65 protein-coding genes (1 of these 65 only partly in view) are annotated in these 57,234 nt (G+C 40.9%); 56 read left to right on the top strand and 9 right to left on the bottom strand.

Translation table 11 applies throughout. The features are described from left to right. The 3 genes in view from I2E21_RS09950 to I2E21_RS09940 are tightly spaced (at most 41 nt apart) and all read left to right on the top strand, a layout consistent with a single transcriptional unit that may run on beyond the window. Nucleotides 1-765 carry the 3' portion of a DMT family transporter gene (locus I2E21_RS09950; protein WP_022234085.1) on the top strand. The gene continues 153 nt to the left of window position 1, outside the view, so 765 of the gene's 918 nt are visible here — the last part of the coding sequence; the start codon falls outside the window, past its left edge; it ends in the stop codon at nt 763-765. Further along, nucleotides 762-1,433, top strand: a complete 672-nt coding sequence (locus I2E21_RS09945) for an HAD family phosphatase (protein ID WP_249376982.1) — start codon at nt 762-764, stop codon at nt 1,431-1,433. The genes I2E21_RS09950 and I2E21_RS09945 overlap by 4 nt, the downstream gene beginning before the upstream one ends. A 41-nt stretch (nt 1,434-1,474) precedes the next feature. Continuing rightward, nucleotides 1,475-2,935, top strand: a complete 1,461-nt coding sequence (locus tag I2E21_RS09940; RefSeq protein ID WP_243240622.1) for an alanine/glycine:cation symporter family protein — start codon at nt 1,475-1,477, stop codon at nt 2,933-2,935. Nucleotides 2,936-3,314: 379 nt separating this feature from the next. On the opposite strand, the gene I2E21_RS09935 is transcribed toward I2E21_RS09940, so the two are convergent. The 4 genes from I2E21_RS09935 to hflX all read right to left on the bottom strand — a co-directional run bounded on the left by I2E21_RS09935 (nt 3,315) and on the right by hflX (nt 6,145). Further along, complete coding sequence (locus I2E21_RS09935; protein ID WP_022234088.1) at nt 3,315-3,983, bottom strand: hypothetical protein; 669 nt, start codon at nt 3,981-3,983, stop codon at nt 3,315-3,317. A gap of 32 nt (nt 3,984-4,015) precedes the next feature. Continuing rightward, nucleotides 4,016-4,234, bottom strand: a complete 219-nt coding sequence (locus tag I2E21_RS09930; RefSeq protein ID WP_195411218.1) for a hypothetical protein — start codon at nt 4,232-4,234, stop codon at nt 4,016-4,018. After that, nucleotides 4,231-4,809, bottom strand: coding sequence for a phosphatase PAP2 family protein (locus tag I2E21_RS09925; protein WP_195411217.1), 579 nt, complete (start codon nt 4,807-4,809; stop codon nt 4,231-4,233). Before I2E21_RS09925 ends, I2E21_RS09930 begins: the two co-directional genes overlap by 4 nt. Before the next feature lie 85 nt (nt 4,810-4,894). Then, entirely contained in the window at nt 4,895-6,145 is a 1,251-nt protein-coding gene (hflX, locus tag I2E21_RS09920; RefSeq protein WP_195411216.1) for a GTPase HflX, read from the bottom strand. Between the two features lie 164 nt (nt 6,146-6,309). Here hflX and I2E21_RS09915 point away from each other — a divergent pair, with 164 nt between their 5' ends. The 4 genes from I2E21_RS09915 to I2E21_RS09900 all read left to right on the top strand — a co-directional run bounded on the left by I2E21_RS09915 (nt 6,310) and on the right by I2E21_RS09900 (nt 10,466). Then, nucleotides 6,310-7,773, top strand: a complete 1,464-nt coding sequence (locus tag I2E21_RS09915) for an FAD-binding protein (RefSeq protein WP_195411215.1) — start codon at nt 6,310-6,312, stop codon at nt 7,771-7,773. Beyond that, nucleotides 7,773-8,615 carry a carboxylating nicotinate-nucleotide diphosphorylase gene (gene nadC, locus I2E21_RS09910; protein ID WP_195411214.1) on the top strand — a complete coding sequence of 281 codons (843 nt, stop codon included), beginning with the start codon at nt 7,773-7,775 and terminating at the stop codon, nt 8,613-8,615. Before I2E21_RS09915 ends, nadC begins: the two co-directional genes overlap by 1 nt. Before the next feature lie 36 nt (nt 8,616-8,651). Further along, a complete protein-coding gene (gene thiT / locus I2E21_RS09905) occupies nt 8,652-9,239 on the top strand; it encodes an energy-coupled thiamine transporter ThiT (RefSeq protein ID WP_195411213.1) in 588 nt (195 codons plus the stop codon). A gap of 210 nt (nt 9,240-9,449) precedes the next feature. Continuing rightward, nucleotides 9,450-10,466, top strand: coding sequence for a type II CAAX endopeptidase family protein (locus tag I2E21_RS09900; protein WP_195411212.1), 1,017 nt, complete (start codon nt 9,450-9,452; stop codon nt 10,464-10,466). Between the two features lie 117 nt (nt 10,467-10,583). Here I2E21_RS09900 and I2E21_RS09895 read toward each other — a convergent pair whose 3' ends face one another. Together I2E21_RS09895 and I2E21_RS09890 are read right to left on the bottom strand one after the other, a co-directional pair. Continuing rightward, entirely contained in the window at nt 10,584-11,402 is an 819-nt protein-coding gene (locus I2E21_RS09895) for a DUF11 domain-containing protein (protein ID WP_195411211.1), read from the bottom strand. 181 nt (nt 11,403-11,583) lie between these two features. Beyond that, entirely contained in the window at nt 11,584-12,099 is a 516-nt protein-coding gene (locus tag I2E21_RS09890) for a cob(I)yrinic acid a,c-diamide adenosyltransferase (protein WP_178586379.1), read from the bottom strand. 488 nt (nt 12,100-12,587) lie between these two features. Here I2E21_RS09890 and rpsJ point away from each other — a divergent pair, with 488 nt between their 5' ends. From rpsJ to rplQ, 32 genes are all read left to right on the top strand, one after another. Next, nucleotides 12,588-12,899: a 30S ribosomal protein S10 gene (rpsJ, locus tag I2E21_RS09885; protein ID WP_022234099.1), complete on the top strand. Its 312-nt coding sequence runs from the start codon at nt 12,588-12,590 to the stop codon at nt 12,897-12,899. Between the two features lie 75 nt (nt 12,900-12,974). Beyond that, complete coding sequence (rplC, locus tag I2E21_RS09880) at nt 12,975-13,607, top strand: 50S ribosomal protein L3 (protein ID WP_195411210.1); 633 nt, start codon at nt 12,975-12,977, stop codon at nt 13,605-13,607. Nucleotides 13,608-13,623: 16 nt separating this feature from the next. Then, nucleotides 13,624-14,247, top strand: coding sequence for a 50S ribosomal protein L4 (gene rplD / locus I2E21_RS09875; RefSeq protein ID WP_022234101.1), 624 nt, complete (start codon nt 13,624-13,626; stop codon nt 14,245-14,247). After that, nucleotides 14,244-14,537 carry a 50S ribosomal protein L23 gene (rplW, locus tag I2E21_RS09870; RefSeq protein WP_022234102.1) on the top strand — a complete coding sequence of 98 codons (294 nt, stop codon included), beginning with the start codon at nt 14,244-14,246 and terminating at the stop codon, nt 14,535-14,537. Before rplD ends, rplW begins: the two co-directional genes overlap by 4 nt. Nucleotides 14,538-14,615: 78 nt before the next feature. Then, a complete protein-coding gene (gene rplB, locus I2E21_RS09865; protein WP_022234103.1) occupies nt 14,616-15,449 on the top strand; it encodes a 50S ribosomal protein L2 in 834 nt (277 codons plus the stop codon). Nucleotides 15,450-15,471: 22 nt separating this feature from the next. Then, the gene (gene rpsS, locus I2E21_RS09860) at nt 15,472-15,744 is read left to right on the top strand and encodes a 30S ribosomal protein S19 (RefSeq protein WP_022234104.1); all 273 of its coding nucleotides are present in this window, start codon (nt 15,472-15,474) and stop codon (nt 15,742-15,744) included. Nucleotides 15,745-15,764: 20 nt separating this feature from the next. Then, complete coding sequence (gene rplV / locus I2E21_RS09855; RefSeq protein WP_022234105.1) at nt 15,765-16,103, top strand: 50S ribosomal protein L22; 339 nt, start codon at nt 15,765-15,767, stop codon at nt 16,101-16,103. A gap of 14 nt (nt 16,104-16,117) precedes the next feature. After that, nucleotides 16,118-16,789, top strand: coding sequence for a 30S ribosomal protein S3 (rpsC, locus tag I2E21_RS09850; RefSeq protein WP_022234106.1), 672 nt, complete (start codon nt 16,118-16,120; stop codon nt 16,787-16,789). Then, complete coding sequence (gene rplP / locus I2E21_RS09845; RefSeq protein ID WP_015523195.1) at nt 16,789-17,208, top strand: 50S ribosomal protein L16; 420 nt, start codon at nt 16,789-16,791, stop codon at nt 17,206-17,208. Before rpsC ends, rplP begins: the two co-directional genes overlap by 1 nt. Further along, complete coding sequence (gene rpmC / locus I2E21_RS09840; RefSeq protein ID WP_022234107.1) at nt 17,208-17,411, top strand: 50S ribosomal protein L29; 204 nt, start codon at nt 17,208-17,210, stop codon at nt 17,409-17,411. Before rplP ends, rpmC begins: the two co-directional genes overlap by 1 nt. A gap of 17 nt (nt 17,412-17,428) precedes the next feature. Further along, nucleotides 17,429-17,686, top strand: coding sequence for a 30S ribosomal protein S17 (gene rpsQ / locus I2E21_RS09835; protein ID WP_022234108.1), 258 nt, complete (start codon nt 17,429-17,431; stop codon nt 17,684-17,686). 32 nt (nt 17,687-17,718) lie between these two features. Continuing rightward, nucleotides 17,719-18,087, top strand: a complete 369-nt coding sequence (rplN, locus tag I2E21_RS09830) for a 50S ribosomal protein L14 (RefSeq protein WP_022234109.1) — start codon at nt 17,719-17,721, stop codon at nt 18,085-18,087. Between the two features lie 16 nt (nt 18,088-18,103). Further along, nucleotides 18,104-18,421: a 50S ribosomal protein L24 gene (gene rplX, locus I2E21_RS09825; RefSeq protein WP_022234110.1), complete on the top strand. Its 318-nt coding sequence runs from the start codon at nt 18,104-18,106 to the stop codon at nt 18,419-18,421. A gap of 14 nt (nt 18,422-18,435) precedes the next feature. Further along, complete coding sequence (rplE, locus tag I2E21_RS09820) at nt 18,436-18,975, top strand: 50S ribosomal protein L5 (protein WP_022234111.1); 540 nt, start codon at nt 18,436-18,438, stop codon at nt 18,973-18,975. 12 nt (nt 18,976-18,987) lie between these two features. Further along, entirely contained in the window at nt 18,988-19,173 is a 186-nt protein-coding gene (locus I2E21_RS09815) for a type Z 30S ribosomal protein S14 (RefSeq protein ID WP_022234112.1), read from the top strand. A gap of 21 nt (nt 19,174-19,194) precedes the next feature. Then, on the top strand, nt 19,195-19,593 hold the full coding sequence (rpsH, locus tag I2E21_RS09810; protein WP_022234113.1) for a 30S ribosomal protein S8: 399 nt from the start codon (nt 19,195-19,197) through the stop codon (nt 19,591-19,593). Between the two features lie 13 nt (nt 19,594-19,606). Continuing rightward, complete coding sequence (gene rplF / locus I2E21_RS09805; protein ID WP_022234114.1) at nt 19,607-20,149, top strand: 50S ribosomal protein L6; 543 nt, start codon at nt 19,607-19,609, stop codon at nt 20,147-20,149. Between the two features lie 17 nt (nt 20,150-20,166). Then, nucleotides 20,167-20,526 (top strand): 50S ribosomal protein L18, encoded by a 360-nt coding sequence (gene rplR, locus I2E21_RS09800; protein ID WP_022234115.1) that lies wholly within the window; start codon nt 20,167-20,169, stop codon nt 20,524-20,526. 17 nt (nt 20,527-20,543) lie between these two features. Then, nucleotides 20,544-21,041 (top strand): 30S ribosomal protein S5, encoded by a 498-nt coding sequence (rpsE, locus tag I2E21_RS09795; RefSeq protein WP_022234116.1) that lies wholly within the window; start codon nt 20,544-20,546, stop codon nt 21,039-21,041. Nucleotides 21,042-21,058: 17 nt separating this feature from the next. Continuing rightward, a complete protein-coding gene (gene rpmD / locus I2E21_RS09790; RefSeq protein WP_022234117.1) occupies nt 21,059-21,229 on the top strand; it encodes a 50S ribosomal protein L30 in 171 nt (56 codons plus the stop codon). Nucleotides 21,230-21,247: 18 nt separating this feature from the next. After that, nucleotides 21,248-21,691, top strand: coding sequence for a 50S ribosomal protein L15 (rplO, locus tag I2E21_RS09785; RefSeq protein ID WP_022234118.1), 444 nt, complete (start codon nt 21,248-21,250; stop codon nt 21,689-21,691). After that, nucleotides 21,692-22,996 carry a preprotein translocase subunit SecY gene (gene secY / locus I2E21_RS09780; protein ID WP_195411209.1) on the top strand — a complete coding sequence of 435 codons (1,305 nt, stop codon included), beginning with the start codon at nt 21,692-21,694 and terminating at the stop codon, nt 22,994-22,996. A gap of 36 nt (nt 22,997-23,032) precedes the next feature. Further along, nucleotides 23,033-23,665, top strand: a complete 633-nt coding sequence (locus tag I2E21_RS09775; RefSeq protein WP_117705185.1) for an adenylate kinase — start codon at nt 23,033-23,035, stop codon at nt 23,663-23,665. Between the two features lie 2 nt (nt 23,666-23,667). Next, a complete protein-coding gene (gene map, locus I2E21_RS09770; protein ID WP_022234121.1) occupies nt 23,668-24,420 on the top strand; it encodes a type I methionyl aminopeptidase in 753 nt (250 codons plus the stop codon). Nucleotides 24,421-24,429: 9 nt separating this feature from the next. Beyond that, nucleotides 24,430-24,669 carry a KOW domain-containing RNA-binding protein gene (locus I2E21_RS09765; protein ID WP_022234122.1) on the top strand — a complete coding sequence of 80 codons (240 nt, stop codon included), beginning with the start codon at nt 24,430-24,432 and terminating at the stop codon, nt 24,667-24,669. Nucleotides 24,670-24,683: 14 nt separating this feature from the next. Beyond that, the gene (gene infA / locus I2E21_RS09760; RefSeq protein ID WP_022234123.1) at nt 24,684-24,902 is read left to right on the top strand and encodes a translation initiation factor IF-1; all 219 of its coding nucleotides are present in this window, start codon (nt 24,684-24,686) and stop codon (nt 24,900-24,902) included. A 40-nt stretch (nt 24,903-24,942) separates the two neighbouring features. Continuing rightward, entirely contained in the window at nt 24,943-25,056 is a 114-nt protein-coding gene (rpmJ, locus tag I2E21_RS09755; RefSeq protein ID WP_015523208.1) for a 50S ribosomal protein L36, read from the top strand. A gap of 68 nt (nt 25,057-25,124) precedes the next feature. Then, nucleotides 25,125-25,493, top strand: a complete 369-nt coding sequence (rpsM, locus tag I2E21_RS09750) for a 30S ribosomal protein S13 (protein WP_022234124.1) — start codon at nt 25,125-25,127, stop codon at nt 25,491-25,493. A 15-nt stretch (nt 25,494-25,508) separates the two neighbouring features. Then, nucleotides 25,509-25,910, top strand: coding sequence for a 30S ribosomal protein S11 (gene rpsK / locus I2E21_RS09745; RefSeq protein ID WP_022234125.1), 402 nt, complete (start codon nt 25,509-25,511; stop codon nt 25,908-25,910). A 32-nt stretch (nt 25,911-25,942) separates the two neighbouring features. Beyond that, nucleotides 25,943-26,539 (top strand): 30S ribosomal protein S4, encoded by a 597-nt coding sequence (gene rpsD, locus I2E21_RS09740; protein ID WP_195411208.1) that lies wholly within the window; start codon nt 25,943-25,945, stop codon nt 26,537-26,539. Between the two features lie 75 nt (nt 26,540-26,614). Then, entirely contained in the window at nt 26,615-27,568 is a 954-nt protein-coding gene (locus I2E21_RS09735) for a DNA-directed RNA polymerase subunit alpha (RefSeq protein ID WP_022234127.1), read from the top strand. Nucleotides 27,569-27,604: 36 nt separating this feature from the next. Further along, complete coding sequence (gene rplQ / locus I2E21_RS09730; protein WP_178586622.1) at nt 27,605-27,946, top strand: 50S ribosomal protein L17; 342 nt, start codon at nt 27,605-27,607, stop codon at nt 27,944-27,946. A gap of 886 nt (nt 27,947-28,832) precedes the next feature. On the opposite strand, the gene I2E21_RS09725 is transcribed toward rplQ, so the two are convergent. Next, nucleotides 28,833-30,656 (bottom strand): trypsin-like peptidase domain-containing protein, encoded by a 1,824-nt coding sequence (locus I2E21_RS09725; RefSeq protein WP_195411207.1) that lies wholly within the window; start codon nt 30,654-30,656, stop codon nt 28,833-28,835. Nucleotides 30,657-30,992: 336 nt separating this feature from the next. On the opposite strand from I2E21_RS09725, the gene fba reads away from it, so the two are divergent. The 16 genes from fba (at nt 30,993) to I2E21_RS09645 (ending at nt 51,669) form a co-directional block, all read left to right on the top strand. Continuing rightward, entirely contained in the window at nt 30,993-31,859 is an 867-nt protein-coding gene (fba, locus tag I2E21_RS09720; protein ID WP_022235575.1) for a class II fructose-1,6-bisphosphate aldolase, read from the top strand. A gap of 226 nt (nt 31,860-32,085) precedes the next feature. Continuing rightward, nucleotides 32,086-33,549 (top strand): CAP domain-containing protein, encoded by a 1,464-nt coding sequence (locus I2E21_RS12590; RefSeq protein WP_195411206.1) that lies wholly within the window; start codon nt 32,086-32,088, stop codon nt 33,547-33,549. Between the two features lie 175 nt (nt 33,550-33,724). Further along, a complete protein-coding gene (gene htpG / locus I2E21_RS09710; protein ID WP_195411205.1) occupies nt 33,725-35,608 on the top strand; it encodes a molecular chaperone HtpG in 1,884 nt (627 codons plus the stop codon). Between the two features lie 93 nt (nt 35,609-35,701). Then, the gene (locus tag I2E21_RS09705; protein ID WP_243240621.1) at nt 35,702-37,045 is read left to right on the top strand and encodes a triacylglycerol lipase; all 1,344 of its coding nucleotides are present in this window, start codon (nt 35,702-35,704) and stop codon (nt 37,043-37,045) included. Nucleotides 37,046-37,064: 19 nt separating this feature from the next. Then, complete coding sequence (locus tag I2E21_RS09700) at nt 37,065-37,544, top strand: dCMP deaminase family protein (protein ID WP_186935491.1); 480 nt, start codon at nt 37,065-37,067, stop codon at nt 37,542-37,544. 358 nt (nt 37,545-37,902) lie between these two features. Further along, nucleotides 37,903-39,459, top strand: a complete 1,557-nt coding sequence (locus I2E21_RS09695) for a leucine-rich repeat protein (RefSeq protein ID WP_195411204.1) — start codon at nt 37,903-37,905, stop codon at nt 39,457-39,459. Between the two features lie 316 nt (nt 39,460-39,775). Next, complete coding sequence (locus I2E21_RS09690; RefSeq protein WP_022235581.1) at nt 39,776-40,525, top strand: DeoR/GlpR family DNA-binding transcription regulator; 750 nt, start codon at nt 39,776-39,778, stop codon at nt 40,523-40,525. Beyond that, nucleotides 40,522-41,427 (top strand): 1-phosphofructokinase, encoded by a 906-nt coding sequence (gene pfkB / locus I2E21_RS09685; protein ID WP_195411203.1) that lies wholly within the window; start codon nt 40,522-40,524, stop codon nt 41,425-41,427. The genes I2E21_RS09690 and pfkB overlap by 4 nt, the downstream gene beginning before the upstream one ends. A 38-nt stretch (nt 41,428-41,465) precedes the next feature. After that, complete coding sequence (locus I2E21_RS09680) at nt 41,466-43,409, top strand: PTS fructose transporter subunit IIABC (protein ID WP_195411202.1); 1,944 nt, start codon at nt 41,466-41,468, stop codon at nt 43,407-43,409. 111 nt (nt 43,410-43,520) lie between these two features. Then, a complete protein-coding gene (locus tag I2E21_RS09675) occupies nt 43,521-43,784 on the top strand; it encodes an HPr family phosphocarrier protein (protein ID WP_195411201.1) in 264 nt (87 codons plus the stop codon). A gap of 58 nt (nt 43,785-43,842) precedes the next feature. Next, a complete protein-coding gene (ptsP, locus tag I2E21_RS09670; RefSeq protein WP_195411200.1) occupies nt 43,843-45,543 on the top strand; it encodes a phosphoenolpyruvate--protein phosphotransferase in 1,701 nt (566 codons plus the stop codon). 210 nt (nt 45,544-45,753) lie between these two features. Continuing rightward, complete coding sequence (locus tag I2E21_RS09665; protein WP_195411199.1) at nt 45,754-47,091, top strand: MATE family efflux transporter; 1,338 nt, start codon at nt 45,754-45,756, stop codon at nt 47,089-47,091. 193 nt (nt 47,092-47,284) lie between these two features. Then, nucleotides 47,285-49,498: a starch-binding protein gene (locus I2E21_RS09660; RefSeq protein ID WP_195411198.1), complete on the top strand. Its 2,214-nt coding sequence runs from the start codon at nt 47,285-47,287 to the stop codon at nt 49,496-49,498. Between the two features lie 124 nt (nt 49,499-49,622). Next, nucleotides 49,623-50,003, top strand: a complete 381-nt coding sequence (locus I2E21_RS09655; RefSeq protein ID WP_289780785.1) for a Bax inhibitor-1/YccA family protein — start codon at nt 49,623-49,625, stop codon at nt 50,001-50,003. Between the two features lie 15 nt (nt 50,004-50,018). Further along, nucleotides 50,019-50,912: an ATP-binding cassette domain-containing protein gene (locus I2E21_RS09650; protein ID WP_022234469.1), complete on the top strand. Its 894-nt coding sequence runs from the start codon at nt 50,019-50,021 to the stop codon at nt 50,910-50,912. 226 nt (nt 50,913-51,138) lie between these two features. Next, nucleotides 51,139-51,669 (top strand): hypothetical protein, encoded by a 531-nt coding sequence (locus I2E21_RS09645; RefSeq protein WP_186935483.1) that lies wholly within the window; start codon nt 51,139-51,141, stop codon nt 51,667-51,669. Between the two features lie 188 nt (nt 51,670-51,857). Here I2E21_RS09645 and I2E21_RS09640 read toward each other — a convergent pair whose 3' ends face one another. Further along, on the bottom strand, nt 51,858-52,943 hold the full coding sequence (locus tag I2E21_RS09640; protein ID WP_022234463.1) for an ATP-dependent 6-phosphofructokinase: 1,086 nt from the start codon (nt 52,941-52,943) through the stop codon (nt 51,858-51,860). After that, a complete protein-coding gene (locus I2E21_RS09635) occupies nt 52,940-55,099 on the bottom strand; it encodes an RNA degradosome polyphosphate kinase (protein WP_195411197.1) in 2,160 nt (719 codons plus the stop codon). Before I2E21_RS09635 ends, I2E21_RS09640 begins: the two co-directional genes overlap by 4 nt. 302 nt (nt 55,100-55,401) lie before the next feature. Between I2E21_RS09635 and I2E21_RS09630 the strand changes: the two genes are divergently transcribed. Further along, nucleotides 55,402-57,132 carry an RNA polymerase sigma factor gene (locus I2E21_RS09630; protein ID WP_195411196.1) on the top strand — a complete coding sequence of 577 codons (1,731 nt, stop codon included), beginning with the start codon at nt 55,402-55,404 and terminating at the stop codon, nt 57,130-57,132. Nucleotides 57,133-57,234 lie beyond the last annotated feature (102 nt).

The following is a 57,234-nucleotide window of genomic DNA, read 5'->3' as shown; positions in this document are numbered from 1 at the left end:
TTTACCCTTGCAGGAATAATGGTGCTTTTCATTTTTTTAGTCAAGAACAAGCACTTGCCTAAAATTGAGAAAAACGGCATTATGCCTGTTATGCTGCTCGGTTCGGTGCAGACTTTCGGGCAGTATATTTTTACATATATCGGCATAGGATTTACAAGCGGTGCCAACACCTCGGTTATAACCGCCTGTGCAACTTTTTTTACCGTGCTTTTTGCTCCGCTGTTTTTTAAGTCGGACAAACTGAACATTTGTAAAATAATCGGTTGCGTGCTCGGCTTTTGCGGAGTTTTGTGTGTAAACAGCGGCGGTGGTGTGACTGTCGACACGCTGTTCGGCGATTTTATGATATTGATGTCAACTTTGTCGGCGGCCGCGGGTAATTTTATTTCTAAGGGAATAGTCCGTGACCGAGAACCGATTTCGGTAACGGGATTTCAATTGCTGTTTGGCGGAATACTGCTTTTAATTGCGGGTTTTGTTACAGGCGGAAAACTTGATTTTTCAAGCATAAAAGGATTGCTTGTGCTTTTGTGGCTTGCTTTTGTATCTGCCGCCGCATTCGCAATCTGGACGGCTTTGCTAAAACATCACCCTGCAAGCAGAATTTGCGTTTTCAATTTGCTTGTGCCTGTGTTCGGCACTCTGCTTTCCGGCATTATGCTGGGCGAAAGTGTGTTTGGCATAGAAACAATTGTATCGGTAGTATTGATTTGCGCAGGTATATTTATATCTAATATGCAGATAAAAAAGAGGTGTGAGCGGTGAAAATTCAAGGTGTAATATCTGATATGGACGGAGTTATTCTCGACTCCGAAAAACTTTATGTTCGCTTTTGGTGCGAGGCAGGAAGATTTTACGGATTTCCTATGGAAGAAAAACACGCTTTGTCAATAAGGAGTATGGCTCGGCCGCTTGCCTCGGCTAAGCTCAAGGGAATATTCGGCGACGGTTTCGATTATGAGGCTGTGCGCTCAAAAAGAGTTGAGCTTATGGACAACTATGTTGAGAAAAACGGTATTGAAGTTAAGAGCGGCGCAAAAGAATTGCTTTCTTTTCTGAAAGAAAACGGCTATAAAGTCGCTCTTGCAACGGCAACTCCTCCGCAGAGGGCAGAGAGATACCTTAAGGCACATGATTTATATAAATATTTTGATGTTACGGTGAGTGCGTCAATGGTAAGCGTTGGCAAGCCTGCACCCGACATCTACCTCAAGGCGGCGGAAATGCTCGGCCTTTCTCCGCAAAATTGCGTTGCGCTTGAGGATTCTCCAAACGGCATTAAATCGGCAAGCTCGGCAGGCTGTGTAACAGTAATGGTGCCTGACCTTGACAAGCCGAGTAATGATATAATTCCGCTTTTGCACGGTGTTGCAGACGGACTAAGTGATGTGAAAAGGATTTTGAGGGAACTTGAGGATTGTAATATACAGTAACCTTGAGCAATTGAGCAAAAAAGAAGAAGGGATTGAACTCGATGGATTTTCTACAAATGCTGAATGACTTTTTTACAAAGTTTGACAACATTTTATGGGGCGTGCCAATGATAGTAATTTTGCTTGGCGCACACATTTATATGACCGTCAGAACAAAGTTTGTTCAGCGCAAAACATTTAAAGCGATTAAGCTTTCTGTTACAAAAGACCCTGATTCAGACGGCGACATCAGCCCGTTTCAGGCGCTTACTACAGCACTTGCCTCTACAATAGGTACAGGTAATATTATCGGCGTAGGTACGGCTATTGCGCTTGGCGGTGCAGGTGCGGTGCTGTGGTGCTGGATTTCAGGCGTGTTTGGTATTGCCACAAAGTATGCGGAGTCGCTTATTGCGGTGAAATACCGTGTAAAAACTCGAGACGGTAAAATGCGCGGCGGCGCAATGTATGCAATTGAAAACGGCGTATCAAAGAAAACAGGAATTAACTTTAAGTGGGTAGCCGTATTGTTTGCGGTGTTTGCGTTGTTTGCGTCATTCGGCGTTGGTTGCGGTGTTCAAACAAATGCGATTGCAAAGATTATGGATACAACCTTTAATCCTGACAAAACATATATGCTCCACTTCTTCGGAATGGATATTTCGACTGTTGCGCTTATTTCGGGTGTTGTAATTGCAATTTGCGTTGCTCTTGTTATTTTCGGCGGTATTAAGTCTATTTCAAGAGTATGCGAAAAACTCGTACCTCTTATGGCAATACTCTATGTTATCGGTTGTATCATTATTTTATCAATTAACTTTGATGTGCTTTGGCAGACAGTTACACTTATTTGCGAGTCGGCTTTCAGCTTTAAGGCATTAGGCGGCGGACTTGCGGGTACAGGCATTATGATTGCGGCTCGTTACGGTGTTGCAAGAGGTCTTTTCAGCAACGAATCAGGTATGGGTTCTGCTCCGATTGTTGCATCTGCAGCCCAGTCAAGAAACTCGGTTCGTCAGGCGCTTATTTCATCGACAGGTACATTTTGGGATACTGTTGTTGTATGTCTTATGACAGGTCTTGTAATTGTAAGTTCATGTATTAAGAACCCGAACATTGATACAGCTTCGGTTGAGGGCGGCGAACTTACATCTGCCGCATTTGCACAGATTCCGTACATAGGCACACCGATTCTTGTTGTCGGTATCGTATTGTTTGCATTTTCAACAATTCTTGGTTGGAGTTACTATGCCGAGAGCTGTGTTGATTATCTTTTCGGCCCAAATGGAATTATCCCTTACAAGGTGCTGTTTATAGTTATTCTTCTTATTGCTCCGATTACATCTCTTGATATTGTATGGACAATGTCGGATATTTTTAACGCTTTTATGACATTGCCGAATATATTTGCAATGGTGGTGCTCGCACCTGTTATTACAAAGGAAACAAATTATTATCTCTACGGCAACAGACTTGATGAGTACGATAAAACTCCTGTTCCGTTTGTTAAAAGAAGAAAGTAAAATTTTGCCCGACTTTAGCATAAAACTAAGGTCGGGCTTTTGCTTTGAAGATATAAAATTACATTGAGAGTTTTATAATCAAACAGCTTAAATCAATAAAAAATATATGAACCTTTAGCAAAAAAATTCGTTTCTGCAAAGGAAGTGTTTGTTTTTGCTTGTAAACCAAGTGCAGTGTTGTTATTTTCCAAAATCATAACATATGGAATTATATTATTTTTAATCATATAATGTGTTCATAATTGAACCTCCTTTATTTGATGATTTAATTATAAAGGAGATTTTCCGTAAACAGAACAACACAAACGGTAAAAAATGTCGGAATCAAAATATAAAATAAGCAGTCGGCTGTGCGACTGCTTAGATTAACAAATTATTATCAGATTTTATCTGCAATTTCACCGAGGCGCTTGTAAATGCTGTTAGCCTCTACATAACCTCTTACAAATGAAAGCGGATAGATGTTTGTGTTTCTGCCGATTACCGAACCGGGGTTGAGTACACTGTTACAGCCTACCTCAACATGATCACCGAGCATTGCACCAAATTTTTTAACGCCGGTTTCTATCTTTTCGTTATCGCAATTAACGGTAACAAGCGACTTGTCGCTCTTGAGGTTAGAGGTAATTGTACCTGCGCCTGTGTGCGACTTATAGCCCAAGATGCTGTCGCCGATGTAGTTGTAGTGCGGAACCTGAACACCGTCAAAGAGGATAGAGTTCTTAAGCTCTGTTGAGTTGCCTACAACTGCGCCTTTGCCGACGATTGCGCAGCCCCTGATGAAAGCGCAGTGTCTTACCTCTGCATCCTCACAGATGATGAGAGGGCCGCCGAGGTGAGCGGACGGATAAACAGTCGCACTTTTTGCAACCCATATATTTTCGCCACGCTGTTCGTAGATTTCGGGGTCAAGAGTTTTGCCGAGCTCGATTATAAAATCTTTGATTTTAGGAAGTGCCTCCCAAGGATAGTCGAGTTTTTCAAGAAGTGGTTTTGCAATTGTTTTGTCGAGGTCATAAAGATTTTTTATGAGCATTTTTTCATTCATTATGTATTATTTCCTTTCGGTTTAAAATCAAATTATGCTGCAAAAAACAGCCAATATCCGTGAGCGTCTTTACCTGCAATAAATTTTACACCGTCGCTTGTGTATTCCGAAAAAACATAGTTCTTTTTGTCAAGCGGAGAGGTGACGGTAACACAGCTGCCCGTGCCGCACCATCTTTCGTTAAATACATTGATGCCCTTTATTACAAAGTAGTCTTTTGAAGTTTTGCCTAAATATCTGTGTTCGGTCATTTTACATCACCTTTTTTACGAATAATCTTTTTGTTAAGACGGTTATCCCAGCCGAAATTTTTAAATATAAGACAAGTTATTATTGCAAGCGCAATACCGAGTACAGCACCGCAGATTACATCTGTAGGATAGTGTACACAGTTGTAAAGCCTTGAAAACGCAATGAGAAAAGCGAGTACAGCCGTAAAAACGGCGAACTTTTCTTTGCGTATGATAATTACCGTTGCAGCGGCAAACGACGAGGTTGTGTGTCCCGACGGAAAACTGTAGCCCGACGGAATATGCCCGTTTACGGTAAAGTTGTAGGTTACAAACGGACGGGGGCGGCAGATAATATTTTTTATGCCAAACTCACCGAGCAGCAATCCCAAAGTCATTGCGCAAAGCATTATAACTCCCGTTGCCCTTGTCTTTTTGAAAAGGCAGAGCGTAAGTCCGAGTATAATCCAGATAAGACCTTTTTCACCGAGAAAGCTCATTACAGCCATAAATGTATCAAGAAAATCACATTTTATGCCTTGTATTGACTGCAAAACCGATGCGTCCCACGGAGTGATTGTTTCAAAAAAAGACATAATTTCTCCTATTAATGTTATATGCCGCTTGCTGATATGTTTATATACATATTATAGCAAACGGCGGTTGTTTTTTCAATAAATATTAATCAACAATATATTTTTCTGCTTTAGAATACAGCTTTTCGTCAAGGATTGCCTCAACCTTAATTCCCTCTGCAACATATTCTTCGCTAATCAGGGTTGCGTTTTTACGGATTTCTGCCACAAGTCCGGCATCGGAAAAAGGAATAAGCAGAGAAACTCTCTTTACTCTTACGGGGAGGTTATCGTCAACCGCTTTTAAAAGGTCGTCAATTCCTGTGCCGTTTTTGGCGCTTATCTTGACATATGAGCCTATCTCCTGCGGAAAACTCTCTTCTTCCAAAAGGTCGCATTTGTTGAGCACGGTAATGATAGGAGTGTCGCCGCAGCCGAGTGAATTTAAAAGGTCGGTTGTAACCTGCATATGCACTCTTGCCTCATCGCTCGAGGCATCGCATACATTTAAAATAATGTCTGACAGAGCCGCTTCTTCAAGAGTTGAGCGGAAAGCCTCAACAAGGTGGTGCGGAAGTCTGCGTACAAGTCCTACCGTGTCAATCATCATAACCGTAACGCCGCTCGGCAGTTTGAGCGCCCTTGATGTTGGGTCAAGAGTTGCAAAAAGTTTGTCCTGTGCAAGCACACCCGCATCGGTAAGATAATTCATAAGGGTGGATTTTCCTGCGTTTGTGTAACCGACAATTGCACAGGTGATTACTCCGTCTTTTTCTCTGCGCTTTCTCAACATTGAGCGGTGCTGCTCCACTTCGGCAAGTTCGGATTTCAAAGTTTCCATTCTTCTGCTGATGTGTCGGCGGTCGGTTTCAAGCTTTGTTTCGCCCGGGCCTCTTGTGCCTATGCCGCCGCCAAGTCGTGACATTGCCACGCCCTTACCTGTAAGTCGGGGCATCAGGTACTTTAGCTGTGCAAGTTCTACCTGCAGTTTGCCCTCTTTTGACCTTGCACGGAGAGCAAATATATCTAGAATAAGCATTGTGCGGTCAATGGTTCGTGTGTCGGTTTCTGCCTCTATATTTCGTATTTGAGTAGGGGAAAGCTCGCAGTCAAACACGAGCAAGTCGATTTCCTGTTGTTTGCAAATATCCGCAATTTCCTGCAATTTGCCTGTGCCCACATAAGTGCCTGTTTCGGGGCGCTTTAGATTTTGCGTGACTGTAAATACAGGTTCTGCACCCGCACTTTTTACAAGCTCTTTAAGTTCGGCAAGAGATGCCTCTGCGTCATAGTCGCCTGTGTCAACGCTGACAAGTACAGCCTGTGTAATTTTTTCTTCATTACTTATCATTTCCATAATTTCTCCGTTTTTGTCAGAAAATAAAAGATTTTGTTTACATTTTATTTACTATTCCTTTAATAAGTAGTATAATATATTGGTATAAATTTGTAAACAACATTTTTACTATTAATTATTTGCAAATTAAATTTATATAATCGGATATAATCGGGGTTTTACAAATGGATAAAAAATTTGATGTAATAATTGTAGGTACAGGTGCTGCCGGACTTTATGCGGCACTCAATCTGCCGGAGGATATTAACGCTTTGCTCGTTTCAAAAAAAGAGCTTACGCTTTCCAACTCCTCTTTGGCACAGGGCGGTGTGGCAGCAGTGCTTGATACTGTTCACGACAGTTACAAGCTGCATATTACCGATACACTTATTGCAGGTAAATACAAGAATACTCTTGATGCGGTAGAAAAACTTGTTACGGAGGGTCCGTCGGATGTACTGAACATCAAGGAGCTTGGCGTTGACTTTGACCTTAACGAGGACGGCACAATGTGCAAAACTCTTGAGGCGGGTCACAGCAGACACAGAATTGTGCATCATAAGGATTCAACGGGTAAGGCGATTGTTGACGCACTTATTGAGGTAGTTAAGACACGCAAAAATATTACAATTCTCGACAACTGCCTTGTGTATGCGATTGATAAGGTGCTTAACGGCTTTTATGTAAGTGTTGTTAAGGACGGTGAAAGCAAGACCTACGGCTGTAACTTCTGCCTGCTTGCCACAGGCGGTATAGGCAGAGTTTATAAATACACCACAAACTCGGCCATTGCCACAGGTGACGGCATTGCGTTTGCATATATGATGGGTGCAAAAATCAAGCACCTTTCAAGAATTCAGTTCCACCCGACTGCTTTTGCGGCTGAAAAGGACAGAGAAAGATTTTTGATAAGTGAGGCTGTTCGTGGCGAGGGTGCTGTTCTGCTTAACTGCGAGGGCAGACGATTTGCCTCGGATTATGACAGCAGAGGCGAGCTTGCTCCGAGAGATGTTGTGTCTAATGCCGTTATCAGAGAGTCTATCAAAACACACAGCGAGAAGTTCTATCTTGACATTACACACAAGCCTGCCGAATTTGTTAAAAACAGATTCCCTATGATTTACGAGCGCTGTCTTGAAGAGGGCGTTGACATTACGGTCGACAAGATTCCCGTATTCCCATGCCAGCACTACCTTATGGGCGGTATTGATGTTGATACCAACTCGGAAACTTCTATTGAGGGCCTTTTTGCGGCCGGCGAATGTTCGCATACAGGTGTGCACGGCGCTAACCGTCTTGCAAGCAACTCATTGCTTGAGGCGCTTGTGTTCTCAAGAACTGCCGCAAATGTAATTACAGAAAGATTAAGAAAAGAGCGCAAGCCGCTCGGCAGACAGCCACTTAAAAAGTCGATTGAGGGCAAGGCGTTGCCGCACGGTTATCGTTCACAGATAAGAGAAATTTTACAGGATACATATTTTGTACTTCCAAAGCCCGAGAAAGCGGAGGAAAGCTACAACAAGGTTGAGAAAATTCTCTCTGACCTTGTATCGGACGATTTTGCAATTACACCCGACTATGTAGAGGCAAGAAGTATTGCAATCGTTGCAAGTATTATTCTTGAAGAATTTAAGGAGGGCATTAAATAATGCTAATCAACAGTATTTATGCAGATAACATTATAAAGACAGCTTTGCTTGAGGATATTAACTACCTTGATACCACAACCGACTATCTCATTGACGAGGAACAGGAAGATACCGCTAAATTCCTTGCAAAGAGCGACGGTGTGCTTTGCGGTATTGAGATTGCACTGCGAGTTTTTGAGATTTTACAGCCGACAGGTTTTGAGGCTAAGGTTTATAAAAAAGACGGCGATTTGCTCAAAAAGGGCGATATTATTGCGGAAATTCACGGCAAAACCCGTACAATCTTAAAAGGCGAGCGTACAGCGCTTAACCTTATTCAGCATATGAGCGGTATCGCTACCGCAACGCACAATGCGGTTGAAATTGTAAAGGGTACCAACGCATCTATTGCAGATACAAGAAAAACTCTTCCGGGACTTCGTGCTTTGCAGAAGTACGCTGTTACAGTAGGCGGCGGCAGAAATCATCGTTACAACCTTTCGGACGCTGCTATGCTTAAGGACAATCACATTGATGCAGGCGGCGGCATTGAAAATGCTGTTGCCAAGCTCAAAACAAAGCTCGGCCATATGACAAAGATTGAACTTGAGGTAAGAAACCTTGACGAGTTAAGACAGGCGCTTGAGGCTGATGTTGATGTAATTATGCTTGACAATATGAGCCCTGCTCTTATGAAAGAGGCTGTTGAGATTACAAACGGCAAAGCGTTGCTTGAGGCAAGCGGCGGTATTACAGACGAAACTTTAAGAGAAATTGCCGAAACAGGCGTTGACATTATTTCAATGGGTGCGCTTACCCACTCTGTAAAGGCATTTGATATTTCGCTTAAAATCGCAAAATAATTTTTATACACATAATATAAAGAAAAGTAGGGTAGAATGAAGAAAACAGGAATAAATAAAAATGTGATTATGCTCTGCGAATGTGCGGTTATGGTTGCGCTTGCAACTGTATTGAGCCTGATAAAAATCGAGTTCCCGTACGGCGGAAGTATTACGATTTGCAGTATGCTGCCGATTTTAATTATCGGTTATCGTTACAAGCCGTTGGTAGGTTGTCTGACAGGTGTTGTCTACGGACTTATTCAGATGCTTTTCGGTATGTCAAACTTTGCGTATGCAACTTCTTGGCAGGCAGCTCTTATGATTCTCTTTTTCGACTACCTTATTGCCTTTGGCGTAATCGGTCTGGGCGGAGTTTTCAGAGGCATTAAAAATCAGGCAGTCGGACTTGCTTTGGGCGCATTGCTTGCAAGCGTGTTGAGATTTTTGTGCCATTTCTTAAGCGGTATTACCGTGTGGGCAGGCTTTGCAGACGGTATGCCTGTTTGGCTGTATTCGCTTATATACAACGGTTTGTATATGCTCCCCGAATTTGGCATTTTGATTGCAACGGCTATTGCTTTGGGACTTTTGGTTGATTTCAGAGGCGAAAAACTCGGAGCAATTAAAAGAAACAAAAAATAATTTCAATCATAAGCCTTCCTCTTATGAGGGAGGCTTGTTTAAAAGATTCTTTTTCGATAGTTGCAGTAAATTATGGTTTAGCATAATTCATTGTCGGGTAATTATAAAAGTATTTTGATAAACCTTAATTATCTCCGCTTAGGAAAACATCCGTTTAAAAATATTTGCGGAAACTTTAATGTAACAGTTACAGAATGAAAGGATAAATAAATGAACAACAAACTTATTAACCGAGAGATACGCACGCTGTCAAATTACAGCTCTCTGCCGCTTTTGTGTTTTGTGATTTTATCGCAGGTGAGCTCATACTTTGTATATTTTATATTTGACCTGCTTAAAGGCACGGCACTTTACGATGACTACGGCTTTAAAATGCTTATAAGCTACTGCGTTATATACCTTGTTGTAATGCCGCTTATTCTGCTGATTTTTTCTGAACTGCGGGGCAAACGGGTAAGGCTTTCGCTGAAAACTTGTTTTGTAAAACCCGCAAAGCCTGCCGGTTGGGTGTGTAAGTATGTAATAATAGCAATCGGTCTGACATATTTGATTGCTGTTTCGTCATCTATTATAAGTGCAATCCTTGAGTCGTTCGGAATAAAGCTAAATACATCGGATATTTCATTCGGTGATTCGCCTTTCGGAGTAATTGCAACGGTTGTGGCTTTGCCTTTGTTCGCCCCTTTCTTTGAAGAGCTTTTATTCAGAGGAAGTATTTACAGAAATAATGAGCCGATGGGACAGTGGTTTGCAATCATTGTGTCCGGTGCGGCTTTCGGACTGTGGCATACAAACTGTGTTCAGACTGTTTATGCAACGGGTATGGGAATTATTGCCTGCGCACTATATGCTAAAACACGCTCAATAATTCCGTCAATGATAGTGCATTTTGTTATTAATTCAATAGCGGCGCTTCAACAGCTTTGTATGAACGGACTTGATACCGATATACTTAAGGACGCAAATACAGAATACATTATGAACCATTACGGACAGATTATGTTTATAGGCCTTATGGAACTTGCTGTGTTTGGAATAATTATTGCGGCAATAGTTCTTTCTATAATTGAGCTTGTAAAACACCGTGGCCGCTTTCCTTTATATAAAGGAAGATATAATATGTCGCTCGGTAAAAAACTCGGTGTGTACTTTTCGGCTCCTGTAACTGTTGTTGCATATGCAGTGCTGATTTTTGAAACAATAGCAAATGCTTTGTACGGCGGATAAAAATATAAAATAAATGCCGAATTTTCTTTTAGACTGTAATTTCCGTTTTTAATAAAGAACCTATAAAGTTAAGTGGTGACATCTTGTAAATGTCACCACTTTTTAATATGCTTAATTTTAAACTGTCGGTGCTGTACCTGTAATAATTGCTGTTGCGAATGAACCTGCCGGGATTGTAACAGGTTCGGCTGTGCCTGTAGGGAAGGTGAGGGTATTGCCAACCTGCGTCCATTGGTCTGCGGTGTAAATAATTGTAGGCTGACCGTTTACGGTAAGCTCAATTCCCGTTACTGTATAGCCTGTAGGCAGAGTGTCGGTAAATACAATATTTTCTGCGGCAACCGTACCTTCGTTTTGAGCTATCAGAGTGTAAGGAAGCACTCCTCCCGAAGCAACGGTTGACGGAGCGGCCTTAAGCAAAGTTACAAGTTCCTGCTGTGCGGGTGTTATTGTTGCTGTATCAGATGCGGTAACTGTTGTGGCAAGAGGAGTGGTTGCCGTTACCGTAGCTGTATTTGTGATTTCATTAGCCTGTGCGGCAGAAGGAAGAAGTGACAGTGCTATTGTAATCGACTGTCCTGCCGCAAGTGTGCCGAGATTTGAAATCACGAGAGAATCGGCGGTTCTTGTAACACTTGGCGAAAGCGCTGTTGCCCCTTGGCGGGCAACTATTGATTTATCTACATAGCTAAGCAGTTTGGCGGTGGTTTCACTTCCGAGGTTATCAGACACTGTAATGTCGGTAAGATTGCCTGTTCCTGTGTTTGTTACTGTTATAACATAACCTACAGGCTCTCCCGGTACATAGTTTGTGAGCAGAGCGTCTTTTACAATAGCGACAGATTGCGACTCACGAACTTCTGTATCGACTTCGTTTGAACTTGCAGTGCGTTCATTATTAAAGGTAAGTGAAGCGGAGTTTGTGATAATTGCCATATTTTCACCTCCTTGCCTTTTTGGTGAAATCCGTAAAATTATCATCTTAAATTTTATTTGCTTTTTTATTTTTTACTTCATTTATTTTGCGAGAAACTTTACTTGTCCCTCGGTATATAGTATGATAATGAAGATAAAGTGTTACATTATATAAAGAAAAACAGACAGCCGAAGCTGTCCGTTAAAACTCAATTCCTATTCTGCCTGTAATTCCCCTGTCATACGGGTGCTTGATTTTTTTGAACTCGGTAATATAATCTGCGCAATCCATAAATTTTTGCGGAGGATTGTGTCCTGTCATAACTATTTCCATACTTGACGGTGCGTTTGTTATAAATTCGTAAACCTCGCTCTCGGAAAGCATATGGGCATTGATTGCCTCAAACACCTCGTCAAGCACAACCATATCATACTTTTCGGTAAGAGCGGTTGTAACGGCGTTGTCGAAAATACCTTTAAATATTTTTGCAGCCTGTGCCTTTTCTTTATCGTCCATATCAAAAGTAAATTTAAGCTCAAGCGGGCAGAATGTAAGAGTAACATTTTCGGTATGGCTCAGTATATGCCTTTCTCCCGAAAATTCTGTTTTTAAGAATTGTACAAACAGCACTTTCATTTTACTGCCTGCCGCTCTGACCGCAAGACCTATTGCAGCTGTGGTTTTGCCCTTGCCGTCGCCGTAATAAATGTGTTTCACAAAAATCAACTCCAAAACTTTGTATGAGTATAATTATATATGTTTAGCGCTGATTTGACAATAATGTCAAATTGCACAAAAATATATTTAAAATTTCTTGAAAGTTCTATAACGCTATATTTGCTAAAAGCTTGCAAAATAGGGGAACATATTGTATAATAATGCTTGCGTGACTGCAATATAGATATGCGATGAAGCGGGAGGTTGCGGCTGAAACAGGTCGGTTTTTCCGTGGAGTATGTCCGATTTTAAACCGGGCGATTTACAATGAAACACTGAACATACTTTGACATAGGGGTTGCTGTGTCTATAGCTATGCTCAAGAAGCTTTCAGAACGTCCCGGTTAACTGAATAGTTAAACGGGTTTTTTAATGCAGGGTGGTGAAACACCCGGCTGTGTTATTAAAAAAAGTTCTAAAGCGAACGCCCGCCAACTAACGAAGAACCGTAAAAACGGTTCGGCAAAATTTTTAAGGAGGCGACGATAATGGCAGTCAAGGAAAAGATTAGAATAAGATTAAAGGGTTACGATCATCAGCTCGTTGATCAGTCAGCTGAGAGAATCGTTGCAACAGCAAAGCGTACAGGCGCAAGAGTTTCAGGTCCTGTACCGCTTCCAACAGAGAAGCAGGTTGTTACAATTCTTCGTGCTGTTCATAAGTATAAGGACAGCCGTGAGCAGTTTGAGATGAGAACTCACAAGCGTCTTATCGACATCTTAAGACCGTCAAACAAGACAGTCGAAGCTCTTATGAGCTTAGAGCTCCCTGCCGGCGTTGATATCGAGATTAAGTTATAATCCGTACCAACCTACAAGCAGACAGGGTCAAGTTGGTGAAAACCAACCAATAACCTAACAAGGAGGATACATTTTATGCAGAAAGCAATCATCGGTAAGAAAATCGGTATGACACAGATTTTCGATGAAAAGGGAGCGTTCGTTCCCGTAACTGTTATCGAAGCAGGCCCATGTGTGGTTACAGCTAAGAAGACAGTTGAAAACGACGGCTACGCATCAGTTCAGCTTGGCTATGGCGATTTAAAGCCACACAAGGTTACAAAGCCAATGAAGGGCTTTTTTGACAAGAACGGTGTAGCACCAAAGAAAACTCTTAAAGAATTCCGTTTTGCTGACACAGACGCTTACAATGTAGGCGATCTCGTAAAGGCAGACGTATTCACCCCTGGTGACAAGATCGATGTTACCGGCAAGAGCAAAGGTAAGGGTACAGCCGGCGTAATTAAGCGTTGGAACTTCCAGCGTCTTAAGGAAACTCACGGTACAGGTCCTTGCGTTCGTCACGGCGGTTCAATCGGCGCTTGTTCATCTCCTTCAAGAGTATGGAAGGGCAAGAGAATGGCAGGCCATCTCGGCGCTGAGCAGGTAACAGTACAGAACCTCACAGTTGTTAAGGTTGATGTTGAAAACAACCTTATCGCTATCAAGGGTGCTGTTCCAGGCCCAAATAAGGGAATCGTTGTAATCAAAGATTCCGTAAAGGCTTAAGGAAGGGGGATTATAAATGCCTAATTTTGCAGTAGTAGATATGGAAGGCAAGCAGGTTGGTTCTATCGACCTTAGCGAGTCCGTATTCGGTATTGAGCCAAACACAGCAGTTATGCATCAGATGGTTGTAAACTATCTTGCTAACCAGCGTCACGGCACACAGTCTGCTCTTACAAGAGCTGAAGTTTCAGGTGGCGGCAGAAAGCCATGGAGACAGAAGGGTACAGGCCGTGCAAGACAGGGTTCAACTCGTTCACCACAGTGGACACACGGTGGTATTGTATTTGCTCCAAAGCCAAGAAGCTACAGATTTACTGTAAACAAGAAAGTAAGAAGACTTGCTATGAAGTCAGCTTTCTCAGCTAAGGCTGTGGATAAGGGAATCATCATTGTTGATTCAATCGCAATGACAGAGTACAAAACAAAGAAAATCGCTGCTATGCTCGAGGCTATCGGTGCAGAGAAGAAAGCTCTCATCGTTCTTCCTGAGAATAACAGCATGATCGTTAAGTCAGCATCTAACATTCCGGGTGTTAAGACTGCACAGGTAAACACACTTAATGTTTACGATATTCTTAATGCAGGCACACTCGTAATCGCAAAGGATGCTGTAAGCAAGATTGAGGAGGTATATGCATGATTGCTCAGGATATCGTAATTCGTCCGATTATTACAGAGAAGAGTATGTCAGGTGTTTTAAACAAGGTATATACCTTTGAAGTTGCTAAATCGGCTAATAAAATTGAAATCGCAAAAGCTTGCGAAGAGCTTTTCAAGGTTGAGGTTGCTAAGGTTAATACAGTAAGCGTTCGTGGTAAGTTCCGCCGTCAGGGCAGAAACAACGGCGGTTACTCAAAGAGCTGGAAGAAAGCAATCATAACACTTAAGGAAAACAGCAAGCCTATCGAATTTTTTGAAGGCATGATGTAAGCCTGAAAAATTATTCAGGCAGAATGTATGGGAAAGAGCCATTTTCCCGCAAAGCCATCATGAGGAGAGTGAAACCAAATGGCAATTAAAGTATTTAAGCCGACCATTAACTCCAGAAGAAATATGTCGGTAACAGATTTTTCTGTTCTTTCAAAGGTTGCACCTGAAAAGAGCTTACTCGCTCCTTTAAACAAAAAGTCAGGTCGTAACAGCTACGGCAGAATTACTGTTCGTCACAGAGGCGGCGGTAACCGTAGAAAATATCGTATCATTGATTTCAAGCGTCAGAAATTTGATGTAGAAGGCACAGTTAAGACACTTGAGTACGATCCAAACCGTTCAGCATTCATCGCTCTTATCGAGTATACTGACGGCGATAAAGCTTACATTATTGCTCCGGAAGGACTTAAGGTAGGCGACAAAGTTACAGCAGGTGAGAACGCAGATATTAAGCCGGGTAACGCATTACCTCTTACTGCTATTCCTGTAGGTACATTCATTCATAATGTTGAGCTTTATCCGGGCAGAGGTGCTCAGCTTGCTCGTTCAGCAGGTAATATGGCACAGCTCATGGCTAAGGAAAACGGTCTTGCACTTTTAAGACTTCCTTCAGGCGAGCTCAGAAATGTTCCTGAAAGCTGCATGGCTACAATCGGCCAGGTAGGTAACGTTGATCACGAGAATGTAAAGATCGGTAAAGCCGGTCGTAAGAGAAATATGGGTTGGAGACCTACAGTTCGTGGTTCTGTAATGAACCCTAACGATCACCCGCACGGCGGTGGTGAAGGTAAATCTCCTGTTGGTCGTCCGGGACCTGTTACTCCTTGGGGTAAGCCTGCACTCGGTTACAAGACTCGTAAGAACAACAAGAGCAGCGACAAGCTTATCGTTCGCAGAAGAAACGGTAAGTAAGGCAGAGAAAGGAGCTTAAATTATGAGTAGAAGTACTAAAAAAGGCCCTTTTGTACAGCCTGTATTGCTCAAAAGGGTTCAGGAGATGAACGAAAAGGGTGAAAAGAGAATTCTTAAGACTTGGTCAAGAAGCTCAACAATTTTCCCTGAATTCGTTGGTCACACATTCGCAGTTCACGACGGTCGTAAGCATGTTCCTGTATATGTTACAGAAGATATGGTTGGTCACAAGCTCGGTGAGTTTGCTCCTACCAGAACATTTAAGGGACACGCAGGATCTAAGACATCTAAGTAAGCGGAAGGAGAGTATTGCAGATGGAAGCTAAAGCAATTGCAAAATTTGTTCGTATCTCACCCCGCAAGGTAGGCGTTGTTCTTGACCTTATCAGAGGTAAAGACGCTAAATATGCGGAAGCTGTTCTCAAGCACACTCCTAAGGCCGCTAGCGAGCCACTTTTAAAGTTGCTCAATTCAGCTATGGCTAACGCTGAGAATAATCATGATATGGATGTATCAAGACTGTATGTTGCTGAATGCAACGCAACAGCAGGCCCCATCCTTAAAAGAATTCGTCCGAGAGCACAGGGCAGAGCGTTCAGAATTAACAAGAGAACATCTCACATCAGCCTTGTCCTCAAGGAAAAAGAAGACTAAGGGGAGGTTTAAATATGGGTCAGAAAGTTAATCCGCACGGTTTGCGTGTCGGTGTAATTAAAGATTGGGATTCCCGTTGGTTTGCAGACAAGAAGAACTTTGGTGCAACACTCGTTGAGGACTATAACCTCCGTAAAACACTCAAGGCTCAGCTCTACAACTTCGGTATCGCAAAAATTGAAATTGAGCGTGACGGCAAAAAGGTTAAGATTAGCATTCACTGTGCTAAGCCGGGCCTTGTTATCGGTAAGGGCGGCGCAGAGATTGAGAAGCTCAAGGCTCAGTGCGAAGCTATGCTTAAGAAGCCAGTTGCTATCAATATAGTAGAAGTTAAAGCTCCTGAGCTTGACGCTCAGCTTGTTGCTGAAAATGTTGCTCAGCAGCTCGAAAAGAGAATTTCATTCCGTCGTGCTATGAAGCAGTCAATCGGTAACGCAATGCGTCGTGGCGCTAAGGGTATTAAAATTATGTGTTCAGGTCGTCTTGGCGGCGCTGAAATCGCTCGTTCAGAGCAGTACCACGAGGGTACTATTCCGCTTCAGACACTTCGTGCCGACATCGACTACGGCTTTGCCGAGGCTAACACTACTTACGGTAAGATTGGCGTTAAGGTATGGCTTTACAAGGGCGAGGTTTTAAACGAAGTTAAGTCAAGAAAGCCACGCAGAGAAGGAGGCAGAAAGTAATGTTATTACCAAAGAGAGTTAAGTACAGAAGAGTACACAGAGGTCGTATGACAGGTAAGGCTCTTCGTGGTAACAAGGTTACTTACGGTGATTTCGGTCTTCAGGCTACAGAGCCTGCATGGATTACTTCAAACCAGATCGAAGCTGCCCGTGTTGCCATGACTCGTTACTGCAAAAGATTCGGTAAAGTATGGATCAAAATTTTCCCTGACAAGCCTGTTACTGCAAAGCCTGCAGAAACTCGAATGGGTTCAGGTAAAGGTTCACCTGAGTATTGGGTAGCCGTTGTTAAGCCGGGCAGAGTTATGTTTGAGCTTGGCGGTGTAGATGAAGCTACTGCAAGAGAGGCTCTTCGCCTTGCTGCAAATAAGCTTCCAATTAAGTGCAAGTTTGTAAAGAAAGAGGAGGGTGAGCAGTAATGAAAGCATCAGAAATTAGAGAAATGTCTGTAGAAGAGCTCGAGTTAAAGCTCGCAGACCTCAAGGAAGAGTTATTTAACCTTCGTTTCCAGCTTGCTGTTAATCAGCTTGAAAACTCATCCAGAATTGGCGCCGTAAAGAAAGACATCGCAAGAGTTTCTACAATTCTTCGTATGCGTGAACTCAATGGCGCTGAGGCTTAAGAGAGGAGGACTTAACAGTGAGTGAGAGAAATATGAGAAAAGTTGTTGTCGGTAAGGTTGTAAGCAACAAGATGGACAAGACTATTGTTGTAGCAGTCGAGGACAGCGTAAAGCATAAGCTTTATAACAAAATTGTTAAGCGTACAGTTCGTTTTAAGGCACATGACGAGAATAACGAGTGTGGCATTGGCGACCGTGTAAAGATTATGGAGACCCGTCCTCTTTCTAAGGATAAAAGATGGAGACTCGTCGAGATTATTGAGAAAGCAAAATAAGTTGCGGCTTTTGAGAAAAGGAGGAATACACTGTGATTCAACAGCAGACACTTCTCAAGGTTGCCGATAATACAGGTGCAAAAGAACTTATGTGCATTCGTGTACTCGGCGGTACCAGAAGAAGATATGCCAACATTGGCGATGTAATCGTTGCTTCAGTTAAAAAAGCAGCACCCGGCGGTGTTGTTAAAAAAGGCGACGTTGTTAAGGCTGTGGTAGTTCGTTCTGCAAAGGGCGTAAGACGTGAGGACGGTACTTATATCCGTTTTGACGAGAATGCAGCTGTTATTATTAAGGAAGATAAGAACCCTAAGGGTACTCGTATCTTCGGACCAGTAGCAAGAGAGCTCCGTGATAAGGATTATATGAAGATCTTATCACTTGCTCCTGAAGTACTTTAATTGGAGGTGTCACAATATGAGTAAAGTTCATGTAAAAACAGGCGACACCGTTATCGTTATCAGCGGTAAGGATAAGGGCAAGCAGGGTCAGGTTCTTGCTGTCAGCCCAAAAGAAGGCAAAGTTATTGTTGAGAAGGTAAACATGGTTTCTAAGCATGTTAAGCCAAGAAAAATGGGCGAGCAGGGTGGCATCGTTAAGGCTGAAGGCGCTATGTATGCATCTAAGGTTCAGATCGTTTGCCCTCGTTGCAAGAAGCAGACAAGAGTTGCTCACAAGATTTACGAAGACGGTTCTAAGGGCCGTGTTTGCGCTAAATGTGGCGAAGCACTTTAAGGAGGATATAAGATATGGCAAGACTTAAAGAATATTATTCAAAAGAAGTTGCACCTGCTCTTATGAACAAGTTCTCCTATAAGAGCACAATGCAGATTCCAAAGCTTGACAAGATTGTTATCAATGTTGGTGCAGGCGAAGCAAGAGAAAATTCAAAGGTTATCGACGCTATTTCTAAGGACCTTGGTATTATCACAGGTCAGAAGGCACTTGTTTGCCGTGCAAGAAAGTCAGTTGCTAACTTTAAGCTCAGAGAGGGTATGCCAATCGGCTGTAAGGTAACACTTAGAGGCGAGAGAATGTATGAGTTCCTCGACAGATTCTTTAATGTAGCACTTCCGAGAGTAAGAGACTTCAGAGGTATTAACCCTAACTCTTTTGACGGCAGAGGCAACTACAATATGGGTCTTAAAGAGCAGCTCATTTTCCCTGAAATTGAGTATGACAAGGTTGACAAGGTTCGTGGTATGGACATTTGTTTCGTTACCACTGCAACTACAGACGAAGAGGCTCGTGAGCTTTTAACACTTATGGGCGCACCGTTTTCAAAGTAAGGAGGGATTGTTGTGGCTAAGACTTCAATGAAAGTTAAGCAGCAGAGAGAGCAGAAGTTCTCAACAAGAGAGTACACAAGATGTAACATCTGTGGTAGACCACACGCCTACCTCCGTAAGTTTGGTATTTGCCGTATTTGCTTCCGTGAGCTCGCTTACAAGGGCGAAATTCCGGGCGTAAAGAAAGCAAGCTGGTAAGGACAAGGGAGGTAACATCTAATGCAGATTACAGATACAATTGCTGATTTACTTACAAGAATCCGTAATGCTAACTCAGCTAAGCACGATACTGTAGAAATTCCTTCTTCAAACCTTAAGAAGTCAATCTGTCAGATTCTTCTTGACGAGGGTTATATCAAGAATTTCACAGTTATAGAAGATGGTAAGCAGGGCGTTATTAAGGTTACTCTTAAGTACGTTGACGGCAAGACTCCTGTTATTACAGGTCTTCGCCGTGTATCTAAGCCCGGTTTACGTATTTACAGCAATGTAGAAGATATGCCAAAGGTTATGAAGGGCCTCGGTATTGCCATTATTTCAACATCAAAGGGCGTAATGACAGATCGTCAGGCTCGTGCTGAACATATTGGCGGCGAAGTTCTTGCTTACATTTGGTAAGGAGGTACGATAAATGTCTCGAATTGGAAGAAAACCTATAAATATTCCCGCCGGAGTTACAGCTTCAATCGCTGACGGCGTTATCACTGTTAAGGGACCGAAGGGCTCACTTGATTTCAAGTACAACCCGGCTATGACAGTAGAAGTTAAGGGCGATGTAATCGAAGTTACCCGCCCTGACGACACAAAAGAAAACCGCTCACTTCACGGCCTTACAAGAACACTTATCCACAATATGGTTATCGGTGTTACAGAGGGCTACAAGAAGACTCTTGAGGTAAACGGCGTTGGTTACCGTGTTCAGAAGCAGGGTAACAAGTGCGTTATGAACCTTGGTTATTCACACCAGGTTATCGTTGAGGATACAGACGACATCAAGATTGAAGTTCCTGATCCAAACAAAATCATAATCACAGGCATTGACAAGCAAAAGGTTGGTCAGTTTGCTGCCGAGGTTAGAGAAAAGCGTCCACCGGAGCCATATAAGGGCAAGGGTATTAAGTACGATTATGAAGTTATCCGCCGCAAGGAAGGTAAAGCAGGTAAGGGTAAATAATTAAGGAGTGAATGACTATGGTAAGCAGACCTGAAACAAAAAAAGCACGCATTAAGCGTCATAAGAGAATCCGCAGCAAGATCAGCGGTACTGCTCAGTGTCCACGTTTATGCGTATTCCGCTCCACAAACAACATCTACGCTCAGCTTATTGATGACGTAGCTGGTGTTACTCTTGCTCAGGCTTCAAGCCTTGACAAGAGCATTGAAGGCAATGGCGGAAACAAAGAAGCAGCTAAGGCAGTAGGCAAGCTTATTGCACAGCGTGCAGCTGAAAAGAATATCGTTGATGTTGTATTTGACAGAGGCGGTAACATTTATCACGGCCGTGTTAAGGAATTGGCCGAAGGCGCTCGTGAGGGCGGACTCAATTTCTAAGGATAGGAGGAATAACTTTGGCTAAAACAGTAGAAGTAACAGGCGAATTAAAAGAAAGAGTAGTTACTATCAACCGTGTATCAAAAACGGTTAAAGGCGGTCGTATTTTTAAGTTTGCAGCTCTCGTAGTTGTAGGCGACGGCAACGGCGTAGTAGGCTTTGGTATCGGCAAGGCTGGTGAGGTTCCTGATGCTATCCGTAAGGGCATTGAGGATGCAAAGAAAAACCTTATGAAGGTTTCACTTAGAGGTACAACAATCCCTCATGAAATCGTTGGTGAATTTGGTGCAGGCAGAGTTCTTATGAAGCCTGCAGCTCCCGGTACCGGTGTTATCGCAGGTGGTCCGGTTCGTGCCGTTATAGAGGCAGTAGGTATTAAGGATATCAGAACAAAGGCTCTTCGTTCAAACAATCCTTGCAATGTTGTAAGAGCAACACTTGCAGGTCTTGCAGCTCTCAGAACTGCTGAAGAAGTTGCCGCTGTACGTGGTAAATCCGTTAAGGAAATCGTATAACAGGGAGGTTGTAAACTATGACAATTAAGTTAGTAAAGAGCCTCATCGGCTGTACAAAACCACAGATCGCAACCGCCCAGGCTTTAGGTCTGAAGAAAATCGGCGATGTAACAACTCAGCCTGATAACGCTCAGACAAAAGGCAAGGTAGCAAAAATTTCTCACCTCGTAGAGGTTATCGAAGCATAAGCAAGGAGGTGCGTACTTATGAAGTTACATGAACTTTCACCGGTTGAGGGCTCAAAGAAGGACTCAAAGAGAATTGGCAGAGGTCACGGCTCAGGCTGGGGTAAGACTGCAGGCAAGGGACACAAGGGCCAGAAGGCTCGTTCAGGCGGCAGTATTCGTCCGGGTTTTGAAGGCGGTCAGATGCCACTTCAGCGTAGAGTTCCAAAGAGAGGCTTCAATAACATTTTCGCTAAGAATGTTGTTGCAATTAACCTCAGTACTTTAAACAGAAAGTTTGAAAACGGTGCTACAGTTGACGTAGAAGCTTTAGTAAATGCCGGCGTTATTAAGAACGGTTTTGACGCAGTAAAGGTTCTCGGCAACGGTAAAATCGACAAAAAACTTACAGTAAAGGTATCTGCTTTCTCCGAATCTGCTAAAGCAGCCATTGAGGCAGCAGGCGGAAAGGCAGAGGTGGTATAATTGTTAAAAACAATTAGAAATGCCTGGTCAATACCTGACCTTCGTAAGAAACTTTTATTTACACTTATGATTATCATCGTATTCAGAATCGGTTCAGTTATCCCTGTTCCGTTTCTGGATATGAGTGCACTCGCTACCGCCATGAACGGTATGAACGAGGGCAATACTATGCTTGCATATCTTAACACATTGTCAGGCGGCGCTTTTGCAAATGCAACACTTTTTGCAATGGGCGTTACACCTTACATCAACAGCTCAATTATTATGCAGCTCCTCACTGTTGCAATTCCTCCTCTTGAGAGAATGGCAAAAGAGGGAGAGGCAGGCAGAAGAAAAATCGGTACTATTACCCGTTATGTAACAGTTGGTCTTGGTCTTATTCAGGGCGGTGCTTATTGGTACTATCTCCATAAGTCAGGTGTTACAGTTTACACAGAGGGTTTCTCACTTGTTTTCTCTGCTATTGTTATTATTCTTGTATTCACAGCCGGCACAGCACTTATGATGTGGCTTGGTGAGCAGATTAACACAAACGGTATCGGAAACGGTATTTCAATTCTCCTTTTCGCAGGTATCGTTGCTCAGCTTCCTTACACATTAAGTATGCTCGGTCAGTTCTGGAAACTTGCAGGCGAGGGTTCAACTCAGTTCTATTTCCTCGTTCCGCTTTGGATTGTTATTTTTGTTGCCATTGTATGGGTTATCACATTTATGCAGGACAGCGAAAGAAGAATTCCGATCCAGTATGCAAAGAGAGTTGTTGGCAGAAAGATGTATGGCGGTCAGTCAAGTCACCTTCCAATCAAGGTTGCACTCGGCGGTGTACTTCCAATCATCTTTGCAAGCTCAATTCTTTCTATCCCGGGTACTATTAATCTTTTCGCAAAGGTTAAAGACGGTTTCTGGGGTGCTTTCTTCAATGCATTTGATACAAGCGGTTGGCTTTATAATGTATTGTACTTTATCTTAATTATAATGTTCGCATATTTCTATACTACTATTCAATACAATCCGATTGAAATGGCAAACAACCTTAAGTCAAACAACGGTACAATTCCGGGTATTCGTCCTGGCGCACCGACAGCTGACTACATAAGAAATATTCTTTCAAGAATTACTCTTATCGGCGCTCTCTTCCTCGCAGTAATCGCACTTGTTCCAAGTATTTACGGTTCTGCTACAGGCATGGGTCGTATGGCTATCGGCGGTACTTCAATCATCATTCTCGTTGGTGTTGCACTTGAAACAGTAAAACAGCTTGAGTCACAGATGATGATGAGACATTATAAAGGTTTTCTTGACTAATTTCTTGACTTATTGAGATAAAAGGAGTATAATAAAATGAACATTATTATGTTAGGTGCTCCGGGTGCAGGTAAAGGTACTCAAGCAGCTGTACTTTGTGAGCATTTTGGAATTCCCACTATTTCAACCGGAAATATGATCCGTGAAGCGCTGAAAAACGGCACTGAGATGGGTTTGAAAGCTAAGTCTTTTATGGACGAAGGCAAACTCGTTCCCGACGAGGTTGTTATCGGCATCGTAAAGGAAAGACTTTCACAGGATGACTGCTCTAAGGGTTTTATCCTTGACGGTTTCCCAAGAACCATTCCTCAGGCTGAGGCTCTGGATAAAATGGGCGTTGAAATTCAGTATGTTATCAACATTGATGTTGCCGACGAAAGAATTATCAAGCGTATGTCCGGACGCCGTGTTTGCGAAAATTGTGGCAAACCTTATCACCTCACTAACCTTCCACCAAAGGTTGAGGGCGTTTGCGATGATTGTAACGGCACCCTTGTTCAGCGCAAGGACGACCACCCAGATACTGTACTTGCTCGCCTGGCTGTATATCACAAAGAGACTGAGCCTCTCGCAGCTTATTACGAGAAGCAGGGCAAGCTCATTAATGTAGAGGGTAAAGACGATGTAGTTTCTACTACAAAGCTTATCTTAGAAGCAATCGAGGCTTAAGTATGGTTATTGTAAAAACAGCACGGGAAATTTCTAAAATGAAAGATGCATGCAGAATATCAGCGGAGGCACTCCGTGTTGCAGGTGAGGCTGTAAAGCCGGGTATCACCACTTACGAAATTGATACTATAGTTCGCAAATATATCGAGAAACAGGGTGCTACACCCTCGTTTCTCGGTTATGGCGGTTTTCCTGCAAGTGCTTGCATTTCCGTAAATAATGTGGTTATCCATGGCATACCGAGTAAAAAACAGATTCTTAAAGAGGGCGACATTGTAAGCGTTGATGTCGGCGCATTTTACGAAGGCTTTCACGGCGATAATGCCTATACGTTTGCCTGCGGTAAAATCAGTGACGAAGCTCAGCGTTTGCTTGACGCAACTAAAGAAGGCCTTTTTGAGGGAATTAAAATGGCTGTTGCCGGAAATCGTGTAGGCGATATAGGCAGCGCTGTTCAGAAGTATGTCGAAGCTCGCAGTTACTCGGTGGTACGAGATTTTGTCGGCCACGGCGTAGGTGCGAAATTACACGAAGACCCAAGTATCCCCAATTACGGCACACCGGGCAGAGGCGTAAGACTGTTGCCGGGTATGACAATCGCTATTGAACCTATGGTAACTCAGGGCTCCTATGAGGTGCGTGTTCTTGATGATGAGTGGACTACCGTTACGGTTGACGGTAAGCTTGCCGCACATTTTGAACATACAGTAGCAATTACTCCTGACGGTCCTAAGATTATGACTCTTTGTGATTAAAGGTGATTTATGAACATTCAAAAGGGTAGCATAGTCAGAGCAAAGTCAGGGCGTGACAAAGGTAAATTTTTCCTTGTACTCTCGGTTGAGGGTCATTTTGCGTTTATAGCAGACGGTAAAACCCGTAAGCTTGAAAAACCGAAGAAGAAAAATTTACTTCATCTTGCGGCTACAACTGTAGTTTATACAGGTTCAGCAGAAACCAATCCGCAGATAAAACGAATTTTAAGTGATTTAAAAAACGACTAACGGAGGTTTATGATATGTCCAAACAGGATGTAATTGAAATCGAGGGTATTGTAAGGGAGGCTCTCCCTAACGCACAGTTTAAGGTTGAGCTGCCTAACGGTCACGTGATCTTAGCTGTTATTTCAGGTAAATTGCGTATGAATTTTATCCGCATTTTGCCGGGCGACAAGGTAACGGTGGAAATGTCACCGTATGACCTGACAAGAGGAAGAATTACCTGGCGTTCTAAATAAGCCGGGGCAATACGACTTTTTAGAAAGGAATGATTAACTAATGAAAGTCAGACCTTCAGTAAAGAAAATGTGCGATAAGTGCAAAGTAATCAAAAGAAAAGGTAAGATTTTAGTTATTTGCGAAAACCCTAAGCACAAACAGCGTCAGGGTTAATTACCTTAAAAACATTAAAACACAGACTACTAATTTAATTTATTGATTTTTGATGGAGGTGCAACTGAATGGCTCGTATAGCAGGTGTTGACTTACCAAGAGATAAAAGAGTTGAAATCGGTTTAACTTATATCTACGGTATCGGCCGTAAAACTGCAGGCGACATTATTGCTGCAACAGGTGTAAATCCTGACACTCGTGTTAGAGATTTAACAGAAGAGGATGTATCAAAGCTCAGAGAATATATTGAGCATCATTGTCGTGTTGAAGGTGACCTTCGCCGTGACATAGCTTATGATATAAAAAGACTTATTGATATTGGTTGTTACCGTGGCGTTCGTCACAGAAAAGGTCTTCCGGTAAGAGGTCAGCGTTCTAAGACTAACGCTCGTACCCGTAAGGGCCCACGCAAAACCATGGCTAACAAGAAGAAGTAAGGAGGGCAATGGATTATGGCAGCACCAAAGGGTGGTAAGAAAGTTATTCGCCGTCGCCGTGAACGCAAAAATATTGAAAAAGGCGCAGCACATATTCAGTCAACTTTTAATAACACAATCGTTACTATTTCCGATACACAGGGCAACGCTGTATCTTGGGCAAGTGCCGGCGAACTCGGCTTCAGAGGCTCAAAGAAGTCAACTCCGTTTGCCGCACAGTCAGCAGCAGAGACAGCTGCAAAGGCTGCAATGGAACACGGTATGAAGTCCGTTGAAGTATATGTTAAAGGTCCGGGACAGGGCCGTGAAGCTGCAATCAGAGCTTTACAGTCAGCAGGTCTTGAGGTTACTATGATTAAGGATGTAACTCCAATTCCTCACAACGGATGCCGTCCTCCTAAGAGAAGACGTGTATAGTATTTAAAATATTCTATTGGAGTGAAAATAAAATGGCAGTAAACAGAGATCCTATCTTAAAAAGATGCAGATACCTGGGCATTAGCCCTACTGTTGTAGGCATAAACAAGGAATCTTTCAGAAAGCCAAATGCAAATGGTAGAAGGAAGGTTTCAGAATACGGCTTACAGCTTAAAGAGAAGCAGAAGTTAAAGTTTATCTACGGCGTTCTTGAGAAGCAGTTCTATCACTACTATGAAATTGCTACAAAAATGGAAGGTCAGGCAGGTACTAACCTCATCGTTTGTCTTGAAACAAGACTTGACAACATCATCTTCAGAATGGGTATGGCTCAGACAAGAAGAGATGCAAGACAGGTTGTTACTCACGGTCATTTCCTCGTAAATGGTCAGAGAGTTGATATCCCATCTTACAGAGTTAAGGTTGGCGATGTTATCACAATCAGAGACAAGAGCAAGAACAGCGTTAAGTTTAAAGAAATTCTTGACAAGACAAGCGGCAGACTCTCACCAAAGTGGCTCGAGGTAAATAAGGATGAATACACAGCAAAGGTTATTGCTTTGCCAAGTCTTGAGGACATTGACTACGAAGTAGCTCCTCACCTTATTGTTGAGTTGTACTCCAAGTAATCCCTTTTTTCACAGGCAGGTTACACACGCATTGGCTGCGTTATGCAGCCGCATAATGTTTAGGAGGATTCGCGAATGATCGAAATTGAAAAGCCAAGAATTGAAACCGAGGAATTAACCGAGGATGGAAAGCACGGCAGATTTGTTGTTGAACCGCTCGAGCGTGGCTTTGGCAACACATTGGGCAACAGCCTGCGCAGAGTTTTGCTTTCTTCTCTTGAAGGCTGTGCCGTTACATCTATCAAGATTGACGGAGTTCTTCACGAATTTTCAACTATTCCCGGCGTAAAGGAAGACGTTACGGAAATTGTTCTTAATATGAAAAGCGTTGTTGCAAAGCTTTACGAAACAAGCCCAAAGGTTGTTGAAATCTCAGCACAGGGTCCTTGCGTAGTAACTGCCGGAGATATTAAATGTGACAGCGAGGTTGAGATTCTCAATCCTGAGCAGCACATTGCAACTCTCGGTGAGGATGCAAAGCTCAATATGGAAATCACCATTGACAAGGGCAGAGGATACATCCCTGCTGAACGCAACAAGCTTATTAGCGGCAATAATGTTATTGGCGTTTTACCTATTGATTCTATTTATACTCCCGTATTAAAGGTAAATTACACAGTTGACAACACTCGTGTAGGTCAGATTACTGACTATGACAAACTCACACTTGATGTTTGGACAAACGGTGTTATCAATGCACAGGAGGCTGTATCTCTTGCAGCTAAGGTGCTTACCGAGCACTTAAACCTCTTTGTAAACCTTTCGGATAAGGCTTCAAGTGCAGAGGTTATGGTTGAAAAAGACGATAAGGGCAAGGAGAAAATCCTTGAAATGACAATTGAAGATCTCGATTTGTCAGTTCGTTCTTTCAACTGCTTAAAGCGTGCCGGTATTAATACGGTAGAAGATTTGATCAACAAGTCAGAAGAGGATATGATGAAAGTAAGAAACCTCGGCAGAAAATCTCTCGAGGAAGTAATCCAGAAACTCAATTCTCTCGGATTTAGTCTTCAGAAGGAAGACGAATAAACACTTTAAAAACCCAACGGTAAAGGAGTGAACACAATGCCAGGTACAAGAAAATTAGGAAGAACAACTGCTCAGAGAACAGCTATGCTCCGTGCAATGGTTACATTCCTTCTCGAAAACGGTAAAATCGAAACAACTCTTACTCGTGCCAAGGAAGTTCAGGCTATGGCAGAGAAGATGATTACTACAGCAAAAGAAGATAACCTTCACAACAGAAGACTCGTTTTAGGTTTTGTTACTAAGGAAGAGGTTACAGTAAAGCTCTTTACTGAAATCGCTCCAAAGTATGCTGACAGAAACGGCGGTTATACAAGAGTAACAAAGATCGGTCCTCGTCGTGGTGACGGTGCAGAGATGGCTGTTATCGAGTTAATCTGATTTTTCGGTAATAATATTTGCTGATATACGCTCTCAACTTCGGTTGAGAGCGTTTTTGCGTTTGCTTTAATGTTATGCTTAGATTTTTATGGTTTTGTTCTAAATGTTGGGGTAACAATAATAAATTATGGTTTAGCAAATTGATTTGCCAATCAATTATAAAAGTTTGGTCGACCTTTTCAAAGGTCGTGGGTGTGGGCAAAGCCCACAAATACTTTCCGTTTATGCAGTCTGACGATAGCCAAACAGCTCGCTGTTTGGCGGCTTGAACAAACAGGCGAAAGCCTTTGCGGGAGCAACAAAAGAAAATACACTTCATTTTTCATAGTCAACGCAATGCGTTGACTATGTTTTTAGCGTTTCTGTTTATAATGGCTGTCGCCTGTTTTAACAAACTAAGTCTTAACACGCAAACAGCCACGCTGTTTGCGCCTGATAAATTGTAGTATCGGAAGATTTTATGGGCGCTGCCCAAACCCGCAATTTTTGAAAAAATTGAGTAAACTTTTTTGCTTTTAGGAGGATAATTTAGCGTTAGCTAAATTTCAATGTCCAACCGACACTCCGCTAAACAACAATTTACCCCAACTTTTGATAAAGAACCATTTTTATTAAAGGTTTGGTAAATTACGGTTTAACCATTGCTTTGCCAATTAATTATAAAAATTCAGTCAACCTTTTCAACGGTTGAGGTTGTGGGCAAAGCCCATAAATACTTTGCGTTTACAAAATCTAACGATAGCCAAACGGCAAGCTGCTTGGCAGCCTAAACACAACGGTGTTACCCTTTAAATGCGACAGCAACAGGAAAAGCCACTCCGTTATATAATTTAAAAAACGACCGCTGTCCGATAATGACAGCGGCCGTTATGATTATATAATTTTATTACTTGCTTTCCTGCAAAGTTATGGTAACTTTATCTGTACTGCCGTTTGAGCTGCGGTAATATTCAAGCTCAATTGTATCGCCTGCTTTATGGCTTTCGAGTATATCATAGAACTCGGCAAAGTTGCTTACCTTTTTGCCGTCGGCACCTGTGATAATATCGTTTTCTTTAAGGTCTGTGTTTGCGCAAGGACCGTCCTCGTCAATGCTGTAAATCGCAATGCCCGCTGGCGTGTTTCCACTGCTCTGTACATTTTCACCTGTAACGCCAATTTTTACTCTGCCCTGCACATAGCCGTATTTCATAATGTCATCAATAACATCTTTTACTGTGGCAGAAGGAATTGCAAAGCCCATACCCTCATAATCTGTAGCGGCTATTTTTGCGGATGAAACTCCGATTACCTGACCGTACATATTTACAAGAGCGCCGCCGGAATTGCCTGGGTTAATGGCTGCATCTGTCTGAATGAATTTTACATTTGTCGTAATACTGCTCTGTCTGTCAACTGCAGATACAATACCCTGAGTGATTGAGTTGTTATACTTAACTCCGCCGGGATTACCTATAGCTATTACACTTTCACCAAGTGAAACATCTTTGGAGTTACCAAAGTTTGCGACCTTAAGTCCGCTTGCATCGTCCATTTTCAAAAGAGCAAGGTCTGTGCGTGTATCGTAACCAACAACACCTGCTTTGTACTGCTTGCCGTCGGAAGTAACGACCTGTATAAGGTAGAGAGTTTTGCTGTTGCCAACTACATGAGCATTTGTAACCACATAACCGTCTGATGTAATTATAATTCCGCTGCCCTGCGAAGTGCACTGTGAATCATCTGTGATTTCGTCTGAATAGCAAAGAACGCCGACAATAGTATCTGTTACTTCGTTGCTTGCATATTCGGTGTTGTATTTGGAATCTTTGGCATCGCTCGGTTTAGCTTTTAAGTCAATTCCCTCATAAGAAGAATTTGTCTTGTTGCTGTAATCGGATTCATTATGCTCTTGAGTGCTTGAACTGTCATTGTTAAAGTACGGACTGTCACTCGGTAATGTAAATGTATGGCTGTTATTTGTATTATTTTTGTTGCCGTTTGAATTTGACGCAACATAGGCAATCATTCCGCAGATACTGCCTACACAAAGCAATGACAGCACAACTATTATTACAATTATGCCGGGTGTCATCTTTTTGCGTGGCATATTCGGCATTGGCGGTTGTGCGTATGTATTTGAATAATCAACAGGCGGCTTTTGTTGCGGCACATAAGGCTGTCCGTATGGCTGCTGATTAAAGTTTGGCTGTTGATAATTCTGCTGTCCGTACTGCGGCTGATATTGTTGATACTGTGGTGCGTACGGTTGAGAATATTGCTGTTGTGGATTAGCGTATTGTCCATACTGAGGCTGATACACAGGTCTGCCGCCAGCCTGCGGATTGCCGTACGGCTGATATTGAGGCGGTTGCGGATTAAACGGCTGTTGATATTGCGGATTCGGATTATACTGCTGACTAAAGTTTGGGTTGTATTGTCCGTTGCAGCCGTTGTTTTGATAATATCCGTTTTGCTGCGGCTGTTCAAAATTCGGTGTTTGAGGAGCAAAGTCATTTTGCGGTTGCTGAGGTTGAGAAAATCCATTTTCAAACGGTTTTTCAGGCTCGAAATTTCGATACTGCGGTGTTACCGATTGTTCGTTAGTCGTTTCTGCGTTGTTTTCTGTATTTTCGGTTTCAAAAACAGGCGCAGGCTGCGGCTCGGTCGGTTTTTCGGTAAAAGGCTTTTCAGGTTCAAACTGATTATTAGAATTGAAATTATTATCCATAAAAATATCTCCTTATTAGTAATGCATAATTCGTAATTGTATAAAATAATTAAGTCAAACTTATATGTTGCAAACTTTTTAATTATGAATTACTAATTTATAGCTTTCATAAGTATTATATATCTTTATTGTTTTAAAAGCAACAAAATTATATCACGCTTATGTGAGTATATATTGAAAATTAGGTGATTTTACAAGATTTTTCCTGTAATTTCTTCAAAAAACCAAAAAACTTTTGCAAAAGACTTTATATTTGAAATGATTTATTGTATAATAAAAGTAACTCGGAGCGACTATATTTTTTGTTCCGAAAATTTACTACAAAGGAAGATTAATATGCCATTAGTAAACGCTAAAGAAATGCTTACAAAAGCAAAAGCAGGCCACTATGCAGTTGGTCAGTTCAACATCAATAACCTTGAGTGGACAAAGTCAATTCTTTTAACTGCTCAGGAGCTTAACTCACCTGTAATTCTCGGTGTATCTGAGGGCGCAGGTAAATATATGTGCGGTTACAAGACAGTCGTTGGTATGGTAAACGGTATGCTCGAAGAGCTTAACATTACTGTTCCGGTTGCTCTCCACCTTGATCACGGTTCATACGAAGGCGCTAAGGCTTGCATTAAGGCAGGTTTCAGCTCAATTATGTTTGACGGTTCACACTACCCAATCGAAGAGAACATTGCTAAGACTAAGGAACTCGTAGCTGCTTGTAACATTCTCGGTCTTTCACTTGAGGCTGAAGTTGGTTCAATCGGCGGTGAGGAAGACGGCGTTATCGGTATGGGCGAGTGCGCAGATCCTAAGGAATGTAAAATGGTTGCTGACCTCGGCGTAACAATGCTCGCTGCAGGTATCGGTAACATTCACGGTAAGTATCCTGCAAACTGGAAGGGTCTTAGCTTTGAAACTCTTGATGCGATTCAGCAGCTTACAGGCGATATGCCACTCGTTCTCCACGGCGGTACAGGCATCCCTGCTGATATGATCAAGAAGGCTATTTCACTCGGTGTTTCAAAGATCAATGTAAATACAGAGTGCCAGCTTGCATTTGCCGATGCTACAAGAAAGTATGTTGAGGCAGGTAAGGACTTAGAGGGTAAGGGCTTTGACCCAAGAAAGCTCCTTGCTCCGGGTGCAGAGGCTATCAAGGCTACTGTTAAAGAGAAAATGGAACTCTTCGGTTCAGTCGGTAAGGCTTAATCGTATAGCTTAATATTTTCACAAATTTAAGGCTTCGTCTTTTGACGGAGCCTTTTTTGTGCTTCACACTTTGTTGCTCACATATTTTCAACAAAATAATGCACAAAATTTCGTTGGTGAAATTTTGAATTAATATTGACATATATTATTAACTGTTGTAACATATTAATATAATATTTTGAGGAAATACGGAATATTAAATCAAAATTACAAAGAGGTTGATAATGTGAAACATAATAAATTATTAAAAGGTATTACTGCTTCCGCACTTGCACTTACAGTGCCTATGTCAATGCTTGCTATGGGCGGATTGGCAGTGTCGGCGGCAAGCACCGATGAAAATGTAGGCAAAGGCACAAAGATTTACTTTGATATTGACTCAACAGGTTGGGAAAACTATACTACGATTTATTGCCATATCTGGAGAGCTGACGGTACGGGGGAATGGACAAATTGGCAAACAAGGAAAGAAATATGCACTCAAGAAGATAACGGTTTATACTCCTATGATGTTGCGAAAACTGGCAATGCCGACGAAATCGTGCAGTCGGGCGACCACAACTATTATTGCTTAATGTTCAGCGCAGACACAGGTATGCAGACATATACAACAATTATGAACGGTAATTGCCTTGGCGATACCTGCTATGTTACAGGTAATTTATTGGAAAATCCTGCAGGCAGTTGGAAAAAATGTACAGAGGCGGCATGGAAGAATCATCCCGAGTGCGGTCCGGAAAAAGCAATTACTTCAACAAGCAAGGTAATAGGTTCTGCTTTACCTGACGGTGTGACCGATGCCGATCTTTTGGCATATTATTTATTAGACTATGTGAGCTATGACGGAGTAGCCGATACCCAAAGAACAGACAAAACAGGCGACCTTGCAAGATTGCTTAATGTTAAGAAAAATGACCTTATTGACAGCGTTAAAGTAAATATTAATAAACAAAAAGCTGATTATCTTAACGATGATGAAGCAGAAAAAAGGCTGAATACTATTCTTGATGTTATTAATACCGCTTACCAAGATATTTCCGATTCGGACGAGTATGATATAAACCTTGACGGTAAGTTTGATGTACAGGATGTTACATATTTGCAGTTAGGCATTTCGGGAAAAAATCAGTTTACCGATACGCAGAAAGAAATTGCCGATTATAACAACGACGGTAAAATTGATGTTCAGGATGTAACGAAAGCGCAGATGATTATTTCAGAAGTAACTGTACCGGTTAAACCGAATCCCACGCCCAATCCTGATCCCGAACCCGATCCTGAGCCTGAACCTACAACAAGCTATAACAGAGAATTTGCTGACAGGGTTATTGAACTTGTAAATATTGAGCGTGCCAAAGAGGGACTGAAACCGCTGAAAAAAGATGATACACTTACCGGTCTTTCTGATATTCGTGCAAAAGAAACAGTTACTTTATTTGATCATAAACGACCTAACGGTACAAAATGGTCAACAATTCTTAAGGAAAACAATGTATCTTACACTAATGCGGCTGAGAATATTGCATCAGGATATTCAACACCGGAGGATGTTGTGAATGCATGGATGAATTCGGAAGGTCACAGAGCAAGTATTATGAGCAAAACTTATGAAAAAATCGGTGTTTCTTGCTATATCGATAATAATTCTAAATATAAATATTATTGGGATCAGTTGTTTATAAAGGACTAAAAAGCAATATGACGAATATAAAAGCAATACTGTATGATATGTACGGTATTGCTTTTTATTTATGCTACACATAACCAATACTTTATCTATTGAAAATTTAACCAAAATGATGTATAATATAATATTAGTACGAAAGAATGTAGTACGCATTATTAATTAAAAAGGAAGTAATTTTATGGCTAAGAAAGAATTTAAATCAGAGTCAAAAAGACTTCTCGACCTGATGATTAATTCAATTTATACTCATAAGGAGATTTTCCTTAGAGAGCTTATTTCAAATGCAAGCGATGCTATTGATAAGCTTTGCTTTATTGCACTTACAGACGATAAGCTTAATATGAGCAGAGATGATTTTAAGATTTTTATAAAGCCCGACAAGGAAAACCGCACGCTTACAATTACCGATAACGGTATTGGTATGGATAAGGATGACCTTGAAAACAACCTTGGTACAATCGCATCTTCGGGTTCATATAAGTTTAAGCAGGAGATGGGCGAAAAGCAGGATGATATCGACATTATCGGTCAGTTCGGCGTTGGCTTTTACTCCGCTTTTATGGTAGCAAAGAAAATTACCGTTGTTACTAAGAAATACGGCTGTGACACAGCTTACAAGTGGGAATCTGACGGCGCAGACGGTTACGAAATCACCGAAACAGAGAGGGACGAAATCGGTACAACAATTGTACTTGAAATTAAGGACAATACAGAGGAAGAAAACTATGATGAGTTCCTTGAGCAGTACAGAATTCAGGGACTTATCAAGAAGTATTCCGACTATATCCGCTATCCGATTATGATGGATATGACTCACAGCAGAGTTAAGGAAGAAACCAAGGACAGCGAAAAACCGGAGTATGAGGATTATACAGAAACCGAAACTCTTAACAGTATGCTCCCAATCTGGCAAAGAGCAAAGAAAGATGTTAAGCAGGAGGAGTACGATAATTTTTATCGTGAAAAGTTTATGGCTATGGACAAGCCTTTGCATACAATCGTAACTTCCGTAGAGGGTGTTGTTACATACAAGGCATTGCTTTTCATTCCGTCACAGGCACCTTACGATTACTATACAAAGGAATACAAAAAGGGACTTCAGCTTTATTCAAGCGGTGTTCTTATTATGGAAAACTGCGAGGAGCTTTTACCTGAACATTTCAGATTTGTAAAGGGTATTGTTGACAGTGCAGACCTTTCTCTTAACATTTCAAGAGAGATGCTCCAGCATGACCGTCACCTTATCACTATTGCACAGAACATTGAGAAGAAGATTAAGAACGAGCTTACTTCAATGCTTGCAAATGACAGAGAAAATTATGAAAAGTTCTTCAATGCCTTTGGCAGACAGCTTAAGTACGGAGTATCTGCCGACTACGGTATGCATAAAGAAGAATTACAAGACTTACTTATGTATTACTCTTCTACAGAGAAAAAACTTGTAACTCTTTCGGAATATGTTGACAGAATGAAAGAGGATCAGAAGTTTATTTACTTTGCAGTCGGCGAGAACATTTCTTCAATTGACAATCTCCCGCAGACAGAACTTTTGCGTTCAAAGGGTTACGAAATCCTCTATTGTACAGAAGAAATTGATGAGTTCTCACTCCAGACTCTTATGCAGTACAAGGAAAAGCGTTTCTGTTCGGCTACAAACGATGACCTCGGTATTGAGAATGATGAAAACAAAGAGGAAGAAAAGGACAGCAGTGCAATCCTTACTTTTGTAAAAGAAACACTTGGCGATAAGGTCAGCGAAGTTGTTGCGTCTAAAAAGTTGGTTTCTCACCCTGTTTGCCTTACCGCAAAGGGCGGCATTTCATTTGAAATGGAAAAATACTTCAATGCGGTTCAGCCTGACAGCGGTATGAAAGCACAGAGAGTGCTTGAGCTTAATATGAATCACCCGGCTGTAAAGGCAATGGAAAGCGCAGTGCAGACGGATATTGAAAAAGCAAAGAAGTACGCAGAGCTTCTCTACGATCAGGCTCTCCTCATTGCAGGACTTCCGATTGAAAATCCCGGTGAATATGCAGATCTCGTCTGCAGTCTTATGGTGTAATTAAATAATTATCTTAAAGCGGTTGCATTAGTTGCATCCGCTTTTTTGTTGCAATTTTTGTGTGTGCGTGTTATTATAAAAACGGGTGATTTAATGAAAAAATCCGGAGTGTTTACATTCTTTTATAGGCTGTTGCTCACGCTTATGCTTATGGTCGGTATTAACGGCATTTTTCTTGCAGAGATGCTTGACAGGTGGTATTTGCCGCTTATCAGTGTTTTTGCGTTTGTTGCCGCAAATGTTTTTCCGTCTGTTGCAAAAGGCGGCTATCCGTCTTTTAAATTCAGAATGATTGCACACGGCAGTGAATTGCTCTTGCAATTTTTAATAACAACTCTGCTTTCAAGTGTGATTTATATTCAGTCGGCTTTTCAAATGTTACCTGACAATTGGGTAAAATGGGCGCTGTGCCTTGGAGGTGCTCTGCTTGCGGAGTTTATTTTGTTTTGGAACGGTATCATTTCCGTTTATTGCACATCGGTTCAACTTGGCATAAAGCATAGGTTTATCGGAATAATTTGCGGTTTTATTCCGATTGTAAATTTATTTTGTCTTGGCGTTATTATAAAAATAACTATGCAAGAGGTTAATTTTGAGATTGATAAAGCCGAACAAGACAGAAAAAGAATTAATGAGAAAATTTGCAAAACAAAATACCCTGTATTGCTTGTGCACGGTGTGTTTTTTCGTGACAGCGCATATTTCAATTATTGGGGCAGAGTGCCGGCAGAGCTTATTGCAAACGGTGCAGAAATTTACTACGGTAATCACGAATCGGCCGCATCTGTAGATGACAGCGCCAAAGAGATTGCCGAGAGAATTAAACAAATCGTTGCGGAAACAGGTTGTGAAAAGCTGAACATTATTGCTCATTCAAAGGGCGGGCTTGATTGCAGAAAGGCGATTGCCTGTTACGGCGTTGAAGATATGACAGCATCGCTCACCACAATAAACACTCCGCATCGTGGCTGCGGTTTTGCCGACTATCTTTTAACAAAAGTTTCGCCTAATGTTAAAAACAAAATTGCTTTTGCATACAATAACGCACTTTTAAAGTTTGGCGACAAAAATCCCGACTTCATCTCTGCCGTAACCGACCTTACGCAGGCAAATTGTACGAAACTTAACGCTGATGTATTTGACTCACCAAAGGTTTATTATCAGAGCTTTGGCTCAAAGCTGAACAGAGCGTCGGGAGGAAAATTTCCGCTTAACTTTTCCTACAATCTTGTAAAATATTTTGACGGCGAGAATGACGGCTTGGTTTCAGAAAACTCCTTTGCCTGGGGCGAAAAATATACATACATTACTACAAAAGGTAAAAGAGGTATTTCTCACGGAGATATGATTGACCTTAACCGTGAAAATATTAAGGACTTTGACATAAGAGAATTTTATGTGCAGATACTTGCAGACTTGAAAAAATCAGGTTATTGATAAGGAGGATAAAGATAATATGAAGAGAAAAGACTATATTTCATGGGACGAATACTTTATGGGTGTGGCTATTCTTGCCTCAAAGCGCAGTAAAGACCCGAACACTCAAGTAGGTGCGTGTATTGTAGACAATAACAATATCATTCTTTCAACAGGTTACAACGGCTTTCCTTTCGGTTGTTCCGATGACGATTATCCGTGGTGCAGAGATGGTGAAGACACAAAGTACAGCTATGTGGTACACGCCGAGCTTAATGCTATACTTAATGCAAGAGGCAAAAATCTTAAGGGTGCAAGGCTGTATGTTGACCTTTTTCCTTGCAACGAATGTGCAAAAGCCATTATTCAGTCGGGTATAGCAGAGGTCGTTTATCTTTATGATAAATATGCCGACAGCGCCGCAACTGTTGCGTCTAAAAGAATGTTGCAGTCGGCAGGGGTAGCGTGCCGTAAATTTACTTCCGACAAAAAGAGCCTTTCAATTGATTTTGAAAAGTAATATTGAGAAAAATATATAGCCTTTGATTTGTTTTCGGTCAAAGACTATAAGATTATTTGAGATAGCATTAATAAATTATGGTTTAGCAAATTGATTTTCCAAGCAATTATAAAAGTTTGGTCAACCTTTTCAAAGGCTGTGGGTGTGGGCAAAGCCCACAAATACTTTCCGCTTATGCAATGATGTGACCTTTTTGTGTTAAAGTTGACAAATAAAAAAATTTATATTTTTGATGATTGTATATGTAACTGAATTGCACAATTTTGTATTGACAGTAAATTTCATATTTGCTATTATTTTTATTGTATATTGAGAAGTATATAAAATATTTTGTCATAATGACAAGGAGAGAAAATAAATGAAAAAATTTTTAGCATCAATTATTGCTGTGGTTTTAGCTGTAAGCGGGTTATCTGTGATTTCAATTACAGCAAATGCGGCAACTATTTTTATAAGCGGCAACTATGAATATACTGTAAATTCAGATGATACCGTAAATATTGCGGGATATAAGGGTATAGCAACCGATATTACAATTCCGTCACAAATTTTAAATAAAAATGTTGTAAAAATTTCTGATAATTCTTTTTACAACAATAGCACATTAACTTCTGTTAAAATACCAAATACAATAAAAGTTGTCGGTTCAATGGCATTTCACAATTGTACAAAACTTTCAAAAGTTACATTACCAAGCAATCTTACCGAAATCGGCTATAGCGCATTTAACGGAACAACAGCGCTCACAACAATTACAATTCCAAAAACGGTTACAACAGCCGGTAATAATGTATTTAACGATTCGGCACTTAAAACAGCCGCTATAGAAAACGGCGCAACAGCAGTAGCAGACAATCTTTTCAGTAACGCTAAAAATTTAACTAAAGTAACAATTCCGAATACAGTAAAGAAAGTAGGCTCAATGTCATTTTATCATTGTGAAAAACTTTCGTCGGTAACATTGCCAAATACTCTTACCGAACTTGGTTATAATGCATTTAACGGAACAACAGCGCTCACAACAATTACAATACCGAAGACTGTAACCAAAGCAGGCATTGATGTGTTTGAAGATTCGGGACTAAAAACAGCCGCTATAGAAAACGGTGCAACAGCAGTAGCAGACAATCTTTTCAGTAACGCTAAAAATTTAAATAAAGTAACAATTCCGAATACAGTAAAGAAAGTAGGCTCAATGTCATTTTATCATTGTGAAAAACTTTCGTCGGTAGCATTGCCAAATACTCTTACCGAAATCGGCTATAGCGCATTTAACGGAACAACAGCGCTCACAACAATTACAATACCGAAGACTGTAACCAAAGCAGGCAGTGATGTGTTTGAAGATTCGGGACTAAAAACAGCTATAATCGAAAACGGAGCAACATCAGTGCCGAATAATTTGTTTAGTAAAGCAACAAATCTGACACAGATAACCATTCCAAATACAGTTAAAAAAATAGGTTCAATGTCCTTTTATGACTGTACAAAATTATCCTCGGTAACTTTGCCGAATACTCTTACATCAATCGAAACATCTGCATTTGAAAATTGCCAAGCTATGAAATCTATTACTATTCCAAAGAATGTTACATATTTTGGTACAACCGCAGTGGGCTATAGTGATGGCAGAGTTATTGACGGATTTATAATTTACGGCTATAAAAATACAAAGGCACAGACATACGCAACCAAAAATAAAATTACATTCAAAGCATTGCAGGAGGAAACTGTACCTGTAGGTGATATAAATAATGACGGCAAAATAGATGTATCGGATGTTACATACTTACAGATGTATCTTTCGGGCAATTCATCATATGTAATTAAAAATACAAAGGCGGCAGACGCAAACGGCGACGGTAAAATTGATGTTGCCGATGTTACAAAGATTCAGACTATTATTGCTTCGTAATTAAAATTTAATATTAAAAGTACATTAAAGCTGTTCGGGCAAGAGTTACCGAACAGCTTTTTGCTTTTATAAATGATAAAATACGGGAATAAAAAGACAGTAATCGGGATAGAATATTTTTGGATAATCTTGGCTGATTTATGACTGAAATTGAATGACTTAAAAATGCAAAAGCAAAATCACTTGTTAAAACACACAAAATTATATGCGATTTTTGATATAAACTAACTGAATTTCAATTTTAATGAATTTTTTTGAAAGAATTTGCTTGACTTTAACAAAACAGGTGTTATAATGTAGTCAAGAGGTGAGGGAAATGCTTACTCAGGAAAGATACCAAACAATACTTCAAATATTAAGCGAGAAAAACACAGTCACGGTACAGGAGCTTACAAAGCTTTTGAATACATCGGAGTCAACCATAAGGCGTGACCTCACAACACTTGACGAGATGGGCAAGCTTAATAAAGTATTCGGAGGAGCAACCTCAATTCACCAGCTTTCGGGCGTATATGAGGCTGATGTGAAATCAAGAGAAGGTATAATGCTTGACGAAAAGAAAGCAATCGCAATCTATTGTGCAAAACTTATTAACGATACGGATTTTGTATATATAGACGCAGGCACAACCACTGATATTCTCACAGATTACATTACAAACAAAAACGCAACCTATGTTACAAACGGTATTACCCACGCAAAAAATCTTATAAGAAAGGGACTTACAACATACACAATCGGCGGCAGAATCAAACCTGCTACCGAGGCTATTATGGGCGCGGAAGGTTTAAGGTCGCTGAAAACCTTTAACTTTACAAAATCCTTTATGGGTACTAACGGAATTGAATTAAATGCAGGCTTTACCACTCCTGATATGGAAGAGGGCTTGATCAAAGAGGAAGTTATAAAAAGAAGTTATATGTCTTTTGTTCTTGCCGACAATACCAAATTCAGAAAGGTATTTCCGATTACCTTTGCAGAGCTTAAAGACTGCTGTATTATAACCGACAAACTCCCGTATAATGAGTTTTCGGAAAAAACAATAATCAAGGAGGTTATGAAGTGATTTACACAGTTACACTAAACCCGTCAATTGATTACATCGTTCGTCTTGATGAGCTTAAGACAGGCATTACAAACAGAACAACAAGCGAGGAATATTACATCGGCGGCAAGGGAATAAATGTTTCGTGCGTACTTGCCGAACTCGGTATCAAGAGCACAGCGCTTGGTTTTGTTGCAGGATTTACCGGAGAGGCTATTGAAAAAGGTCTTAAAAATCCTAAAATCACAGCAGATTTTATCACACTTAAAAGCGGAATTTCAAGAATAAACATCAAAATCAAGGCAGGCGAAGAAACCGAAATCAACTGTCAAGGACCGCACATAGATGAGGAAGAACTTTTGAATCTGTTTGATAAAATCGACAATATTCAGAGCGGCGATACACTTATCATTGCAGGAAATATTCCAAATACATTGCCTGACGATGTTTATGAAAGAATCATAGAAAGACTTGACGGAAAAGATGTAAGAATTGTAGTTGACGCAACTAAAAAGTTGCTTGTTAATTCACTAAAATACAAACCGTTTTTAATCAAACCGAACCGTCAGGAGCTTTCAGAAATTTTTGACACAACAGTAAAGACAGAAAGCGATGTTGTCAAATATGCACAGGAATTGCAGAAAATGGGTGCAAAAAATGTTCTCGTTTCTCTGGGCGGCGACGGTGCATTACTTGTTGACGAATTCGGAAAGGTTCATAAAGAGGGCGTTATTAAAGGTCACAAGGTACTGAATACAGTAGGCTCGGGTGACTCGATGGTAGCAGGCTTTGTAGCCGGCTGCATTGACAAAAATGATTACGCCTATGCGTTAAAGCTCGGCAGTGCCTGCGGAAATGCAACAGCATTTTTAAACGGACTTGCCACAAAAGATAAAATTGATGAATTGCTCGCTCAATTCTGAGTGGGTAGAAATAAATAAATTAAAAAGGAGAAGAATTTATGCGTATTACTGATTTATTAAAACAAAGTGCCATAGAGCTTAATGTATCAGTGGCAAACAAACAGGCAGCAATCGACAAGCTCGTTTCATTGCACGAAAAGAGCGGAAACCTTGTAAATGCAGCCGAGTATAAGAAAGGAATCCTCGCAAGAGAGGAAATGGGAACAACAGCAGTCGGTATGGAGGTTGCCATTCCGCACGCAAAGAGCACGGCGGTAAAAGCTCCTGCACTTGCAGCAATTACAGTTCCAAACGGCGTTAATTACGATGCTCCCGACGGACAGCCTTGCAAACTTATTTTTATGATAGCGGCTACAACAGACGGTGATGTTCACCTTGAGGTTCTCGCAAGACTTATGCAGCTTTTAATGCATGAAGATTTTACAGCGAAACTTAAAGCCGCAAAAACTCCGAAAGAATTTATCTCGATTATTGACGCAAAAGAAACAGAGAAGTTCCCCGATGAACCAAAGGCAGAAGTTCCTGCAAAGAAGGGTTACAGAGTTCTTGCTATCACAGCTTGTCCAACAGGTATTGCTCATACTTATATGGCGGCTGAATCACTCCAGAAAGCCGGCGACAGCCTTAACATTCCGATTAAGGTTGAAACAAACGGTTCGGGCGGTGCAAAGAATGTGCTTACCGAAGAAGAAATTGCAAATTGTGACGGTATCATCATTGCCGCTGACATCACAATAAATCTTGCCCGTTTTGACGGCAAGCCCGTTTTACAGTGTGCCGTTTCAGACGGTATTCATAAGCCGGAAGAGCTTATCAACAAGATTGTAAACAAAGAAGTTCCCGTATATCATCACAAAGGCGGTTCTGCAGATGCTCCAAAGAAGAGAGGCGGCGCTTACGGTCACCTTATGAACGGTGTATCACATATGCTCCCGTTCGTTGTAGCAGGCGGTATTTTCATTGCAATTGCATTCCTCATTGATATTGCATGCGGTGTTAACGCACAGGAGGCTGGCAGTACATTCGGTACGGTAACTCCTGCAGCCGCATGGTTTAAGACACTCGGCGGTGTGGCATTTAACCTTATGGTTCCTATTCTTTCCGGCTTTATCGCAATGTCAATTGCAGACCGTCCCGGCCTTCTCGTTGGTCTTGTAGGCGGTTTCCTTGCAACATCAGGCGCAACCTTTGCAGATCCGGGTGCTGTTAACACAGTTCCGTCAGGCTTCCTCGGTGGATTGCTTGCAGGTTTCGCAGGCGGTTACTTAATGCTTGCTATTGAAAAAATGTGCGATAAGATGCCCAAGGCTCTTGAGGGTATCAAGCCAGTTCTCATCTATCCGCTTCTCGGACTCGGCGGTATTCTCGTTGTAATGTGCGCAGTCAACCCGTTCATGGGTATGATTAACTCAGGTATGTCAGACGGCCTTAACGCTATTGCCTCTAACCCTGCAATGATGGTTCCGCTCTGTGCGCTCCTCGCAGGTATGATGTCTATCGACATGGGTGGTCCTTTCAACAAGGCAGCTTATGCATTCGCAACACTTAACCTTGCAAACGCAGACGATCAGGCATACATCATTATGGCAGCAGTTATGATCGGCGGTATGGTTCCTCCAATCGCAATCGCTCTTTCAAACACATTCTTCAAGAATCGTTGGACAGACGAAGAAAGAAAGAATGCTCCCGTAAACTATGTAATGGGACTTTCATTCATCACAGAAGGTGCAATTCCTTACGCAGCAGGTCATCCGCTTCAGGTTATCCCTTCATGTATCGTTGGTTCTGCAGTAGCAGGCGCATTTTCAGCTCTCTTTGGCTGTAAGCTTATGGCTCCTCACGGCGGTATCTTCGTATTCGCAACAATGCAGGGTACATGGTATTTCTACCTCCTTGCTCTTGCAATCGGTGCAGTAGTTTCAATGTTTATGCTTGCACTTCTTAAAAAACCTCTTAACAGAGAGATTAAAAAAGTTAAATAAATTTCACAAAAATCTTCCATTCTTTCTTAAAATATGATAAAATAAACTTAATTCAGACAGGGAGTAGCCCTCCCTGTCTGACACAAAACTATTATAAAGGGGTTTTATATTATGGTATCAAAAAAACTTACATTAAATAATGCATCAGGTTTTCATATGCGTCCCGCATCAGTATTTGCAACAGCAATGGCAAAGTTCCAGAGTGATGTTACAATTGATTTCAACTCAAACAAAATCAATGCAAAAAGTCTTTTAAATATTATTGCAGCTTGTATTAAGTGCGGCAGCGAGTTTGTAGTAGAATGTAACGGTCCTGACGAAGAAGAGGCTCTTGCAAAGGCAGTAGAGCTTATTGAAGGCGGACTTGGTGAATAAAAACGGGAGCGTGTCTTTTGGCACGCTTTCTTTCTAAAATTTGAAAGCAGGTGAGGTTATGTTACACGGAACACCCGCTTCCGAGGGTATCGGACTCGGAAGAGTAATGATTGTAGAAGAAGCAAAACTTGAATATAATAATGTAACTGTTACGGATACCGAGGCAGAGGTTGAGCGTTTCAGAAATGCGGTTAAAATATTTTGCGACAATACTGCGGCACAGGCAGATGCGCTGAAAGCGTCGGCAGGTAAAAAAGAGGCAGAAATTCTTGAGGGTCACATTCAGATGATGAAAGACCCGTATATGTGCGGCGAAATTGAAAAGTTGATTGATAACGGTCAGTGCGCCGAGGCTGCACTTGAGTATATGTGCGATATGTTCATCTCCATGTTTTCTGCCACAGATGACGAACTTACACAGCAGAGAGCGGCAGATGTAAAAGACTTAAAAACAAGTATGCTAAGCATTTTGCTCGGAGTAAAAGAAGTAAAACTTTCGGCAGCACCAAAGGGTACGGTAGTTGTCGCAAAAGAACTTACTCCGTCCATGACAGCAGGCATCAATAAAGAAAATATTGTCGGAATTATTACCGAAACAGGCGGTAAAACATCTCATTCGGCTATCCTTGCAAGGGCACTTGAAATTCCCGCCGTGCTAAGCGTAAACGGTGCGGTTTCAAAACTTTCGGCCGGTGCTTATGTAATCGTTGACGGCAGTGAGGGCGTAGTAATTGATGAGCCGGATGACGCTGTTATTCAGGAGTACGATACAAAGAGAATTAATTTTCTTAAAGAGCGCAAAGAACTTGAAAATTTCAGAGGCAAGGCAACTAAAGCTTTAAGCGGTGAGGAATACGAGCTTTTCTGCAATATCGGCAAGCCGGAGGACGCAATAAAGGCAGTTGATGCAGACGGCGAGGGCGTTGGCTTGTTCAGAACTGAATTTTTATTTATGGACAGAACCGCTTTGCCTACAGAGGACGAGCAGTTTGACGCTTACAAAAAGGCGGCACTTACATTAAAGGGAAAGCCTGTAATTATCAGAACTCTTGACATCGGCGGCGACAAGGAAATTCCTTATCTCGGACTTAAAAAAGAGGAAAATCCTTTCTTGGGCTTCAGAGCAATCAGATATTGCTTAAAGCATAAAGATTTGTTCAAAACACAGCTCCGTGCAATTGTAAGAGCAAGCGCTTTTGGCGATGTAAGAATTATGTTCCCGCTTATTACAGCCGTTGAAGAACTTAGAGAGGGCAAGGCTCTTGTTGAAGAGGTTAAGGCTGAACTTAGGGAACAGGGAGTAGAATTTAACGAAAATATCCCTGTAGGCATTATGACAGAAACCTCGGCGGCAGTTATGATTGCTGATATTCTTGCAAAAGAATCCGACTTTTTCAGCATTGGTACAAATGACCTTACGGGTTATACAATGGCTTGCGACAGAGGAAATGACGATGTTGCATATCTGTATTCTCCGTTACAGCCAAGTGTATTAAGGGGCATTAAGTATATTATTGATTGCGCAAACAAGAATAATATTTCTGTGGGTATGTGCGGCGAGGCAGCGGCTAACCCGATGATGGTGCCGTTACTTATGTCATTCGGACTTACCGAGTTCAGTGTATCCGCACCGTCGGTATTAAAGGTAAGAAAAACAATTTCTGCATGGTCAAAGGCAGAGGCAGACAAGGTTGCCGAAAAGGTACTTGCAATGACTACCGAAAAAGAGATAAGCGACTATCTTAAAACTCTTTTATAATTAATCAGATAACAAGTTTCATAATCAAACTCTAAATAATAGTTTGCGAAGGGCAGTGTTCGTTTGAGCACTGCCCAAAGCCTTTTCTGAGGTTCTTTATCAAAATTGGTTTAATTTATGGCTTAGCGGTGTACATCTGCAAAACCGTGATTAAACAATATTCCTTTTTCCGACAAGATATGTTATAATATCTGCGGATAGGTGATTTATGTGAATAATGATTATTTAGTTAAGAAAAAGCCGATGTATGCGCTTTTTGTGTTTGCTCTGCCTATTATTATAGGTAATATTTTTCAGCAGACATACACTATGGCGGACTCGGCTATTGTAGGCAGATTTGTAAGTGAAAAGGCTTTGGCGGCGGTAGGTGCGTCATATTCGCTTACAAATATTTTTATTTGTGTGGCAATCGGCGGCGGAATAGGTGCGTCGGTAATAGTCAGTAGGTATTTTGGCGCCAAGGAATATAAAAAGACAAAAACGGCAGTGTACACTGCGCTGATTGCTTTTACCGCACTTAGTGTTTTGCTTGGAATTATCGGTCTTGTGTTCAGCCGTCTTATTCTTATTGCGCTCAATACTCCGTCTGATGTACTTGATCTGGCGGTAGATTATCTGAACATTTACTTTGCGGGTTTGCCGTTTTTATTTATGTATAATGTGCTTTCCGCAATGTTCAATGCACTCGGAAAATCTAAAATACCGCTTTATTTTTTGATTTTTTCATCGGTGTTCAATGTTGCGCTCGACCTTTTGCTCGTAAAAAATTTCAGTATGGGTGTAACGGGCGTTGCCTGGGCAACACTTATTGCACAAGGAATTTCGGTTGTATTATCATTCATAGTGCTTGTGTGGGAGTTTAAAAAGCTCAACATAGGTCGTGCAAAATTTTTTGAAAAGAGTGAGCTTTTGCCTATGGCAAAAATTGCTTTTCCGTCAATTATTCAGCAGTCAACGGTATCAATCGGAATGATGCTTGTGCAGTCGGTGGTAAACGGCTTCGGTTCGGAGGCTCTCGCAGGATATTCTGCCGCAATAAGAGTGGAATCGCTTTGCATAGTTCCCTTTAACAGTATAAACAATGCTGTGTCTTCGTACACTGCGCAAAATTTGGGTGCAAAGAATGAAAAGCGTGTTGTAGAGGGTTACCATGCCGCAAACATTCTTGTGGCAGCATTTTCTATTTTACTTATTCTGATTATAGAACCTTTTAACGGTTCGATTGTATCAATGTTTCTCGGTGATGACGGCACAATAACCGCAATGAATACGGGCTGCGGATACCTTAGTTTTATGGGGTGGTTCTTCTGTTTTATCGGATTTAAAATGGCAGTTGACGGACTTTTGCGAGGTGCTGGAGATATGAAAATGTTTACAGTCGCAAATTTTGTGAATCTGTTTATCCGTGTGTTTGTCGCAATGGCATTTGCACCGATTTTCGGCTTGCAAATGGTATGGATTGCAGTGCCGATCGGTTGGTTTTCAAATTGGGTTATATCCTTTTTGGAGTACAGAACAGGCAAGTGGAAAAGGATATATAAGAGATAACTGTAAACTAAATAAAAATATTATATAAAATATAGGCATATGATTTATTAAATAAGTCATATGCCTTGCTTTTTTGTTCAAAAATCATTTATACTTTTTGGTCAAGTAAACAAAATTGTTTTTTTATTGTTGTAAATAAAATGAGGTAATGATATAATTTTAAATAAAGTTTGAATTTAGGAGTTGATTTTTTATGAAAACAAGCAAAAAAATTATAAGTTTGTTGCTTAGTGCAGCTATCATTATGTCTGCCATGGTGATAACAGCTGTTTCGGCGGCTGCCGCAGCAGACGGCTCAGAGGTATATTTTGATAATTCGGTTTTTAATTGGGAAAATGTTTATATTTATGCCTATGGTACAAAAGAAAATGCCAAATGGCCGGGTCAGCTGATGAGCGCAACTGATGACGGACTTTACAAGGCAAGCTTTACTTCAGCATATAAATCAGAAAGCATTATTTTTAATAACGGCAAAGAAAAGGACGAGGGCAAGGAGCAGTATCCAAAGGCAAGCGGACTTTCTTTAAAGGCAGGTCAGTGCAAGCTCCTCACAGCCGCAAAGCAGTGGGTAGATTACGGCAAGCCTGATTCTCATGGATACGGAATTGTTTACAAAGCCTCCGGTACAAGCTTTTCATCAGAATTTTTGCAGGTTCAGCTCGGACTAAAAAATGCCTCAGTAGGATACTATTCTGTTGACGGTTCGGCAAAAAAATCTTATACCGACGGCACAATTATTAAAATAGGCGAGGGTAAAATCGGTAACAGCGAAATTACTCTTGTGCTTACAGCAACAGGCGATGACGGTGTTGAAACAACACAGACTTTCACTTACAACAAAACATTTACAGCAGGCAAAACAACTTTTTCTGCTGACTCGGACGGACACACAACAGCTCCCGAAAGCGGCTATTACGGAACAAACCCGAATATGCAGCTGGGTAAATACAAGACAATTTCTGTTGACGGCGATGTAAGCGATTGGGACAGCTCAATGATTATTGCTCAGGGTACAGCAAACGATGACCCCCGAGTATATATGCCATCTTCAATGCATGAGCAGCCGTGGGACGCATACGCTCTCTATGGCGCATGGGACGATGAAAACCTCTACTTTATGTGGGAAATGGCAAATACATCATACATTACTTCTCCGAGCGATAATTTTGCGGCATCAAATGAGGCTCGCCCTTGGAGAAACAGTATTCCAATGTATATTGCGCTTTCAATAGACCCAAGCAAGCAGGCAACAGGCAAGGCAGTAGGCACAAACAAAGACGGCTCTGTTTACACAAATCCGTTTGTATGGGGTTGTGACGGCGGCGTAGCAAAAGACGGCGGTGTAGGCTTTACAACTCACATTGATACACTTGTTGCTTTCGATTCAAACAATTCAAACGGCGGCGCATCAATCTTCAAGGCTGATGTTCAGGATACGGACGGAACATACCTGTTTGATTATGATACAAGAGTTCCGATTGGCGTAACAAGCTATCAGGCACAGGATAACCGGAACGGATTCAAAATTAAATATGCAAACGGCACAAAGAGCGAAACTCTCTACGGTGTAAGAGAAGTAAAGGGCGACAGAACTTTAGGCGACAACACTGACCCTAACTCAAATTGGGTTGATTTCTTTAAACTCGGCTACAAGAAAAACTACGGTTATGTTTACGAGGTTGCTATTCCTTACTCTGCACTCGGTATCGACAGAAATTATGTAGAAACTCAGGGCATTGGCGCAATGCAGATTCTCACATACGGTACTTCGGGTATGGATACACTTCCACACGACCCCTCAATGCTTGATGTTGCAGATGCTGAATACAGCTACGATCCGTCTACTTCACACGAAAAAGAGGATATAGACAACATTACAGTTCCGCTTGCAAGACTTGGCAAGATCCTCCCTGATACACAGGTTCAGGAGGCAGAGTTTGAAGTAAACTTTGGCGCAGACAAGAGCTCATCTCAGCCTGTTGGCACAGCACTCGAGCTTAAAGCAGAGCCATACAACAACCATGGCAATGTTACTTACGAGTTTGCGGTAAACGGTGCAACTGTAAAGACTTCCTCTGACAATACATACAATTTTACAGCAAATAATGCAGGCACATACACATTGTCTGTAAAGGCTATTGATTCAGACGGCTGTATAGCTGAAAGCACAAAGTCGTTCTATATTTCGGACGGCGGCGAGCAGGAAACTATCATAAAGGGCGATGTAAACCGCGACGGAGTTGTAGATGTAAACGATGTTACACACTTACAGATTCACATTTCAAACGACGATAAAAATCCGCTTATTGATGTTACAAATAAGGCTTGGTTTGACGCTGCCGATATGTACGGCGACGGCAAGCTTGATATTCTTGACGCAACCGCATTACAGATTTATATCGCATAATTCGTAAAAGTTATAATCATATTCAAAAGGATTGCAGAGCAAAATCTGCAATCCTTTTTTGTGTATACAGGATGCAAGAATAGTGTAAAATTGCCTATATTGTATTGACATATAAGCTCTTGTAATCGTATTTACAATGCTTTTACTCTATACTTCAGGCAAGATTAAGGCAACAGAAAAATTTAAATCTGTTACACTTGCACTTTTACTTTCAACAATAAGCATTTCAATCCTTGCTTTTATCGGCTACCTCATTACTGCAACAAGAGGTTATGTAATGATTTTCGCAGGAAATCCTATCTTTGACATAGCAATGTCAGTTATTTTTATTATTATCGCAGCTTTGTTTCTTATCAGCGACTTTCAGATTATTCGTGAAACAGTTGAAAATCAGCGCCCAAAAGAATACGAGTGGTCAGTTTCATTTGGCTTGGCATTTACAGTAATTTGGCTCTACTTCAAGGTTCTTGACCTCTTAATAAGAATTTATGACGCTAAAAACTAATTACGGAGAATAATTATGAGTGCAATATTATCGACACAAAATTTAGTGAAAAAATACGGTTATAAAATTGTTTCTAACAACATCAGCCTTACGATAAACAAAGGTGATATTTACGGATTTGTGGGCAAGAACGGCGCAGGCAAAACTACATTTATGCGCCAGGTGTTAGGGCTTGCTTTTCCCGACAGTGGCGAAATTACCCTCTTTGGCGGTGAGCCGCTCAACACTGCAAGGAAGAAAATCGGTTCGCTCATTGAGTTTCCGTCAATTTATAAAAACTGCACCGCATACGAAAATATGAAGAGAATGGCAATTCTTACAGGAAGTTCAGACAAAAGTGTCAGGAAAATTCTTGATTTTGTAGGTCTTGGCAATACAGGCAACAAAAAAGCAGGACAGTTTTCGCTCGGTATGCGCCAGCGACTTGGAATTGCTATGGCTTTGCTCGGCAATCCAGAATTGCTTATTCTTGACGAACCGATAAACGGACTTGATCCGACAGGTATTATGGAGATTCGTGATTTAATCATCAGACTAAATACCGAAAAGAAAATTACCTTTATGATTTCAAGCCATTTGCTTGAGGAACTGTCAAAGATTGCCACACGATATGGATTTATTCATGACGGCAAACTTATAGAAGAAATTTCCGCTGTTGAGCTTTCACAAAAATGCAGCGACAGAGTTTTAATTGTGCCTGACAATCCGCAAAAAGCGGCGGAGATTTTATCAAAAATTATGCCGCCTCAACAGATACATATTTATAATAAATCTGTTTATCTTGACTCAATGATTGACAGAACGGGTCAAATTAATAAATATCTTGTTGAAAATGGTGTTACGGTAAATCAGATTTCTATTCACGCAATTAATCTTGAAGAATACTTTTTACGCAAGGTAGGGGCATAAAATGAAAAGGTTATTATTATTTGAACTTCGTAAGCTTTTCAAAAACAAAAGCTTTTATATTTGGACTTTTGCATCGGTTGCACTTAGTTTGATTTACCTGCTTTGCTCATTCGGTATGTTTTCGTTACAATCTTCGCAAAATATGCAGTGAATAGTATCACCGGAGTCCGGCATTATCAGTGCAATAGGATTTTTTAAAACAAGTCCTGTTACAGTATTTATACTAATGTTTATTTGCAGCTTTATTTGCAATGATTTTGACAACGGCATATTAAAAAATATTATTTCACGAGGTTACAGCAGACAGTCGATTTTTACGGCAAAGTTTATGGCGGTTATTGTCAGCACCCTTTTTATGGTAATCCTCAATTTAGTTGCTGTTTTTGCGGTATCAAGCGCTTTATATCATAACATCGGCTCAATATACGCTCTGTTTATTCCGCAATTAATTATCCTTGTGTTTGGACTTATCTCATTTGCCGGCATATTCTTTATGCTGTGTTCAATCTTTAAAAAGAGCGCTCCTGCAATAGTTGTTTCGTTGCTTGCTCTTTTGGCTTTGCCAACAGGAATATCGATAATCAGCTCATACTTACATATTAATTTAAGCTGTTTATGGCTTGGTAATGCGGTTTCTACCCTTGCAGTAAATAACATTTCGGTACAAACATTACTCGCAAGCGGAGTTTGCATTATAGTTTATTTAGTGGTTTCTTACATTGTTTCTATTTCAGTGGTTAAGAAATTGGAAGTTTGATTTTTATATTAGCAGAAATCTCATTTCATTGATTTTGAAATGAGATTTTTGCTTTTTCGGGCAATTTTTTTGGTTTTGATAAGGAGTGGAAGATTAGTTTTTGTAAAACGATATAATAAAGAAAACGGCAGTGTGAGGTTAATACTCACACTGCCAAAGTTTTCAACATTTCAAGCTCAAATTGTTAATTATTTTTCGTCACCGAAGCAGATGCCCATCTTTCTTGCGGCGGCTACTATTTCGTGGTCGGCAGGAACGGCTTTAAGTTTACCTGCGATTTCTTCGAGCGGAACTGCAACTACTTTATTATTTACAAGTGCAACCATTTTGCCGTAGTCACCGTTTATGATAAGTTCGGCAGCTGCAATACCGAAACGGGTGGAGAGCACACGGTCGTATGCGTCAGGACTTCCGCCCCTCTGGAAATGTCCGGGTACGGTAACTCTTGTTTCCTGACCTGTTGCGTCTTGAATTTCTTTTGCAATTTTGTATGAGATTGACGGATATGCGATTTCAGCCATAGCGGCTTTTCTTTTTTTCTTCGGCATAGCCGCAAGCTCTTTGGAAATTGCACCTTCTGCAACGGCGAGAATTGAGAATTTCTTTCCGCTTTCGGTTCTTTTCTTAATTGTATTAATTACGGAATTAATATCGTACGGAATTTCCGGAATTAAAATAACATCCGCACCGCCGGCAATACCTGCATACAAAGTCAGCCAGCCAACCTTGTGTCCCATAACCTCAACTATAAAAACTCTGCCATGTGAGGTTGCTGTGGTGTGAATACAGTCGATAACATTTGTTGCAATGTCAACGGCACTCTGAAAACCAAAGGTCTTGTCTGTACCCCAAAGGTCGTTGTCAATTGTTTTTGGCAGAGAAACAACATTCAAGCCCTCTTCACGCAAGAGGTTTGCGGTTTTCTGTGTGCCGTTTCCGCCGAGAACAACAAGGCAGTCAAGCTCAAGCTTCTTATAGTTCTTTTTCATTTCGGCAACTTTATCAACGCTGTTTTCGTCAATAACTCTCATAAGTTTGAACGGCTGTCTTGATGTGCCGAGAATAGTACCGCCCCTTGTAAGAATACCCGAAAAATCATCAGGCTTCATCATCCTTGTTTCGTTGTAAATAAGTCCTCGGTAGCCGTCAATAATGCCGATAATCTGCACGCCGTCATTGCCGTAATTCTGATAAAGTGTTTTTGCGACTGCACGGATAGTAGAGTTAAGTCCCTGACAGTCACCGCCGCTTGTTAAAATACCGATTCTTTTCATTCTGCTTTTTCTCCTTCCTTTGCAGGTACTATAGGAGTGCCTACTGTTCTTACATATGTCTGTTTTTTAACGGCATTTTGTGCCTGTTGTGCAAGTTTTGAAAAATGTTTTTGGCTGTTAAGTCGTTTTCTGCCACGCTTATCTACAAGGTGATATGTGGTGTCGGGTAACTGCTTTCTTGCATTTACTGTGTCTTTGAGCGTAACTTTTAAAATCTGTTCAACCCTGTTTTTAATGTCTTCGTCCTCAACGGGGAACACAAGTTCAACTCGTCTGTCAAGGTTTCTCTGCATCCAGTCTGCACTGCCAAGGTAGTAGAGCGGATTGCCGTTGTTTTCAAATTTAAAAATTCGGCTGTGCTCAAGGAGTTGTCCTACAATGCTGATTACCTTTATATTTTCACTCCATCCCTTTAATCCGGGGATAAGACAGCAAATACCACGCACGATAAGTTCAATTTTTACGCCTGCCTGCGATGCCTCGTAAAGCAAGCTGATAATTGCGGGGTCTACAAGTGAATTTACCTTTGCAGTGATTGATGCGGGAAGTCCCTGTTTTGCGTTTTCGATTTCTTTTCTTATCATTTCCTCAAAGAAAGGTCGCATACCTTGAGGAGCAACAATAAATTTATTGTATTCGGGCGGTAAAGAATAGCCTGTAAGTGTGTTGAATAATGACGATGCGTCAAGGCCGTATTCTTCACGGCAGGTAAACATACCGATGTCTGTGTAGAACCTTGCGGTGCTGTCGTTGTAGTTACCTGTACCCATATGCAGATAACGGCGGATTCCGTCCTTGTCTTTTCTGACAACAAGACAGATTTTACAGTGGGTTTTAAGACCTGTAAGACCGTAAATTACATGACAGCCTGCTTTTTCAAGCTTGGTTGCCCACTGAATGTTATTTTCTTCGTCAAAACGAGCTTTAAGTTCTACAAGTACAGTAACCTGTTTGCCGTTTTCGGCGGCTTTAATAAGTGCCGCAACGATAGGAGAGTTACCGCTTACACGGTATAAAGTCTGCTTGATTGCAAGTACATTCGGGTCTTTTGCGGCTTTTTTGACAAAGTCAACCACCACATCAAAGCTCTCATACGGATGATGAACAAGTCTGTCTTTTTCACGGATAGCCTCAAAAATATCATCGCAATCGTAAAACTCGGCAGGCGGATTTACAGGTGTAATAGGCTCGAAACAGAGCTTTTCGCAGCCCTTTATTCTTGCAAATTTAGAAAGGAAAGTAAGGTCAAGCGGACCGTGCTGTACATAAATTTCGTCCTCGGTTACATGCAATGCATCTACAAGGAATTTGCGGATTGACTTGTGGCATTTTTTAGAAAACTCAAGTCTTACAGGCACACCTCGCTGACGCTTTTTAATGGATTTTTTAATTTCCTCCATAAGGTCTTCCGTGTCCTCGTCAATGTCAAGGTCAGAGTCTCTTGTGATTCTGAATGCTGCCGACTGTTTGATGTTATAAAGCTCAAACAGTTCGCCGAGGTGAATAGTAATAATTCTTTCAAGGGTTATAAAGTCACGCTTGCCTTTTGCGGGAAGTTCCAAAAATCTCGGAAGGATTGACGGCACTTGTACAAGCGCATAAAATTCTTCTCCCTCTGCATTTGTAAGCAGAACTGCAATGTTAAGACTTTTGTTTGCAAGCAATGGGAAAGGTCGGCTTGTGTCAACCGCCATCGGTGTGAGGACAGGAAATACCACTCTCTGAAAATAATCGTCTGCAAATGCTTTTTGCTCGTCGGTCATTTCATCTGCCTTAACAAAGTTAATACCGTTTGCTCTCAGTGACGGAATAATGGAACGATTGTAGCAGTTGTACTGCTTTTCGGCAAAGGCATGTACTTTTTCACTGATTTTTTTCATCTGCATTTTAGGGGTAAGTCCCGACGGGTCGGGCTTATTTGTGCCACGATGAATATTATCAAGTACGCCTGCAACACGAACCATAAAAAATTCGTCAAGGTTAGACGCTGTAATAGAAAGGAAGTTACACCTTTCCATTATAGGATTTTCCTTTTCAAAAGCCTCTTCAAGTACACGGGCGTTAAAATCGAGCCAGCTTAGCTCTCTGTTATTGTAAGGCATTTCAGGCCATTTTTTTAAATCTTGTTTCTTTTTTACATCAATTGTTGAAGTCATTATATCACTCCTTATTATTCTTATTATATTGTTAAATCTTAAATATTTCAAGTAAAATTTATGTAAAAGTTACAAAAAATTTTTAAAAAGTCATTTGTAATTATTCGTATTAAAAGTTTGAAAAAATAAATACCCATAAACAGCGTTTTTATGATATAATAAAATTTAGCACAAAAATAATAAAAATCATAAATCAAAAAAATTTAAAAAAATATTAAAAATTTTAAAAAAATTAAATGGAAGTTGATTTTCAATCGTCTATATTATGTACTGCTTTTTATACTGATTTAAAGGAGATATTTATGGAAGAAATAAGTAGTTTAGTAATTAAAGCCAAAAACGGTGATAATACGGCATTTGACAGGTTGTATTATCTTACACAGCAAGAGGTGTGGTTTACCTGCATAAGTTTGTTGAAAAACGAAACTCACGCAGAGGAAATTATGCAAAATACATATGTTACCGCATTTTTAAAGTTGAATACTCTTGAAGAAAACGCTAAATTCCCTGTATGGGTTAAGAAAATTGCGGTAAATAAATGTAAGGACTTTTTTAAAGCCAAACAGGAACTGCAGCTTGATGATGAAATTCTTGAGAATTATTCTGAAACTTCGGAAATAACAATTCCAGAGGAATATATAACCGATAATGAAAATCGCAGAATAATTTTAGAAATTATGCAGAATACTTTGTCGCAAGTACAATACAGAGCCGTTTTTATGTATTATTTTGATGAAATGTCAATAACAGAAATTGCAGAGGTTGAAGATTGCCCTGCGGGTACTGTAATGTCACGCCTTAATCTTGCCAGAGCAAAAATGAAAAAGGCAATTTTAAAGTATGAAGAGGAAAACAACGATAAATTGCACATTGTTGTACCCGTTCCGTTTTTTACTTCTCTTTTCATTACAGAGGCAAAAAACTTAATTGTTCCGAAGATAAATATAACATCTCAAAATTTAGAACCGAAAAGCAGTACATTAAAAGCAGAAAAAAATATAGGCGAATTTGGAGGAAAATTAATGTCAAAATCAATTCTTTTAAAACTTTTTGCAATAGTTGCAGCTTTTGCTGTTGTTATTGGCGGAATTACGGCTGCGGTGGTAGTGAATAACAAAAATAAGGATAAAAACATCGATGATGTTGTTTCTCAAATAAACAGCAATATTTCCGATGAGAACAGCGGAGCTGACAACGGAGAAGACGGATTAACTCAAATTGATTACAGCCTTGATGAACAGGTGCTTTTTGATAACGACAAGTGTACTGTCACTGTCACGGGTTGTGAGATGTATAGTAACAGATTTGAGGTAAAAGCAGAACTCAAAAATAAAACAACAGATGAAGAAATAGAAGTTGATACAGATTTTAGCGATTACTTTTATGTAAACAGGTATTATTGCCATGATATTGGTAGGGTTGGCTATGGTTGCACAGATCCGGGCGAAACAGATTCATTCAGCATAGAATTTGATCTTGAACAAATTAAAAAATGCGGTATAAATTCTATTGATGAAGTGGCATTTAACCTACAGGTATATAATACTGAAAATTATTCTGACGAAGAAACATTTTATTGTAATCAAATATTTTATTTGTATCCAACAGGCAAAACAGCTGACGAAATCACTCCGCCGGCAAGAGAAAATACAAATACCGAACAGGTTGTTTTTGACAATGAATACGGTACTTTATTGTATTTAGATACAGACCACACCTCATCAGAAAAATATGATAGATTAAGATTATATGCACATAATAAAACAGATAAAACTGTAAAGTTTGAGATGCTCAGTGCAAAGATTAACGGAAACGATACTACAGCATATACAACACAGTATTGTGCCGCTGATATGAATTGCTATTATTATATTTTAGTAGATAAAGAGGATATTGAAAAGTACAAAAATGCATCGGGAAAAAATATTTTAGAATTCAGAATGATAGAAGAAGATTCTGAAACCCACGCATGGGCAAGCGGAGTTTCGGGAGATAGAGCTTTGTATGAGGATACATGTACAATTGAATTTTAAACCAAAAAACGGTCATTCGCACATTTGAACTGACCCCAAAAAGTTAGACAAAGTTATAAAGAAATAATTATGCAAAGCGACTAAGAGAGATCTTGGTCGCTT

The organism is Ruminococcus sp. BSD2780120874_150323_B10 (assembly GCF_015553695.1).
In the GTDB taxonomy this organism is placed as follows: domain Bacteria; phylum Bacillota; class Clostridia; order Oscillospirales; family Acutalibacteraceae; genus Ruminococcoides; species Ruminococcoides intestinale_A.
Note: the sequence above shows the minus strand (reverse complement) of the source record. Positions and strands in the feature narration are given on the sequence as shown.

Excerpts from the sequence above, each read along its gene's own strand:
- I2E21_RS09640 (WP_022234463.1), bottom strand. The coding sequence starts at position 52,943 with ATGAAAAGAATCGGTATTTTAACAAGCGGCGGTGACTGTCAGGGACTT.
- I2E21_RS09635 (WP_195411197.1), bottom strand. The coding sequence starts at position 55,099 with ATGACTTCAACAATTGATGTAAAAAAGAAACAAGATTTAAAAAAATGG.
- I2E21_RS09895 (WP_195411211.1), bottom strand. The coding sequence starts at position 11,402 with ATGGCAATTATCACAAACTCCGCTTCACTTACCTTTAATAATGAACGC.
- I2E21_RS09900 (WP_195411212.1), top strand. The coding sequence starts at position 9,450 with ATGAACAACAAACTTATTAACCGAGAGATACGCACGCTGTCAAATTAC.
- I2E21_RS09735 (WP_022234127.1), top strand. The coding sequence starts at position 26,615 with ATGATCGAAATTGAAAAGCCAAGAATTGAAACCGAGGAATTAACCGAG.
- I2E21_RS09775 (WP_117705185.1), top strand. The coding sequence starts at position 23,033 with ATGAACATTATTATGTTAGGTGCTCCGGGTGCAGGTAAAGGTACTCAA.
- I2E21_RS09660 (WP_195411198.1), top strand. The coding sequence starts at position 47,285 with ATGAAAACAAGCAAAAAAATTATAAGTTTGTTGCTTAGTGCAGCTATC.
- rplR (WP_022234115.1), top strand. The coding sequence starts at position 20,167 with ATGGTAAGCAGACCTGAAACAAAAAAAGCACGCATTAAGCGTCATAAG.
- rplC (WP_195411210.1), top strand. The coding sequence starts at position 12,975 with ATGCAGAAAGCAATCATCGGTAAGAAAATCGGTATGACACAGATTTTC.
- rpsK (WP_022234125.1), top strand. The coding sequence starts at position 25,509 with ATGGCAGCACCAAAGGGTGGTAAGAAAGTTATTCGCCGTCGCCGTGAA.
- I2E21_RS09695 (WP_195411204.1), top strand. The coding sequence starts at position 37,903 with ATGAAAAAATTTTTAGCATCAATTATTGCTGTGGTTTTAGCTGTAAGC.
- rpsD (WP_195411208.1), top strand. The coding sequence starts at position 25,943 with ATGGCAGTAAACAGAGATCCTATCTTAAAAAGATGCAGATACCTGGGC.
- rpsM (WP_022234124.1), top strand. The coding sequence starts at position 25,125 with ATGGCTCGTATAGCAGGTGTTGACTTACCAAGAGATAAAAGAGTTGAA.
- I2E21_RS09690 (WP_022235581.1), top strand. The coding sequence starts at position 39,776 with ATGCTTACTCAGGAAAGATACCAAACAATACTTCAAATATTAAGCGAG.
- rpsS (WP_022234104.1), top strand. The coding sequence starts at position 15,472 with ATGAGTAGAAGTACTAAAAAAGGCCCTTTTGTACAGCCTGTATTGCTC.
- htpG (WP_195411205.1), top strand. The coding sequence starts at position 33,725 with ATGGCTAAGAAAGAATTTAAATCAGAGTCAAAAAGACTTCTCGACCTG.
- I2E21_RS09650 (WP_022234469.1), top strand. The coding sequence starts at position 50,019 with ATGAGTGCAATATTATCGACACAAAATTTAGTGAAAAAATACGGTTAT.
- I2E21_RS09925 (WP_195411217.1), bottom strand. The coding sequence starts at position 4,809 with ATGTCTTTTTTTGAAACAATCACTCCGTGGGACGCATCGGTTTTGCAG.
- fba (WP_022235575.1), top strand. The coding sequence starts at position 30,993 with ATGCCATTAGTAAACGCTAAAGAAATGCTTACAAAAGCAAAAGCAGGC.
- map (WP_022234121.1), top strand. The coding sequence starts at position 23,668 with ATGGTTATTGTAAAAACAGCACGGGAAATTTCTAAAATGAAAGATGCA.
- I2E21_RS09930 (WP_195411218.1), bottom strand. The coding sequence starts at position 4,234 with ATGACCGAACACAGATATTTAGGCAAAACTTCAAAAGACTACTTTGTA.
- rplF (WP_022234114.1), top strand. The coding sequence starts at position 19,607 with ATGTCTCGAATTGGAAGAAAACCTATAAATATTCCCGCCGGAGTTACA.
- I2E21_RS09680 (WP_195411202.1), top strand. The coding sequence starts at position 41,466 with ATGCGTATTACTGATTTATTAAAACAAAGTGCCATAGAGCTTAATGTA.
- I2E21_RS09725 (WP_195411207.1), bottom strand. The coding sequence starts at position 30,656 with ATGGATAATAATTTCAATTCTAATAATCAGTTTGAACCTGAAAAGCCT.
- rplP (WP_015523195.1), top strand. The coding sequence starts at position 16,789 with ATGTTATTACCAAAGAGAGTTAAGTACAGAAGAGTACACAGAGGTCGT.
- rplV (WP_022234105.1), top strand. The coding sequence starts at position 15,765 with ATGGAAGCTAAAGCAATTGCAAAATTTGTTCGTATCTCACCCCGCAAG.
- I2E21_RS09765 (WP_022234122.1), top strand. The coding sequence starts at position 24,430 with ATGAACATTCAAAAGGGTAGCATAGTCAGAGCAAAGTCAGGGCGTGAC.
- I2E21_RS09935 (WP_022234088.1), bottom strand. The coding sequence starts at position 3,983 with ATGAATGAAAAAATGCTCATAAAAAATCTTTATGACCTCGACAAAACA.
- rpsH (WP_022234113.1), top strand. The coding sequence starts at position 19,195 with ATGCAGATTACAGATACAATTGCTGATTTACTTACAAGAATCCGTAAT.
- rpmD (WP_022234117.1), top strand. The coding sequence starts at position 21,059 with ATGACAATTAAGTTAGTAAAGAGCCTCATCGGCTGTACAAAACCACAG.
- hflX (WP_195411216.1), bottom strand. The coding sequence starts at position 6,145 with ATGGAAATGATAAGTAATGAAGAAAAAATTACACAGGCTGTACTTGTC.
- rplD (WP_022234101.1), top strand. The coding sequence starts at position 13,624 with ATGCCTAATTTTGCAGTAGTAGATATGGAAGGCAAGCAGGTTGGTTCT.
- rpmJ (WP_015523208.1), top strand. The coding sequence starts at position 24,943 with ATGAAAGTCAGACCTTCAGTAAAGAAAATGTGCGATAAGTGCAAAGTA.
- thiT (WP_195411213.1), top strand. The coding sequence starts at position 8,652 with ATGAAGAAAACAGGAATAAATAAAAATGTGATTATGCTCTGCGAATGT.
- I2E21_RS09645 (WP_186935483.1), top strand. The coding sequence starts at position 51,139 with ATGTTTATTTGCAGCTTTATTTGCAATGATTTTGACAACGGCATATTA.
- rplQ (WP_178586622.1), top strand. The coding sequence starts at position 27,605 with ATGCCAGGTACAAGAAAATTAGGAAGAACAACTGCTCAGAGAACAGCT.
- rpsJ (WP_022234099.1), top strand. The coding sequence starts at position 12,588 with ATGGCAGTCAAGGAAAAGATTAGAATAAGATTAAAGGGTTACGATCAT.
- ptsP (WP_195411200.1), top strand. The coding sequence starts at position 43,843 with ATGTTACACGGAACACCCGCTTCCGAGGGTATCGGACTCGGAAGAGTA.
- nadC (WP_195411214.1), top strand. The coding sequence starts at position 7,773 with ATGCTAATCAACAGTATTTATGCAGATAACATTATAAAGACAGCTTTG.
- I2E21_RS09630 (WP_195411196.1), top strand. The coding sequence starts at position 55,402 with ATGGAAGAAATAAGTAGTTTAGTAATTAAAGCCAAAAACGGTGATAAT.
- rplW (WP_022234102.1), top strand. The coding sequence starts at position 14,244 with ATGATTGCTCAGGATATCGTAATTCGTCCGATTATTACAGAGAAGAGT.
- rpsC (WP_022234106.1), top strand. The coding sequence starts at position 16,118 with ATGGGTCAGAAAGTTAATCCGCACGGTTTGCGTGTCGGTGTAATTAAA.
- I2E21_RS09915 (WP_195411215.1), top strand. The coding sequence starts at position 6,310 with ATGGATAAAAAATTTGATGTAATAATTGTAGGTACAGGTGCTGCCGGA.
- rplE (WP_022234111.1), top strand. The coding sequence starts at position 18,436 with ATGGCAAGACTTAAAGAATATTATTCAAAAGAAGTTGCACCTGCTCTT.
- I2E21_RS09940 (WP_243240622.1), top strand. The coding sequence starts at position 1,475 with ATGGATTTTCTACAAATGCTGAATGACTTTTTTACAAAGTTTGACAAC.
- rpmC (WP_022234107.1), top strand. The coding sequence starts at position 17,208 with ATGAAAGCATCAGAAATTAGAGAAATGTCTGTAGAAGAGCTCGAGTTA.
- I2E21_RS09700 (WP_186935491.1), top strand. The coding sequence starts at position 37,065 with ATGAAGAGAAAAGACTATATTTCATGGGACGAATACTTTATGGGTGTG.
- rplX (WP_022234110.1), top strand. The coding sequence starts at position 18,104 with ATGAGTAAAGTTCATGTAAAAACAGGCGACACCGTTATCGTTATCAGC.
- rplO (WP_022234118.1), top strand. The coding sequence starts at position 21,248 with ATGAAGTTACATGAACTTTCACCGGTTGAGGGCTCAAAGAAGGACTCA.
- infA (WP_022234123.1), top strand. The coding sequence starts at position 24,684 with ATGTCCAAACAGGATGTAATTGAAATCGAGGGTATTGTAAGGGAGGCT.
- I2E21_RS09675 (WP_195411201.1), top strand. The coding sequence starts at position 43,521 with ATGGTATCAAAAAAACTTACATTAAATAATGCATCAGGTTTTCATATG.
- rplB (WP_022234103.1), top strand. The coding sequence starts at position 14,616 with ATGGCAATTAAAGTATTTAAGCCGACCATTAACTCCAGAAGAAATATG.
- I2E21_RS09705 (WP_243240621.1), top strand. The coding sequence starts at position 35,702 with ATGAAAAAATCCGGAGTGTTTACATTCTTTTATAGGCTGTTGCTCACG.